The following is a 56,838-nucleotide window of genomic DNA, read 5'->3' on the forward strand; positions in this document are numbered from 1 at the left end:
CGAGGCGGCACGTGCCGGCGAGGCCGGCCGCGGCTTTGCCGTGGTCGCTTCCGAGGTCAAGGCGCTCGCCGAACAGACCGCGAAGGCGACGGGCGAAATCGGCCAGCAGATTTCCGGCATCCAGGCGGCGACGCAAGACTCGGTCAGCGCCATCAGCGCCATCAGCAACACCATCGAGAAGCTGTCGGAGATCTCCTCGACCATCGCAGCTGCCGTCGAGGAGCAGGGCGCGGCGACACAGGAAATCTCCCGCAACGTGCAGCAGGCGGCCGAAGGTACCCATCAGGTGTCGTCCAACATCACCGACGTGCAGCGCGGTGCGGGGGAGACCGGCTCGGCGTCCTCGCAGGTGCTGGCGGCGGCGCAATCGCTGTCCGGCGACAGCAACCGCCTCAAGCTCGAAGTCGGCAAATTCCTCGACACCGTGCGCGCCGCCTGAGGCGGCATCGCGCGCAGTCGCAAGCACTGCGCGAGCCCGGCTCCGTGCGCGAAGCGACGACGCGCGCGTGAGAAAATTAGCAGGCGTTCTCTGCTAATCCGAGAGGCCCGTTTCAATTGCGCGGGATAGTTGTGAAGATTCCGCGGCTTGAGCAGCGTATTCCGTACTTCTACCAAGCAGCGTCGCCTCGCGCTTAACGTTAATGGAAAGCTCGCAGACTAATCTCCCCGGTTGTTCACGCGCTTCGTCGCGACAATGCGTATCCCGGGGATGTTTTCGATGATGTTTATTCAGAACCTGCGAATTGGCACCAAGCTCGCCATCACCTCGGCGCTGACCATCGCGCTCGTCGCGCTGATGATCCTGCTCCAGATGAGCGGAGGGGCCGAGGTCCAGAAGCTCAGCAATGGAGCATCGGGACAGCAGGCGATCGCACAAAACGCCGCGGAAGCGAAGGCGTCGGTCCGGGGAATGCAGATCGGCATTCGCGACATCCTGACGTCCGGCTCGCCGGCCGAGATGGAGAAGGCCGTCAGTTATTTCAACGACCGACAGACGGCGGCCCTGAAGTTCTCCGGCGAAATGGCAAGGCTCTCGCAATCGCCGGAGAACCACAAGCGTATCGATCGCCTGACGGTGTTGATCGGCAATTTCCAGAAGGGCGAGGCGCAGATCGAGGCGATCCGCAAGCAGGAGCTGGCGCTCGATTCGAAGAAGGACGGCGAAGCGGCGACGCAACTGGCAAAGCTGACCGCTGAGGTCGACCGCATCCGCAAGGAGACGCTGGCGCCGATCAACGCGGAAATATCGGAGCTCGCCGACGAAATCACGAACTTCGCCAAGCGCAAGAGTGGGGAGGCGCGGACGGCGGCAGAAGCGGAGGCTGCGTCCGTTGCGCGGACGTCATTGATCGCAGGCGTGCTGGTCGCGTTCGTCCTGATCGGCGCCTGTGTCTTCTCGATCTTCAGCATTGCCCGTCCCATGCGCGCCCTGACCGCCGCGATGGAGAAGCTCGCCGGCGGCGACTTCGCCGTGGTGCTGCCGGGCCTCGGCCGTAAGGACGAGGTCGGCGGCGTTGCCGGCGCCGTCGAAAAATTCAAGTCCGTATCCGAGCAGAAGGCGCGCCAGGAAGCCGAATCCAAGATGCAGCAGGACCAGATCGCGGCCAAGCAGCGCAAGGCCGAGATGCGCAAGCTTGCCGACAGTTTCGAAGGCGCCGTTGGCCAGATCGTCGGTACGGTGTCGTCGGCCTCGACCGAGCTCGAAGCATCCGCTACGACGCTGACGTCGACCGCCGAGCGCACGCAGCAGCTCACGACGGTGGTTGCCGCAGCCTCGGAGGAAGCCTCGACCAACGTGCAGTCGGTGGCCTCTGCGACCGAAGAGCTGTCGTCCTCGATCACCGAGATCAGCAGGCAGGTCCAGGAATCGGCGCGTGTGGCCAGCGAAGCCGTCGGCCAGGCCCGCACCACGACTGAGCGCGTCAGCGAACTGTCGAAGGCCGCGACGCGGATCGGCGACGTGGTCGAGCTGATCAACACCATCGCCGGCCAGACCAACCTGCTGGCGCTCAATGCGACCATCGAGGCGGCGCGTGCCGGCGAGGCCGGCCGCGGCTTTGCCGTGGTCGCTTCCGAGGTCAAGGCGCTGGCCGAGCAGACTGCGAAGGCGACCGGCGAGATTGGCCAGCAGATCGCCAGCATCCAGACCGCGACCGAGCATTCGGTCGGCGCCATCAGGGACATCAGCAACACCATCGAGAAGCTGTCGGAGATCTCCTCGACCATCGCAGCGGCCGTCGAGGAGCAGGGCGCGGCGACGCAGGAGATATCCCGCAACGTGCAGCAGGCGGCCGAAGGCACGCAGCAAGTGTCGTCGAACATCACCGACGTGCAGCGCGGCGCGGGCGAGACCGGCTCGGCGTCCTCGCAGGTGCTGGCGGCCGCGCAATCGCTGTCCGGTGACAGCAACCGCCTCAAGCTCGAAGTCGGTAAATTCCTCGACACCGTGCGCGCCGCCTGACGCGGCCGCCTTCATCGATCATCCGCCGACTGCAACCGCCGCGCGAGACGCACGGCGGTTCGCACGCGTTCGCGGTTGAATAGCGCAGCGCAAAGATCTGCACGGTTAACCTTCCGGAAAACCGATGCAGTCATGATCTCCGCAATATTCCGGGTGCCGAGTCGCCCTCCTTGTATTGCGTATTGATCGTTTGGAGCAGATTCATGAGCGGCCTTTCCATCCGTCTGACGCACAAGGTCATGGCGATCGGACTTTTCGGTCTCGTCGGTCTCACCGCCTTCGGCGCAATCTACCAGATCGGCAGCCTCTCCCAGGACGCCTCCCGGGCCGATGCCAACCGCGCTCGTGCGATCGCTGATCTCGACAAGCAACTCTCGATCGAGATGCTGGAGGCGCGCCGGAACGAGAAGAACTTTCAGCAGCGCCGGAACGAAAGCTACGCCAAGGCGCATGCCGATCTGATCGGACCGATCAACCGCGACTTCGAGGAGGTCGAGCGGCTGATGGCGGCCGGCGGCATGAGCGCGCTGTCCGACCGGATGAAGCAGGCCCAGGATGGCTTCAAACGATACGCGTCGGACTTCGGCAAATTGGTGGCTGCGGAGACCCGGCTCGGCCTGAACGAGACGCTGGGCCTGTCCGGCTCGCTCCGCGCCGCGGTGCACGACATCGAGGCCAAGCTCAAGGAGATCGACGATCCCAGAACCACGAGTTGGATGCTGATGATGCGCCGGCATGAGAAGGACTTCATGCTGCGGCGCGACCCAAAATACATCGGCGAGATGAAGAAGGCCGCGGTCGAATTCTCCAAGGCGATAGAGGTCGTCGCAGTCCCTATGGCGGTGATGAACGACATCACGGCCAAGCTGCAGAAATACCAGTCCGAGTTCACAGCGTGGGTAGACACTGCACAGCAGAGCGCCGCCCTTGACGCCAGCATGATGAAGACCTTCCGCGAGCTCGAGCCGGGCATGGTCGAGGTGAGCAATACAGTCGAAGGCCTTTACAAGCAGGCCGACGTTGCGGAAGCTGCGACCCGCGATGCAGTGCGCATGTGGATGATGGTCGCCTTCGCCATTGCCGTCGCCGTGCTCGCCGCGGTCGGCTTCCTCCTGGGACGTTCGATCTCGAAGGCGCTTGCCGGCATGGTCGATGCGATGACGCGGCTTGCGCGCGGCGAGCTTTCGATTTCCGTTCCCGGCATCGGGCGCAGGGATGAGATCGGCGAGATGGCTGGGGCCGTCGAGGTATTCAGGGCCAACATGGCGGAGGCTGAGCGGCTGCGCACTGAGCAGGTCGAGGCCGATGTGCGCAGGCGCCAGCAGCGCAAGGCCGACATGCAAAGGCTCGCCGATAATTTCGAAGGCGCGGTCGGCGAGATCATCGAGACCGTGTCGTCGGCGGCAACCGAGCTGGAGGCGTCCTCGAACACGCTGACCCAGGCCGCCGAGCGCGGCAACGGGCTTGCCACCGCCGTGGCGTCGGCCTCCGAAGAGGCCTCCGCAAACGTGCAGTCGGTGTCGTCCGCGAGCGAGGAAATGACCTCCTCGATCTCCGAAATCAGCCGTCAGGTGCAGGAATCGGCGCGTGTTGCCGACGTCGCCGTCGAGCAGGCCCAGCGCACCAATGCGCGCGTCGCCGAGCTGACCAAGGCCGCCTCCCGCATTGGCGACGTGGTCGAACTCATCAACACCATCGCCAGCCAAACCAATCTGCTGGCGCTCAACGCGACGATCGAGGCGGCACGGGCGGGCGAAGCCGGCAAGGGCTTTGCCGTGGTCGCGACCGAAGTGAAGGCGCTTGCCGAGCAGACTGCGAAAGCCACGGGCGAGATCGGCCAGCACATCGGTGCGATCCAGAACGCGACGCAAGACTCGGTCGGTGCGATCAAGGAGATTGGCGACACCATCGCGCGGATGTCGGAGATCTCGTCGGCCATCGCCGCCGCGGTCGAGGAGCAGGGCGCCGCGACGCAGGAGATCTCCCGCAACATCCAGCAGGCCGCGAACGGCACCTCCGAAGTCTCGGCGAATATCGGCGACGTCCAGCGTGGCGCAAGCGAAACCGGGGCTGCCTCGGCGCAGGTACATTCGGCCGCGCAATCGCTGTCGCAGGAGAGCAACCGGCTGAAGAGCGAGGTCGCGCGCTTCCTGGAGTCGGTACGGGCGGCGTGAAGGCGTCCATCTCCGTTGAATGCTGCAATGCAAGCACGGCGCACTCGCGTCGCAGCAGGCGGTGTCGGTGCAGCTGCAACAGATGGTTGCAGGAGAAATAATGACGGTCGGGGCTGTCCCGTAGTTTTACGTAGGTTCCTGTTAACGCCTGTTTGCAACTATGAGCGCAATCTCACGGGATAAGAACCAGCCAGCATTGTTGAACTGACCTCCGTCTCGCCATCGTGGCGGCGATGACGGCGCAGGTGCTTTGCGCGTTGCTAGGTAACATCGGGATTTGTCGTGATGTCGAAATTGTCGATCGTCTTCAAGCTTCTGGCGGTGCTGTCGGTCCTCGTGCTCTCGCTCGCCGGTGTCGGCGTGACGGCGATCGGCACCATGCAGAACATCAACTCCCACACGGTCGAGATCGCGGAGAGCTGGTTGCCCAGCGTGCGCGCGCTCGGCTCGCTTCGTGCCGACATCAACGAGCTGCGCGTCGCGCTCCGCCTGCATCTGATGCAGGACACGATTGAGGGCAAGGACGCCGCCGAGAAGCGCCTCGCTTCACTGCGCGAGCGCATCGACCAGACCCGCAAGGTCTACGAACCGCTGATCACCTCGGCCGAGGAACGCTCGCTCAACGAACAATGGAGCAAGGCGTGGGCCGAATATCTGAACGGCGTGCAGGACGTGATGGCGCTGTCGCGCAAGGGCGTTGGCCGGTTCCCGACTGAAGCCAACGAATTGTTGCAGACCAAGGTCGCGAAGATGGCCCAGGCTGCCGACCCGCTGCTCCAGAAGGGCATCGAGCTCAACAACCGGGGCGCCGAGCTGGAGACCAAGCAGGCGGCCGACAGCTATGCCATGATCTTCCGCGTGCTGGTCGGCATCATCGTGCTCTCGGTCGTGATCGCGATCGGCGCGGCCTATTATCTCGTGCGCGACGTTTCTCGTGGCATCGCCTCGATCATCCGCCCGATGCAGTCGCTCGGCGAGGGCGACCTCTCGGCCGAGGTACCGCATCGCGGCGAGAGGACCGAGATCGGCTCGATGGCGGATGCGCTCCAGATCTTCAAGGAGGCGCTGATCGCCAAGAAGGCCGCCGACGAGGCCGCCGCGGCCGACGCCGAAGCCAAGATCGAACGCGGCCGCCGCGTCGATGCCATCACCCGCAAGTTCGAAGCCATGATCGGCGAGGTCGTCGGCACCGTGTCGTCGGCTTCGACCGAGCTCGAGGCCTCCGCGTCGACGCTGACCGGCACCGCGCAGCGCGGACAGGAGCTCGCGACCGTCGTTGCCGCCGCCTCGGAGGAGGCTTCCACCAACGTGCAGGCTGTGGCATCCGCGTCGGAAGAGCTGTCGTCCTCCATCACCGAGATCAGCCGCCGCGTGCAGGATTCGGCGCGGATGGCGGCGGAGGCCGTCGAACAGGCGACGCGGACCAACGCGCGCGTCAACGAGCTGTCGCAGGCGGCGTCCCGCATCGGCGATGTCGTCGAGCTCATCAATACCATCGCGGGCCAGACCAATTTGCTGGCGCTGAACGCGACCATCGAGGCCGCCCGAGCCGGCGAAGCCGGCCGCGGCTTCGCGGTCGTCGCCTCCGAGGTCAAGGCGCTGGCCGAGCAGACCGCGAAAGCCACCGGCGAGATCGGGGCGCAGGTCGCGGGCATCCAGGCGGCGACGCAGGAATCGGTCAATGCCATCCAGGAGATCGGCGGCACCATCGAGCGGCTGTCCGAGGTGTCTGCGGCCATCGCCGCCGCCGTCGAGGAGCAGGGCGCGGCCACGCAGGAAATCTCGCGTAACGTGCAGCAGGCCTCGGTCGGCACGCAGGAGGTCTCGTCGAACATCACCGACGTGCAGCGTGGCGCGATCGAGACCGGCGAGGCCTCGACCGAGGTGCTGTCGGCGGCGAAGTCGCTCGCGAGCGACAGCACACGGCTCAAGGTCGAGGTCGCGCAGTTCCTGGAATCGGTCCGCGCGGCCTGATCCTCAAATACCCGCCTGGGGAGCCGGTGGCGGCGTGACCTGCCGCCGGAACAGGATGCGCTGATAGAGCCAGCCGATCGCGACCAGCACGATGCCGAGGCACATGAACGACAGCGCGCGGTAGACGCCCGTCAGCGTCGACATGTCGATGACGAAGGCCTTCAGGATCGTCAGCGCGATCACGGCGGCCGAGGCCAGCCGCGCCCGCTCGGAAATGACGAGAATGCCGACGCCGAGCAGCACCACGCCAAAGCCGAGCCAGCCGATCGAATAGGTGTATTGCTCAGCGCCCGTCGTCGGGCCGGTGGAGAGGATCGGGCCGTGATAGAAGCGGCGGATCTCCAGCGTGACATAGGCGAGCGCGAACAGCAGCGCGCCGCCCGCGATCGTGTTGGCGTAGGCCTTGCCGCGTTCGCCGACCACCGCATAAGAGAGCAGCAGCATCAGCACCGCCGGCAGCGCGTAGCCGAGCAGCAGCAGGTTGAATACGGCGCCACCTACATCGGTGCGCCACAGCAGCGGGTTCTCCAGGATCAGGAGGCCGAACACGCCGACGAGCCCGCCGATCGCCGTGAGCACGACCGCGCCGACATTATGCACGACGCTGCGGCTGCGCAGCCGCAGCCGCTCCAGCCCGATTGCCATCGAGAGCGTCACGCAGACTTGCAGCGCGAATTCCAGCAGCGACGGCGCGGCCGTCATGTTGCCGCCGGTCGCGAGGTGCCGGATCTCCATGAAGGCGAGCAGCGCGGTGAACAGGATCGCGGCGGTCTCGACCATGCGCAGCGGCGCGTCGTCATCGCCGCGGCGCAGGAACAGGCTCGCCGCCCAGAAGGAGGCCGCCGGCAGGCCGTAGCCCCACAACAGCCAGTTGAAGATCGGCGTGGCGCCGACGGCGTCGCCGACGATGCGCGGATCGTAACCGATACGTGCGGTGACCAGCCCGGCGAAGATGGCGGCCAGCCAGCGCAGGAACGGGATCGGCCGCTGCATCGATATCCATGCGGTGCCGAGCGACATCAACGCCAGTGCGATGGTGAGCCAGCCCTTCTCCAGCGCAAACGTCAGCGCCAGCGCCAGCGCGCCTAGCGTGCCCGTCGCGAACAAGGCCGTGGAGATCATGGCGCCCGGCCGGGTCTCGCGGCGCGCAAGGGCTTCGGTCGCAGCGCCGAAGGCTGCGGCGAGCAGTACCGCGAGGATCGCGAACGGGATCGAGCGGTCGAGATGCGCGATGCGTGCGTAGAGCGCCACCAGGATCGCGATCGGCGTCGCGACGGCTGCCGCCGACCACACCACCGGAATGATCGCCGAGTGCGAACGGCCTTGCGCGAGGAAGCCCGCGATGCCGAAGCCGGCGGCGAAGATCGCGGCCATCACCAGATGCAGCGTCACCGAGCTATCGGTCGCGACCGGGCCGACGCCGGCCATGGGGCCGCCCGGCAGCACCAGCATGTCCGGATTGGCGCGCACCGCCCATTCGGCGAACACGACGAACACGGTCGCGGCGGCCGCGCCGAGCGCGCCCGTTGCCGCCGGGGCGCGCCAGGCGACGAGCAGCGTGGCGCCGACGAGCAGCGTGAAGGCGATCAGCGCCAGATCCGCATGCGCGCTCGACAGCACGATCAACATGGCGCCGAACAGATAGGCGCCGAGCGAACTCGACGAGACCGGCTCGATCTCGCCGTCCTCGATCGCCGGACCGAACATGAAGCCGCAGACGACGAGCAGCGCGGCCAGCACGAAGCCTGCGATCACATGGAAAGCATGCGGCGCGACCTGCAATTCGCCGATATCGAGACCCGGAAAAATCCAGAGCACGGCGAAGGCGATGGTGGTCACCGCAAGCCAGCGCCACAGCCGGATGCGTGCGAGACCAAAACTCGCGGCGGTGACGATGGCGAGATAGATGTAGAGCGCCCAATAATCCGGCTTGCCGCTGGAGACGAGGATCGGCGTGACGAAGGCGCCGACCACGCCGAGGCCCGCGAGCGCTGGCCCGTGCAAGAGCGCTGCGGCCAGCGTGCCGAGTGCGACGAGGCCGAGCAGCACGAAGGCGGTCGCGGGCACGAGGAAGCCGTAGAGCGCGTAAGCCGCGTAGATGGTCGCAAACGCCACCGCCGTGCCCGCCGCGGTGAGGATCGCAGGGATATTGGCGATCGGCAGCGCCTGGATGTTGGAGATGCTCTCCTTCCGCCGCGACCATTCGCCGGCGCCCAGCAGCGCCAGTGCAAACACGCCGCCAAGGAACACGCGTACGCCGGGGCCGATCAGGCCGGCCTCGATCGAATAGCGCACCATGAAGAAGCCGCCCAGCGCGAGCGCGAGGCCGCCGATCCATACCACCCAGCGCGTGCCGAGACGCTCCTCGAAGCCAGGCTCTCTAAGATCAGGCGCCGGCGCGGGAAGGGGCGGTGGTGCATCGGCCGTGGAGCTCGCTGCGAGCGGGGGCGGTGAAGCATCCTCGGTGACGAGGGGGGGCGGCGGCGCCTCGGCTTCGGGGACAAGCGGCGGCGGCTCTGCGGAAGTCGTTGCGGGCGCTGCAGCCTGCACCGGCGCGGGCATTAGCGGCGGCGGCTGCACCCTCCGTTGCGCGGAAAACATCTCTTCGAGCGAGCTCAGCCGGCGGCGCAGCTCGGCCGCCTGGTTGGAGGCCTTGATCGCGATCAGGAAAGCGACGATCGCGATGATCAGCGCAAAGAAATCAAACGGGCCGTCGAACATGAAGCCTCCAGGCAACCGGCGGGCAGGGGCCGGTCGCGAATCTTAAAGTCTAGCGCCGGGACCGTACACGCAAGCCCGGCGCGGGCCGCTCCTGGAGCACGTCGCGACGGAAGCGGTAGAGCGCCGCCGGACGTCCGCCCGTCTGTGTCGACATCACCCCGGTCGGTTCGACCAGGGCTTCCATTTCGACCAGGCGGCGGAAATTTTGTTTGTGCAGGTGCCGGCCGGAGATCGCTTCCACCGTGTGCTGCAATTCGGTGAGTGTGAACTCGGCGGGCAAAAGTTCAAACACCACAGGACGATACTTCAGTTTTGCACGCAGCCGCGCGATCGCGGTGGCAAGAATCCGGCGGTGGTCGAAGCGCATGGACGTGCCGAGCGGGGCAAGCGCCTTGCGCGCTAATGCCGCAGGGCGGCCGTCGCGCCGGGCTTCCTCGATCAGCCCGGCCTCGTACAGGAGCTCGTAGCGGTCAAGCACGCGCTCCTCGTCCCAGGGCGCGCCGTCGAGGCCGAAATAGAACCGCACGCGATCCTTGCGCGGCAGTGCGCGCGTCGTCTCCGGCGTCTCGTCCTCGGCCCATGTCGTCAGTGCGGGGATGATGTCGCGCGCGATGATCGCCGGGGGCCCCTCGCGCCAGTCTTCCCAGGGCAGGAAGCGATACCACGGCTCGAAGCTCGCACCCGTGGCTGCGAGTTCGCCGCCGACGGCGCGCGTCAGCGCGAGATAGCCGATCGACACCATGTGCGCGCCGGTGTCGCCGGCCTCCGCGTGCCGGCCGCGATCGCCAAACGTGTAGAGCTGCTCGACATAACCGAGCCGCAGGCCCGCCTGTTCCTCGACCCAGGCACGCAGGCCGATCTCGAAAGTGCGATGGCTGAGCGCATCGAATGGGCCGAACGGCAGGCCGGCCAGTCCGTCACTGCCGCGCGCGGTGAGGATCAGCGGCTCATGATCCTCGATTGCGGCGATCGCGGCGGTCAGGCCGATCTCGATCGGCGTCAGCAGCTTTTCGCTCATGCGGTGATCGCAGCGGTCATTCGAGCTCGATCACGAAGGGGCGGCCTTCGACCATCATCGCGCCTGGACCCATTTCGTCGAGCGCGCGCAGCATGCGGCCGTTGCGCCCCAGCGCGCGGTCGGCAAGGCCGACGATGCGCCGGTTCGGCGAGGCGATGGGGGAGGCCGCGCGGATCTTCTTCGCGATCTCGATCTCGTCGCGCTCCGGATTGAGGGCGCAGACGGCGGCAAAGGCGCTCGCGGTGGAGCGGCTGATGCCGGCATAGCAATGCACCACCAGCGGCGCATTGCGGTCCCAGCCGCGCACGAAGTTCAGCACCTGCTCGATATGCGTTTCCGAGGGCGCGACAAAACCGGCCATCTCCTCGGTGATGTCGTCCATCGACACCTTGAGATGGTTGGCCGGCAACACCGACACCGGCCGCGCCACCTGTTCGACATTGGCCATCACGGTCAGCACATGGCTGGCCTTGGTGAGGCGGACGGTTTCGGGAAGGGCGGCGAGGGAACAGACGTGGATCATGGCGGACCTTTTTGTCGCTGATTATAGCGAGCGCCCGTAGGGTGGGCAAAGGCGCTTCGCGCCGTGCCCACCCTTTCGCTTCGCGCACCTCTTGCGGAGTTTGGTGGGCTCGCTCCGCTTTGCCACCCTACGAAGTGATGATGCTCACACAAACACCGCGTTGAACCGCTCCAGAAACTGCTTCTCGGCCCGCGCCGCCGTCCAGGGCGTGAGATAGTCGCGCCGCACGCTGTCGGACAGGCCGGGGTCCCTGCCGAACAGGCGCCGGGCCTCGGCATCGCTGAAGCCGGCAAGCTCGGTCGCCTCCAGATAGGCCGCACCGCGATCGGCGGCCTTGATGGCCAGCGTGATCTCGTCGGGCAGCGCCGGCGGCAGGCCGAAGCGGATGTGGATGGCGCCGAGCAGGCGCTTCTCCACAGCCTTGTAATGGCCGTCGAGCACCGCCTTGAACGGTGAGATCATGTCGCCGATGACATATTCGGGCGCATCGTGCAGCAGGGCTGCGAGCCGCATGCGTTCATCGACGCGCGGGTTCTCATGCCGCATCACGGCCTCCACCAGCAGCGTGTGCTGCGCGACCGAGAAGATATGCGCGCCTGTCGTCTGCCCGTTCCAGCGCGCGACGCGCGCCAGACCATGCGCGATGTCGGCGATCTCGACGTCGAGCGGGGACGGATCGAGCAGATCGAGCCTTCGGCCCGACAGCATGCGCTGCCAGGCGCGAGAGGCTACATCCCGTGCAGTCTTCTTCGCCGTCATTTGGTCTTGAGGCGCGGCTTGCGCTGCGACTTGCCGCAGCTCGCGTGGCAATGGCAGTCGACGAGATGGTCGTTGACCATCCCGGTCGCCTCCATGAAGGCGTAGACGATGGTCGGGCCGACGAATTTGAAGCCGCGTGATGACAGGTCCTTTGATATCTGCGCCGACAAAGGCGTCGAGGCCGGCACGCTCGCGGTGGTCTTGAAATTGTTGACCTTGGGCCTTCCGTCCATGAAGTCCCACAGCAGTTTTGAGAAGCCCGGGCCCTTCTCCATGATCTCCAGGTAAGACTTCGCGCTCAAAATCGCGCCGTCGATCTTGGCTCTGTTGCGAACAATGCCGGCATCGTTCATCAGCGCGTGGACCTTCTTCTCGTTGTAGCGCGCGATCTTCTCCGGTTGGAAATCGTCGAAGGCTTTGCGGAAATTGTCGCGCTTGCGCAGGATCGTGATCCAGGAGAGGCCGGCCTGAAAACCGTCGAGGATCAGCTTTTCATAGAGCGCGCGGTCGTCATATTCCGGCACGCCCCATTCGGTGTCGTGATAGGCGACGTAGAGCGGATCTTCGCCGGGCCAGGGGCAACGCGTCTTTCCGTCGGGATGCAGGCGGGCGGCACGGCTCATGTGATGGGCTGCTTCAAGGGAATACGAACGACTTCAGGTTCGGCGAGCGTAAGAGCGAGGCCACCGGCGGTGAGCGGCTGGCCGGCATCGAGCGCATCGGCAACGCGGTCGATGCGCACCAGCGCGATGCCCTTGCCTTGCGCCGACGAACCCATCGTTCCGACGGATTTGTCGCCGGCCATAACACTGACGCCGGCCTCCGGCGAGAGGTCGTCGAGCAGCACCTTCACGCTACGGGTACGCGCGGTGCCGCGATGCTGCATGCGCGAGACGACCTCCTGGCCGACATAGCAGCCCTTGTCGAAATCGACGCCGGCAAGGCGGTCCATGTTGGTCTCGTGCGGGAACGCGTCGCTGTACATGAAATCGAGCCCGCCGCGCGGCACACCGAGCGCGATGCGGTGCGCCTCGTAGTCGGCGGCATCGACCAGCTCGGCGCCGATCAGGTCGGACAGCTTCTGCTTGAGATCTTTGGGGATCAGGATGCGAGTGCCGAGCTCCCCATTGCGCGGGTCGGCGAAGGCGAGGTCCGGCTGAGCCGCAGGCTCTCCGTCCCAGGCCGCGAGCACGCCGAGATCGTCGGAGAGGTTTTCCACCGTGACCTTGGCGCGCAGCTTGTAGAATTTCAGCTTGGTGGCGAGGCCCTCGGCCAGCGCTTTCGGGCAGTCGATCAGGAACCCGCCGCCATGGCCCGTGGGCACCTCGGTGATCAGGAAATCCACGATGATCTTGCCCTGCGGCGTCAGCAGCGCGCCGAATCGCCCAAGGCCGGGCTTGAGCTTGTCGACGTCGGTGGTGACGAGGCCGTTGAGGAAGTTGCGCGCATCCTCGCCCGCGACCTTGACCACACCCCGGTCGGGAAGAAACGCTGATTTCATGTGAAAATCTCTTGCGACATGTTGCTCCGGAACGTAAGCCCGCAGGGATTAAACGACAAGACCTCGAGCCCCGCGCTTGGGGATGAGAGAGGGCATCCGCCATGACCCAGCGTTTTGATGTGATCCTCAAAGGGGGCACCGTCGTCAACCAGGACGGCGAGGGCGTTCGCGACATCGGCATCACCAACGGCCGGATCGCCGAGTTGGGTCCGCTGTCGCAGGCTTCCGCCGCCGAGGTGGTCGACTGCAAGGGCCTGCACATCCTGCCCGGCGTCATGGACACGCAGGTGCATTTCCGCGAGCCCGGACTGGAGCAGAAGGAAGACCTCGAGACCGGTTCGCGCAGCGCCGTCATGGGCGGCGTCACAGCCGTGTTCGAGATGCCGAACACCTCGCCATTGACGGTGACCGAGGCCACTTTCACCGACAAGGTGAAACGCGCGCATCACCGCATGCATTGCGATTTCGCCTTCTTCATCGGCGGCACCCGCGAGAACGTGCAGGACCTGCCGGTGCTGGAGCGCGCGCCGGGCTGCGCGGGCGTCAAAGTGTTCATCGGCTCTTCGACCGGCGCGCTCCTGGTGGAAGACGACGAAAGCCTGCGCCGCATCTTCCAGGTGATCCGCCGCCGCGCCGCATTCCACGCCGAGGACGAATACAGACTCAACGACCGCAAGTCGCTGCGTATTGAGGGTGATCCGCGCTCGCATCCGGTCTGGCGCGACGAGACCGCGGCGCTGATGGCGACGCAGCGGCTGGTCAAGCTCGCGCACGAGACGGGCAAGCGCATCCACGTGCTGCACATCTCGACCAAGGAAGAGATCGAGTTTTTGCGCGACCACAAGGACGTCGCGTCCTGCGAGGCGACGCCGCATCATCTCACGCTGGTCGCGCCCGAATGCTACGAGCGGCTCGGCACGCTGGCGCAGATGAACCCGCCGGTGCGCGGCGCCGATCACCGCGCCGGGATCTGGCGCGGCATCGAGCAGGGCATCATCGACGTGCTCGGCTCCGACCACGCCCCGCATACGCTGGAAGAGAAGCAGAAGACCTATCCGGCCTCGCCATCCGGCATGACCGGTGTGCAGACGCTGGTGCCGCTGATGCTCGATCACGTCAATGCCGGGCGCCTGTCGCTGGCAAGGTTCGTCGACCTCACCAGCGCCGGCCCCGCGCGCCTCTACAACATGGCCTGCAAGGGCCGCATCGCCGCCGGCTACGACGCCGACTTCACCGTCGTCGATCTCAAACGCAGCGAGACCATCACCAACAAATGGGTCGCCTCCAAAGCCGGCTGGACTCCCTATGACGGCGTCCGCGTCACGGGCTGGCCCGTCGGCACCTTCATCCGCGGCCGCCGCGTGATGTGGCAGGGCGAACTGGTGACGGCGTCACAGGGCGAGCCGGTGCGGTTTCTGGAGACGTTGAAGCAGTAGGTTTGTTCCCTCTTCGCTTGGAACCTTGTTAGGGACTCGCGAACCGTTTGACAGCGATTGGTTGTAACAAGTAGAGAGTGCCATTAATCGAATAAAATTAGGGCGGAAAATGGCGACTTTTGATTTCAATAGCTTGAATCGTCCCGCATCGGCTAGGCGGTCGACCAATCCGATCGAAATTTTTCGCGCGACGCCCGCACTAGCCGGCACCCCGAACGACCTTTGGCAGGGGCAATCGAAGGCTCTTGAGCAGTGGCATACCGGTCGCCACCTCAGAGATACTCTCATCTCTCTTCATACAGGAGCCGGTAAGTCGGTTGTCGGTCTGTTAATCGCTCAAAGCCTGATCAATGAAGGTGTTGCTAGAGTTCTCTACGTGTGCGCAACCAACGATCTCGTCGCGCAAACTTCACGAGAGATAACTACAAAGCTCGGGTTCACGCATTGTACCAGAGTTGCCGGCCGTTTTTCCAACGACAGCTATTCGACGGGCGAAGGTTTTTGTCTGACGAACTATCAGGCGCTATTCAACAGCAGAACCGTGTTCGCCCGCGATAACAGGCCGGGCGCTATCATTTTTGATGATGCTCATGTAGCCGAAAAGATCATCCGTGACTGCTTCACCCTTCGTATAGACAAGGGGAAGTTTCCAAGGATCTATTCTCGATTGGCTCAACTTGCGGCTCCGCATTTTGAAGCAGTCGGTCGTACCGATTATTTTGCGCGAATATTGCAGGGAGATTCTTCTTATCGTGTCGCGCTACTGCCTCCCGGTGCGGTGGTTTCGATTGTGAGAGAGGGAGTGCTACTCAGCCTCCTTCGGGAGGCTGAGGCGGAAGTGAGCGAGATTGCCTTCCCTCTGGGGCATTTGGCGGATCACCTGAATGCCTGCACTATCCTCTTTTCTCAAGACTCGGTTGAAATTTGCCCAGCATTTTTGCCGTCGAAGCGACTCGCATATCTGACAGATCCTGAGATCCGCCGGATATATCTCTCCGCGACACTGACCAGCGAGGTTGATTTTTGCCGAGCGTTTGGCCGGAAGCCCTCCAACAAGATCGAGCCGGAAAGCGATGCGGGCATGGGGGAACGGCTTATTGTGCTCGCCGAGAGAAGCAATCTCACCAATGGTGGTGTTCCAAACGTTGGCGATGTCACCTTGGCGACATGCTTGTCGGCGAAGAATAAGCTTCTTATCTCAACGCCGAGCTATCCTGCGGCTTCAAAGTATAAAGCGCTTTCAACGCCGCCAACTGCCTCAGAGTTCACAGAGAAGCTTGACGAATTTAGGCGCTCAATTAATCCGAGTACCTTCATTCTAGTCGGTCGAGTGGATGGGATTGACTTGCCGCACTCCACCTGTCGTGTGATGTTGGTAGATGGATTGCCGACCGGATTCTCGCTCCTGGAGACTTATCTCTACGACAGCTTAGAGATGAGAAATTCCTACGCTGCGAAACTTGCTAATCGAATAACCCAAATGTTCGGTCGAACGAACCGCGGTAGAAATGATTTCTCAATCATCTTTGTGTCTGAAAAGCGTATAGTCAACTGGCTGTCTACTCCGAGAAATGTTGCCCTTTTGCCCGAATTGTTGCGGAAGCAATTGTTGTTGGGGCGATCGCTTGTGGGCCAATTTAAGATCAAAGACATTCAGCAGTTTCCGGGCCTCATAAACCAAGTTGTCGATCGAGACCCCGGCTGGCTCAAATACTATCAGGATTCTATCTCTGGTGTTGACATAAGCGCTGATCAAAAAGCGCAGGCTGCAGAAAGTGATGCAATACTCACCGGCGCCGCATTAACAGAAGCCGAGTTCGCCGCTCAAATGTGGGATGGCAATGCTAGTGCTGCGCGGGAGGCCTTGGCCTCAATGGTAGATAAAGTTGTTGTGGCCGATCGGCGTCTGGCGGGTTGGTACAACATACAGTTGGGACACACGTTCGAACTGCAGGGGGATATCGAATCTGCAGCGAAGCAATATTCGCAGGCCAGGGGGCGAATTCACACGTTGATGGCTCTGCCATATCCTGCAACAACCTCTTCCGTTACGACCGCAGCTCAGCCGATCAATCGACTTCATTCACGGTTGATGGAGATATTTGCTAGCGACGTTCGCCATCAGAATGATCAAATTTCAAAGGTGGAACGGTCGGTGGCTCCGCTGTTCGATCCAGGTGCCTCAGCAAGTCAGCATGAAGAAGCTATGCGAGCTTTAGGGGATGTTTTGGGATTTGTGGCCACAAGGCCGGAGCAGGATGAAGATAATGCCTGTACTCTTGATGTTCTCTGGAGAAGCGAAAGCTCGAAGGAATCTATTCTGATTGAACTCAAGACGAAGAAAAAATCGGAAGGCATGATCAATCTGGATGATATTGGTCAAGGCTTCAATCACTCGGAATGGGTGACGAATAGCTTTCCGGGCGATAGAGTTCTCGGGTTTGTAATCGTATCTCTCAGTGTAAAACGATCACGCGAATCGGCTCCATCAAAAGATATGTGGCTGGCAACGGTCGCGCCATTCCGCCAATTATTTGATGACTTTATGCAATCAATCGCTGCGTTGCAGCGTATCCCTCCGCTTCAGCGTATCTCGGAGATGGAGGCTTTCGCGATCAGAGCGGAGTGGCAGCCGGAAGCGATATTTGCGCGCGTGAAAGGTACGCAGATGTTGGGCGTGCCTACCGAGTAACCGCGGATAGCGCTACCGGACCGTCAGGTACGCCACCGACTTCACCGCTGTCGATCTCAAGCGCAGCGAGACCATCACCAACAAATGGGTCGCGTCCAAGGCCGGCTGGACCCCCCAGGGTGAACTCGTGACGGCCTCGCAAGGTGAGCCGGTGCGGTTTCTGGAGACGTTGAAGGCGTAGGGATTGCAGGTAAGCGGCACAAGCGTTCCGCACACCCGGTGTCGTCCTGGCGAAAGCCAGGACCCATTACCCCGACTGCTTTTGTTGCGATGACTGGTGGCCAACACTTGCGCGCCACAACTTGATCCTGTGGTAATGGGTCTTGGCTTTCGCCAGGACGACGCTGAGGGAGGAATGAATGTCCCAACCAACACCCCTCATCACCACCGAGCAACTCGCAGCCCAGCTCGGCGATCCCAACCTGCGCCTCTACGACTGCACGACCTACAACGAGCCGGTGCCACCAGGCAGCGACATGCCCTATCGCGCGGTGCCCGGCGACAAGACGTTCGAGGCGGGCCACATCCCGGGCGCCGATTGTCTCGACCTGCAAGGCGAGTTCTCCGACGCCTCCGCGTACCAATTCTTCATGATGCCTGATGTGGCCCAGTTGGAGGCCGCATTCGGCCGCCACGGCCTCGATGCGCGCAAGACCATCGTGCTCTACAGCATCGGCACGATGATGTGGGCGACGCGGTTCTGGTGGATGCTGCGCTCGCTCGGCGTCGATGCGCAGGTGCTCGATGGCGGTTTTGACAAGTGGAAAGCCGAGGGGCGGCCGATCGAGACCGGCGCACCGAGGGGCTACCCGGCCACGACCTTCACGGCCGTGCCGCGCGCGGGCCTCTTCGTCGACAAGGATGTTGTGAAGGCGCGGATCGGCGATCCCTCGACCGTGATCGTCAACGCGCTCGGGCCGCAATTTCATCAGGGCCTCGAGCCGAGCCGCTACGGCCGTCCCGGTCGTGTTCCCGGCAGCGTCAACGTATCAGCGGCAACGCTCACCAATGCCGACAAGACGCTGACGACGCTCGCCGATGCCGGAGCAAAATTCGCAGCCCAAGGCGTCACCCGCGACAAGAACGTGATCCTGTATTGCGGCGGCGGCATCTCGGCGACGATCGACCTGCTGCTGCTGACGCAGCTCGGCTACGACAAGCTGACGCTGTACGACGCCTCGATGGGCGAGTGGGCAAGGGATCCGGCGCTGCCGATCGAAACGGATTAAAGGCGCGCATTCCCGATCGCAGCGGGAACATCTCCCGGCTGGCGCAAGATGAATGCTTGTGCGAGCGAAGAGGCTTCCGTGCGATAAGACATGGCAGACTTCGCGACGGTGCTTACTGTCTGGAAATGTCGACCGAGAATTCGCCGTTGCGGATGCGGCCGGGAAAGCCTTCGACGAACTTCGCCACCGCGTCCTCGCCATAGGTGCCGACGAGCTCGGCAAGGGCCGCAAACAGGCTCGCCTGCGCCAGGCAGTCGCCGTCGACGCCGTCATGGCGCGCTTCGGCCCAGGCCTCGTTGAGATAGCTCAGTGCGGCCTGTTTCTGCTCGTGATCGGGCAGCGGCGCGCGGGCGGGAGCGTAAGACACTGGATGGCTCATGAAACTCGATCAGGGCTGGGGCGCGATCCACGGCGATGCGCTGTGTCAGAGGTGTAGCACGCGCATTAAGGCCCGCTAGGCCACATCTTTAGGAACGGTTAATGGCTGTGTACAAAGACGATGACAGAGTTCCGTTGTGGCGTTCCACAGCCCTCTCCTCATGGTGAGGAGCGCGCTCTTCGCGCGCGTCTCGAACCATGTAGGGAGGCACCTAGTTCGCGTAACGCGCCGTAAGATCCCGCGAGATCTTCGAGCCTTCCTCGATGTAGCGGCGGATCGCCACCGTCGCGGCCGGCGTGCAGCTCCGGTAGGTCTGCTGAAAACCGTTATAGCCGCGGTTGAAGCCGGCGATCATGCGCGTGCGGCGCTCGCCCGCGGGGGTTTCGGCATCGATCAGCGCCTGCATCTCGCTGCGCCATTTGTTGCCCTCGTTGGACCCGCAGATGCCGCGCAGGTAATGCAGCCCGCCGAGAATCTCGGCCAGCCGCTGCAAATCGCCGTCAAACGGCGCTGCTCCGTCCTGGGCCCTCGTGGGCACGGAGGCGCAGGCGAGAATCAGGGCAAAAATAGCCAGAAATCGCGTGGACATCGGCGGGGTGTATGCCTCGTCATGGCTGGGGACGCAAGGCGAGCCGCGCGGCGGACTGGATGACCTCTTCCAGCCCCCCGGTCAGCTTGAGGTCGCCGAGGCTCGCCAGGGCATCCGGGGCGATCCAGCGGTAATCGTCGAGCTCGTCGTTGAGCACCGGCTCCCGGGCCACCCAGTGGGCGGCAAAGGACATGATCAAATAATGGCCGGCGCCGGCCGCGGCCGGCAGCACTTCGCGCCAGCCGGCGAGGCCGATGATGTCGATCTCGAGCCCGGTCTCCTCGTCGATCTCGCGCGCCAGCGCCTGGTGCAGCGATTCGCCGAACTCGACCCGGCCGCCGGGCAGCGAATAGAACCCCTTTGCTGGCGAGCGCGCGCGGCGGGTCAGAAGCACCTTGCCGTCACGAAAAATCGCGCCACTGACCGCGATCTGGGGACGGGTGGGCTGGACGACCGCAGGCATATCTTCACCTACTTGACTTCAAGTACTTGGGCTCAGTTCGCCATGATGGTGTCGACGTCGGCTTCCGCGCCGCCATTGATGATGCCGCCACAGGCCGCGATCAGCGGCTTGACCCAGAGGGCGGCCTGCTCGGCGAGACGAACGCGGGTCGTGTCCTTCTCGACCTCGCGCATGGCCGAGCCGACTGCTGTGAGGATCGAGGTCATGGTGTCGGCGAGGTGGTCGAACTGGGCGCGCACGTTCGGGTCGGCCGTCTCGTAGGCCTCGATCGCCAGGTCCCGCGCCTTGAAGTTCGAGGCCGTGAAATGCTCGGCATAGGACAGCGGCGACCAGGTCAAAAAATCTTCAGCGCATTCCGGCATGTCCGGGACCATTTCCAGCAGCATCACGGCTTCATTGAAATGGTTGAGATAGTCGGTGGCAAGCCCGGTCCGCGGGTTGATATTGGCCACGCGCAGCCGCTCGGCCCAGCCATCGGACCCGGGGCCCGTCTGTCCATGCATTCGCGCCGGCTGGGAGACCGTTGAGCTCATCTGCCGCAGTGTTAACGTTCGGGGTTAAAAGGACCTGAACGGACCCTATATAGACGCCCAAGGATGTGTGGACGCTTCGTCATAACTTCGGCCCCCGCGGCTTTGCGGCAACTGTTTGGCTACATCGAGCAGCCGAACTTCCCGCCTCGGTACAATGTGGCCCCAACGCAACCGATTCCGGTCGTGTTGCTCGAGAACGGCGCGCGGCATTTTCGCCTGATGCGCTGGGGCCTGTTGCCGGGTTGGGTCAAGGATCCCAAGGGATTTACGCTCCTGATCAACGCCCGCTCCGAGACGGTGCTGGAGAAACCCGCGTTCAAACGCGCGATTCGCCGGCGGCGCGGCCTGATCCCGGCCGACGGCTATTACGAATGGAAGACGGAGGGGGGCCGCAAGCAGCCCTTCTTCATCCATCGCGCCGACGGCGAGCCGCTCGGCTTTGCCGCATTGTTCGAGACCTGGGCCGGGCCGAACGGCGAGGAGGTCGACACCGTCGCGATCGTCACGGCAGCGGCGGCGGGTGAGGATCTCGCCACGCTGCATGACCGCGTGCCCGTCACCATCAGCCCGCGCGATTTCGAGCGCTGGCTCGACAGAAGCAGCGATGACGTCGATGCCGTGTTGCCGCTGCTGACCGCCCCGCGCCTCGGCGAATTCGCCTGGCACCCGGTCTCCACCCGCGTCAACCGCGTCGCCAATGATGACGAGCAGTTGCTGTTGCCGATCAGCGCGGAGGAGATCGAGGCGGAGGCGGATGCCGCGAAGCCCAAAAAGGCGGTGCGAAAGGTTGCTGCTCCGTCGTCAGATGACGGGCAGGGATCGTTGTTCTAGGCCAGCTGGTGCCATTTACTCTGTGTCGTCCCGGCGAAGGCCGGGACCCATACCCCCAGGGAGAGTTGTGGACCGAGATGGTCGTGGGCAGTCTTCGCCAAACTCAATCTTGTGGTTATCGGTCCCGGCCTTCGCCGGGACGACACTGAATGTTAGCCGCCGCCTTACACAATCTCCCTTGCCCTTAACCTCGCGATCTCCGCCGCATCGAACCCCAGCTCGCCCAGCACCGCGTCCGTATCCGCCCCCAGCTCCGGCGCCATCCGGTCCAACCGGCCGCCGCCATGCGCGAGCTTGAAGCCGCTGCCGGCAAAGCGCAGGCGGCCGTAGGGCGTGTCCAGCTCCTGGATCGCACCGCGCGCCTTGATCTGCGGATGGTCGATCACCTCCTCAACCTTCCAGATGCTGGCGCAGGGCGCGCCGGCATCTTCCAGAATCGTCTCCCATTCGCGCGCGGGTCTCGCCGCGAGCGCCTCCTCAATGATGGCGCGCAGGGCCGGCTCGTTCTCGTTGCGCGCGAACCAATCGGCGAAACGCGGATCGGTGAGGATGTCCTCGCGGCCGAGCGCGGACATCAGCGCGCGATACTGCTTCTCGTTGTTGACGGCGAGCAGGATGTGGCCGTCGCCGCATCTGAACAAGTTCGCCGTGGTCCTGCGGCTCACCGCCTGGTTGCCCGACAGCTGCTGGCGATGGCCCGCGACCGACCAGTCCGCGATCTGGCCCGACAGAAACGCCATCGTTGCCTCCAGCATGGAGACGTCGATGAGCTGGCCCTTGCCGGTGCGGTCGCGCTGGTACAGCGCGCTCGACACGCCGAACGCAGCGGTCGCGCCCGAGAGCACGTCGCACACCGCAAAACCCGCGCGCGTCGGGCCCGTTTCGGGGTGGCCCGTGATCGCCATGATGCCCGACAGCGCCTGCATCTTGCCGTCATAGCCGGGACGCAGCCGGTCGGGCCCGGTCTGGCCGAAGCCTGATACCGCGCAATAGACCAGTTTTGGATTGATCGCGGACAGCGCCTCATAGCCGATGCCGAGCTTGTCCATCACGCCGGGACGGAAATTCTCCATGACCACGTCGACCTGGCTCGCGAGCTTCTTCACGATCGCGATCGCATCGGGCTTTTGCAGGTCGAGCGTCAGGCTGCGCTTGTTGCCGTTGATGGCCTGGAATGCCGGCGCCAGACCGCGCTCGGCCCATTCGCGCGACAGCGGCGTGCGGCGCATGTCCTCGCCCTCGCGGCGTTCGACCTTGATGACATCGGCGCCCAGCAATGCGAGCTGGTAGCTGGCATAAGGGCCGGCCAGCACCTGCGTGAAGTCCAAAATCTTCACGCCCTCGAACGGTCGCGTCACGTCGCTCTCCCTTTTTGTTTTGGTTGTCGGAGGACGTCAGGCGGCGCGGTTGCCGCGGGCGATCTCCTTCTGCTTGTCGAATTCGGCGCGGCGGCGCGCCAGCTCTTCAGGGCTGAGCTGCGCGACGTTGTTGTAGTCGAGCTTCCAGGAGGCGTCCTCGCTCCAGCGCAGCGGCGACTGCATCGTGGTCTGCGGGCCACTCGCGGTCTCCAGCAATTTGAGCGCCAGTTCGAGCGTCTGCGCCTGCGAGGCGAGGTCATGCGGCTTGCCGGCGGAATTGCCGAGCGGGAAATCCGAGAACAAGAAGCGCGGCACGGCGGCGTGCTCGATGATGTCCTTGGCGCAGCCCATGATCACGGTCGCAATGCCGTTGGCCTCGAGATGCCGCGCGACCAAAGCGGTGGTCTGGTGGCAGACCGGGCAGTTCGGCACCAGCACCGCGACGTCGACCTTGTCCGCGACGGCCCGCGCCAGAATTTCCGGCGCGTCGGTGTCGAGCGTGACGCGATGGCTGCGATTGGTCGGCGCGCCGAAGAAGCGTGGGGCCGCCTCGCCGATGCGGCCCGCAGCGCTCGCCTTCAAAAGCTGCGGCAGCGGAAACCAGGTGCCGTTGTCGGTGGCCGAGGTGTGCTTGCGGTCGTAGCCGATATGGGAGATGCGAAGGTCGTGCGGCTTCGCCGTGTCGCCGTCATAGACCTGGTAGAATTTCGCGCCGCCATTATACGCCGCGCCCGGCCCCTGGTCGCCCTTGGCCGGATCGTAGGGCGCGGCCGTGGTGATGATGGTGACGCGCGACTGCGAGAGCGGCTTCTTCAGCGGCTGGAACGGCGCCTCGGTGTAATGGGCCCAGCGATACGCCGTGGTGTAGCCGATCGCGGCGTAATAGTCCCGCGTGCGCTGCATATAGGGGACGGGGGCATCATAGTCGGGCGCAAAGCCGAATTCGTCGTCGCGCGAAGCGGACATGGGCGCGTCTCCTGGTTCTTGGTTGGCGACAGACTAGAGATAGTTGGTCCGATCCTCAACAGAAGACGCAATATTAGCCAAGGCGAAATTCCCAACTAGGGTACTGGCTTGTAATGGCGCCTCAGCCACGCACAAAGACCATCCAAGCCAGTCATCAAGACCCGTTCGTTAATATTTGATTGGTCCAGCTTGTCTCGTATCTCCCATTTCAACGCGGCGGGGATGATGATCTTCTTTGCATCTACCTTTCCGGCAATCAGTGGTCTTGACAACCAGTCATCCATTGAGAGTTTTGGATCGCTTAGAGCCGAGAAATACGCGAATTGATTGACGATGCGATCGTCGATCGCTGGTGGCTCAAAGAAAACCGCGATATCTGTACCCATCATTTCATTGTGTTTGGAATCGAGCACCTCCAAATTTTCAATGCTTTCTGCGAGTGCCTCAATGGAGAATATCGTCGAGCCGAAATCTTTCAGAATAGTACGATGTTCGTCCTGCAATAGGTCATGGACCTGCGCGTAGTTGACTTTCCAGACTGCCGAATCGCTTGAGAAGTCATCTATCGAGTTGGTAGCGAAATGGAGAGCGACAAATGGCGAATAGGTCCAATCGAGAAGTCTGGTCGGTAGACCATGATGCTGGGCGACGCTGATCCAGTGCCATTCGCTGCTTCGCTCAGTGACGTGGCTATGTGCATACTTCTTGAATTGCTTGATGAGATTTTTCTCCAGCCCGTCATACGGGGTTCCAAGGCGCGTAAGCCCGTTCTCCAAACGATAGGTATGAACGTTAAGGCCACGGTAGGCGAACGTCGATCGGTACCGCTTTAGTTTAGGATCCCAAGTTTCTGAAAAGAGTTCTTCATTCAATTGGGACCAATTCGCCACATTGACGATATTCAAAGTAATCTCTCCAAAATTGTAAATGCTAAATAAAGTCACTTTAGTAGTTGCAATCTTTGCGTGTAAATACATATCTCCCTTTTGGTGTGGCGACCAACGTCAATTTACGATCGGTTCTCCTATTGCCGAGCAACTAAGCAGTAGCCTCGAGGCCGTCGAGCCATTTCTGGAACATCACCGAGGTCGACTCCTCGAAACCCAGCGACTGGTAGAACGCATTGGCCTGTTCGTTCCCGCGGCGGACCAGAAGCTGGAGCTTCAGAATTCCAGCGGCGCGCAGCCAGTCCTCGGCGGCGGCCATGATGACGCGGCCATGGCCGCGCTTGCGGCCATCAGGATCGACCGCAACGTAATAGACCCAGCCGCGATGGCCATCATGGCCGACCATGACGGTCGCCACGATCGCGCCGCTGTCGCGTCCGACCAGGATGGTGGAATTGTCGCGCCGCCGCGCCAGCGCGATGTCGGCATGCGGATCGTTCCAGGCCCGCGTCAGGCCGCAGCGCTGCCACAGCGCGACCACCGGCGCGACATCAGCGTCGGTGATCGCGTCGATCTTGAGCGCACTCACAGCACTTTTCCCGGGTTCATGATTCCAAGCGGATCGAGCATCGCCTTGAGCTGTCGCATCAGCTCGATTGCGGTCTTGTCTTTCACATCAGGCAGCTCATCGCGCTTGAGCACGCCGATGCCGTGCTCGGCCGAGATCGAGCCGCCCATGCGCAGCACGATTTCGAACACCACCGCGTTCATCTCGTGCCAGCGCGCCAAATAATCCGCGGTGTCGGCGCCGATAGGCTGACTGACATTGTAGTGCAGATTGCCGTCGCCGAGATGGCCGAACGGCACCGGCCGCGCGCCGGGGATCAGTTTGACCACGGCGGCGTCGGCCTCGGCGATGAAGGCGGGGACAGTGGCGACCGGCACGGAGATGTCGTGCTTGATCGAGCCGCCCTCCGGCTTTTGCGCCGACGACATCTCGTCGCGCAGCTTCCAGAAGCCGGCGCGCTGGCTGAGATTGGCCGCGATCACGGCATCGTCGACGATCTCGTCCTCCATGGCGCGACCGAGGATCGTCTCCAGCGGCGTGCGGGCGTCGTCGCCGGGTGAGGACAATTCCATCAGCACGTACCAGGGATGCTTGGCTTCAAGCGGATCGCGCACGTCGATGCCGTGGCGGATCGAAAAGTCGACCGCCATCTCCGAGAGCAGCTCGAAGCTCGTCAGCGCGTTCGCGGCTTCGCTTTGCGCGATCGCCAGCAGCCTCAAGGCCGCGTCCGGCGATTTCAGCCCGACGAAGGCGGTCTCGACCGCCCGTGGCTTCGGAAACAGTTTCAGCGTCGCTGCCGTGATGATGCCGAGCGTGCCTTCCGCGCCGATGAAGAGATTGTGCAAATTGTACCCGGTGTTGTCTTTCTTCAGCTTCGACAGCGCGTTGAGCACGCGTCCGTCGGCGAGGACCACCTCGAGCCCCAGCGCCATCTCGCGCGCGACGCCATAGGCGAGCGCGGCCGTGCCGCCGGCATTGGTCGAAAGATTGCCGCCGATGGTGCAGCTCCCTTCGGCGCCCAGCGACAGCGGAAACAGCCGGTCCACGTCCGCGGCCTTCTGCTGCGCGATCTGCAGCACCACGCCGGCCTCGCAAGTCATGGTGTTGGAGGCGACGTCGACCTCGCGGATCTTGTCCAGCCGCCGCAGCGACACCACCACCTCGCCATTGTGCGGGGTCTGGCCGCCGACGAGGCCGGTGTTGCCGCCCTGCGGCACCACCGCGATTTTGTGCGCGGAGGCGAGCTTGCAGATCGCGGCGACTTCCGCGGTCGAGCCGGGGCGCAGCACCAGCGGCGAGCGGCCGTGGAACAGATTGCGCTCCTCGGTGACATAGGCCTCGATGTCCGCCGCATCGGTGATCGCATGCTTCTCGCCGACGATCTTGCGGAATTGTTCGATCAGCTCGGGCGCAAGCAGCGGGGTGGCGGATTGATTGACGTTCATGCTCGTGTCTCTTCTCAAGCTTCTTATCGGGCGACCGCAGCCCGGCGCAGCCGGTCATTGATCGCTTCGCCCAAATCGTCTTCGGGGATCGCCATCACCGCGATCGCTCGCAGCCCCCTCGCATCGAGGGCGCGAAGATAGCCGAACAGATTGGCGGCGGCTTCATCGAGATCACCGGCGGGCGACAAATTCATGACAGCGGCGGCGGCCTCTAAGCCGGGCAGGCGCGCGGGCCCGAACGCCAGCAGCGCTTCGTCCGGCGCAACGTCCTGCGCATTGAGCCGCACATTGGCGCGCGGCGCGTAATGCGAGGCCAGCATGCCCGGGGCGAGCGGCTGGCTGTCGTTGCTGTCGGCTTCCACGGGCGGCCGCGCCAGCGGCGCACCGAGCACGGCCTCGATCCGCTCGCGCGAGAGCCCGCCGGGCCGCAGCAGCATCGGCGCGTCGAAGCAGCCGACGATGGTCGATTCGACGCCGACCGTCACAGGCCCGCCGTCGACGATCAGGTCGATCCGCCCCGCAAGGTCGCTTTCGACATGGGCGGCCAGCGTCGGCGAGACGTGGCCGGAGATGTTGGCGGACGGCGCCACCACCGCCCCGCCAAAGGCGCGCAGGATCGCCTGCGCCACCGGATGGGCGGGGATGCGGATCGCGACCGTGTCGAGCCCGGCCGTAGCCAGCTCCGCCACCGGGCAGTTGTCCGCCTTCGGCACCACCAGCGTCAGCGGCCCCGGCCAGAACGCCTCCGCAAGGCTCACAGCGCACGCGTCGAATCGGCCGATCCGCCGCGCGGCCGCGAGGTCCGCGACATGCGCGATCAGCGGATTGAAGGCCGGCCGCCCCTTGGCGGCGTAAAGATGGGCGATCGCGCCAGCATTTCCGGCGTCCGCCCCGAGCCCGTAGACCGTCTCGGTCGGGAACGCGACCAGCCCGCCGGCGGCCAATGTCCGGGCGGCAGCTTCCGCGCCGGCCTCGCCGGCCGGTAAAATCAGCGTTTCAAGACCCGTTTTCACAGGGATAAAATTCCTCATGCCGGCCGCTTGCGGTGCGCCGAACCCACCGCTATAAGCCGCCTTCTTGTCGGAGTGTGGCTCAGCCCGGTAGAGCACTGCGTTCGGGACGCAGGGGTCGCAGGTTCGAATCCTGCCACTCCGACCATTCTTCCAAAAATTGACGTCTTCCAGAGGCTTGGCGGACCGGCCGCCGGCGCCTCGGGAGCGCCTTTCTGCAACGATTTTGGTGGCGGGTCCACGGCCGATTTGGCCGGGCAGAGGCGTGTGCCGCAGCGGCATGGCTTTTTTTTCGCCGGCATCCCTGATCCGGCGCTGTACGGTAGGTCCGAGAATTACCGTCTCGCCACGAGCGAGCCAGTCAGAAGCGCCGCCAGGCGCGGCTCCCACACTCCTCTGACGCTTCCGCAACTGCCTCGAAAGCCGCCAGAGCTCGTCAAACGCTCGCGCTCGGGACGATCGGTTGCCATCCGGTCAGACCGACGATTAGATGAACCTGCAGTTGATCGCAGCTTCAAGCAGCGCAATCGGCCAACAACAAGAAGCAGGGCTGGAAATCATGAATAAGAAAATCATCGCGCTCGTTGCAGCTCTCGGCTTCGTTGTTTCTGGGCCAGCATGGGCCGCGTGGCCGGAAGACAAGCCGATCGAAGTCGTCGTCGGCTTTGCGCCCGGCGGCGGTACCGATGTCATGGCTCGCAAACTTCTGCCCTTCGTCGAGCGCGCGCTCGGCGGCAAGGCGAAGTTTGTCGTCCTGAACAAGCCTGGCGCCGGTGGCGAGATCGCGTTTGCCTCGATCGCGCGCGCCGCGCCCGATGCCTATTCGATCGGCGTCGTCAACGTGCCGGGCTACAACTTTCTGCCGATGACACGCAAAACCCAATACACCACGGATGAAATCCGGTTGGTCGCACGGATCGTTGAAGATCCGAACGTCATGGTGGTTCCCGCGGACAGCAGATTCAAGAATCTGCCGGATGTCATCGCCGCACTTCGCAGCAAGCCCGGCTCGGTGACATTTGGTCACAACGGTGTCGGCACGAATGGTCATCTGGCCATTCGCATGCTGGCGGCAGCCGCGAAGGTCGAGCCCAACGAAATCTCTTACAGAGGAACGGCCGCGCAGCGGACCGATCTGTTGGGCGGGCATCTGGAAGTCGGGATGGTCACGCTCAGCGAGATTCCCGAATTGCATGGTACCAACAAGGGGCCACTTCGCGTCATCGCGATCCTGTCCAAGAAGCGCTTTCCGGTGCTGCCCGACGTTCCGACAGCGGAGGAAGTGGGCTTTCCAGTCACGACGACGGCAGAACGCGGCTTCGCGGTCCCGAAGGGCGTTCCGGACGACATCGTCAAGAAGCTGGAAGCCGGAATTGCCGAAGGTTTGCGCAATCCCGAGTACTTGACGAATTCGCCCGGCGACGAGCCGGTGATCGCTTTCCTGACGGGCGCTGAGTGGCAGAAACGCCTCGACGACATGTCCGAGGCGTTGCGTCCTTATGCTGAAGACATGCGCGCAAACGAGCAGAAGTAATCAGTCGTGCCGTAGCCGGCGGTTGTCGCGAGACTACCGCCTCGCCACCAGCACACCGAGCATGAACGCCACGACCAGCGACGGCAACGGGGCTTCGCGCACCATGCCGCGAACGATCTCCGGCCAGTGCTGATCCGGGGCGAGTCTCGGCGATCGCAAATCACCGGTCGGCTCGATACCCCAATTCGACGCGAGTTCGGCGATCTCGCTCGAGGCCAGTCGCACGCCGTCGCGGACGCGGAAGATCGCGGCGTCCGCTCGCTCGCGCGGCGCAAGCAGCATCATCGTGGTGATGGCCGTGCGCAACGTCATCTCGCCGTAGCCTTGCAGCCTCACCGATTCCTCGGGGTCGGACGTCATGCGAAAACCCTCACAGCGCCAAATCCTTCAAAGCGCAAAGTGGCGCGCGATGGTGAATGCCGCCGTCGCGCACAGGACCAGCGTGGATACCGCGCCGGCCACGCCGCGCGCGAGATGGGCTCGCGTCAGGTGCCTGGTCATGATTTTGCTCCATGCTCCCAGGAAAATGGCGGTGCGCGGGGTTGGTTCCTCACGCGACGAGCGAATCGCCGGTCCGTAGGATGGGTAGAGACCTTGCGAAACCCATCGCCTTTGCGCCCCTCGCGAGCCGCGATGGGTTTCGCTATCGCTCTACCCATCCTACGCACCTCGAATCGGCGAGGCGTAACTACTTTCGCAGCAGCTCGCTCAGCGCCGCCGTCGCCTCGGCGCAGCGAATGTCGTCGATCTCGCGCGACAGGTTGAGCGCGTTCGATTTCAGGTCTTCGACCTTCCAGCTGTCTGGATGCTGGCTTTCGAGCTGACCGAGACGCTTGTTGAGGTCGTCCAGTCTGGATTGGAGGTGCCCGATGTTGGCAACCCCATTCACTTTCCAAACGCGTTGTGCACGCATCGTCGTTCCCTTGGCAGTTCCTGGCTTGTCACGGCCTTGTGAGAGCGGTTCGTGGCCGGAATGGGAGTTTGTTTTGTCCGGCTTCAGACGGCGGGGAACCGTTGCAGATTGGCAACGCAAGCGCCTCGCATTAGGCTCCCGCGCGGTCTCTACGGGCCAGAGAGGCACGGAATTTGATTGTGCGCCATCGACAAGCGAATGAAGGGCAGACGCGTGGCAAGATTTGTGAACGTCGCGGCCGGCCAGCTTGGCCCGATCGCGAGGCGTGAGACGAGAACCGAGGTCGTGGCGCGGCTGATGGCGTTGATGCGCCAGGCGAAGGCCAACGGCTGCGACCTGATCGTCTATCCCGAGCTCGCGCTGACCACGTTCTTTCCGCGCTGGTACTTTGACGATCAGGCCGAGATCGACAGCTTTTTCGAGCGCGAGATGCCAGGACCGGAGACGCGGGCGCTGTTCGATCTCGCCCGCGAGATCGGTATCGGATTTTACCTTGGCTACGCCGAGCTGACGGTCGAGGCCGGAATTGTCAGGCGCTACAACGCTTCCATTCTGGTCGATAGAAGCGGCGCGATCGTCGCCAGATATCGTAAGGTCCATTTGCCCGGCCATGCCGAGCATGAGCCGTGGCGCAAATTCCAGCATCTGGAGAAGCGCTATTTCGAGCCCGGCGAAGGCTTCGGCGTGACCGAGGCTTTTGGCGGCGTGATGGGGATGGCGATCTGCAATGATCGTCGCTGGAGCGAGACCTACCGGGTGATGGGCCTGCAGGGCGTCGAGATGGTGATGATCGGCTACAACACGCCGGTGCACAATCCGCCCGCGCCCGAGCATGACGATCTCTCGCTGTTCCACAATCACCTCGTGATGCAGGCCGGCGCCTACCAGAACGGCACCTTCGTGGTCGGCGTCGCCAAGGCCGGTATCGAGGAGGGCGTCGACCACATCGGCGGCAGCTGCATCATCGCGCCCTCGGGCGAGATCATCGCGCGATGCACGACCAAGGGCGACGAGATCGCGCTCGCCCGCTGCGATCTCGATCTCTGCAATTCCTACAAGCGCACCACGTTCAATTTCGATGTTCACCGCCAGCCGCAGGCTTATGGGATGATTGTCGAGCGTAAGGGGGTGACGAGGATGGCGGACGGATCGGCGGTGCGGAAGGGGTGAGGCGTAGCCCGTCGGGCAAAACACCGGTAGACCTGTCAATCCCTACGGGTAAAAATATTCCGCTTTACCGAATTTCGGAAATGACGTATGTGTCGCTCATCCCGGCTCATCCTTGAGGGGCGATCGTACGTCGTCACGATATGGGAGCCGGGTTGCGGTGGACGCGGCAGCGTCGTGCGCGAGAGGCGCGGGCAGGGCGGGTAGTCCCTGTGAGCCCGTGGCCGCGTGCGGACGAGCGGCGCTGATGCGTGCGGCAAAACCGTGTGGTCTTGGCCGTCGTTGCTACGGTCAAGCCTTTTGCGGAGATGCGCGCGAGCCCAACCGGGCGGACGGCATCGTCAATTCGCGAGGCGAGGGAGGCCAGAAGGAAAGTTCGGCTCCCGGGAGAGCACGGCATAAGCCGTCCGACCATCGCGCAGGGAAGGCCGAGTGATCGGCGACACCTGTATGCTGCTGTGCGGTTTTCCTGCGTGTGCTTTTCGCGCAGCGGACCGCGGGTGCCAGTCGGCACCCGGCCTTCCCTGCGCCCTCTTGGATCAAGAGGGCGGCAAGAGAGTAGCGACCAGGCAAAGCTCGGGCGAAATCCGCCGCGAGGATAAGAAGGTGTATCTGCGGGGCCGTAGGATGGGTAGAGCCCTTGCGAAACCCATCATGCTCCGGTGCGGACGAGAGCGCGATGGGTTTCGCTTTCGCTCTACCCATCCTACGAGTGCGCCGCGCTCGCAAAAGACGATCTCGAGAGAGCGTGCAGCACGGCTCTCTCCCGTGCCCCGGACGCAGCGCAGGGCTCCTTCAGCGGTGCGCTGCAGAGCCGGGGCCCATGTCGCCGCATTGTACCGTGTCGCCTTCTAGGTCCCGGCTCTGCGCAGCAACGCTAAAGAGCGTTGCAGCGCGTCCGGGACACGAGCCTTGGCCACCCATGTTTCAGCCGCATCCACCCCATCACGACCAAGTGTCTTTATTCGGAAACAATCATTCCCTATTATCCCGCAATGCAAAAAGCCGCCCGCAAATCCCAGCCAATTGCCCGTCCGCCCGGACGTCCCCGGGAATTCGACATGGACACTGCGCTCGACAGGGCCGTCCGCGTGTTCTCCGAGCGCGGTTATCATGCCACCTCGATCGGCGATCTCACCGCGGCGATGCGGCTGGCGACCGGCAGCGTCTACAAGGCGTTTCGCGACAAGCATGCGGTGTTTCTCGCCGCCTTCGAGCGCTACGTCGCGTTGCGCCAGGAGGAGACGCGCAGTGCCGCAGCGCAAGGCGCCAATGGCCGCGAGCGGCTGCGCAACCTGCTGCTCTCCTATGTGGAGCATTCCCAGGGCAGCGAGGGGCGGCGCGGCTGCCTCGTGGTCGGCAGTGCGGTCGAATTGTCCGCGGTCGATCCGGTGGTCGCCGCCCTCGTCAGCGCGCGGCTCGAGACCAACGAAGGCTTCATCGCCGGCCTCATTCGCGAGGGGCAGGCCGACGGCTCGATTCCCCGCCATGTCGCCGCCGACGACACCGCGCGTCTGATGATCTGTATCACGCAGGGTCTGCGCGTCGTCGGCAAGGCGCGCCTGTCGCTCGACGGCAAGCGCCTGGTTGCCGTCGCGATGAAGCTACTCGCCTGAATTATTTGTCATATTAGGAAACAAGCGTTTCCTATGTCTGGAGACCGTGTGAATGACGATGAATGCCACGATCGAGACCGCGCCGGATCCGGCTGCGGTGTCGCAGCGACTGACCTTCGTGCTTGCCGCGGCCTGCGGCATGGTCGCCGCCAACATCTATTACGCCCAGCCGCTGATCGCGCCGATCAGCGCCGCGCTCGGCCTGTCGCATGAAGCGGCGGGGCTGATCGTCACCATGACGCAGATCGGTTACGGCGTGGGGCTTCTCTTCATCGTGCCGCTCGGCGACCTCGTCGAGAACCGCGCTTTGATCTGCTCCGTCATCATGCTCGGCGCGGCGGCCCTGCTCGCAGCAGGGTTCGCATCCCATGCGCTGCCGTTCCTGATCGCCGCGCTGTTCATCGGGCTCGGCTCGGTCGCGGTGCAGATCATCATGCCCTATGCGGCGCATCTTGCGCCGGCAGCCATCCGCGGCCGCGTCGTCGGCAACGTCTCGACCGGCCTGATGCTGGGCATCATGCTGGCGCGGCCGGTGTCGAGCTTCGTCACGGCAGTGCTGTCGTGGCACGCGGTGTTCTTCTGTTCGGCCGCGCTGATGATCGTGCTCGCAGCCGTGCTCTGGATGACGCTGCCGAAGCGCAAGCCGGTCGCGCGCATGCATTATGGCGAGTTGCTGCTGTCGATGCCGGATCTGGTGCGGACCACGCCGCTGCTGCGGCGTCGCGCGCTCTACCAGGCCAGCCTGTTCGGCGCCTTCAGCCTGTTCTGGACGGTGACGCCGCTGCTGCTCGCCAGCGAGTTCGGCTTCACCCAGCGCGGCATCGCGCTGTTCGCGCTCGCCGGTGTCGCCGGCGTGTTCGCGGCTCCGATCGCGGGGCGGCTCGCCGATCGCGGCCATAGCCGCGTCGCGACCCTGGTCGCGATGCTCCTGGTTGCCGGGGGCTTCCTGATCACGCATATCGGCGCGGCCGGTTCGATGCTCAATCTGGCCTGCCTGGTCGTTGCCGCCATCGCGATCGATTTCGGCGTGCAGGGCAATCTGGTGCTGGGCTTCCGCGCCATCTTCGCGCTGGGGCATGAGCACCGCAGCCGCCTCAACGGCCTGTACATGGCGACGTTCTTCAGCGCCGCTGCCGCAGGCTCGGCGGTCGGCGCCTGGGCCTTCGCGCAGGGCGGCTGGATGCTGGCATCGACCATCGGCCTCGCGCTGCCGGTGGCGGGGCTGCTCTATGCCGCCATCGAGTAGTGGCCGCAAATTGTGCGCTGCGGCCCGTTTACCAAGCCGGCCCGGATGCAATTTCCATCTCGCGATTTCGCTGCTTCTGTAGTACTTTGGTCGCAAGCGGGCCTGGTTAACGGGCGGCAGGGGGAGGCTGATGAGGCGTGCGGGACTGTTTGGCGTACCGCGGGTACGGCCATGGTCGTGGCAGGCGTTTCTGCTCGGATTTGTCGTTGTCGCGATGTCGGCGGCGCTTCAGGGCATCTGTGTCGCGCTCGGCGCAAAACTCTATTTCGCGGCGTTCCTGCCCGGCCTGTTCGTGCTCGGAATTGTCGCGGGCACGCCGGCGGCGGCGTTTGCCGCGCTGCTCGCCGTCCCGCTGGTGTGGTGGGCGTTCATGCAGCCTGTCTTCGAGTTCAATTCGCTGACCAGCGCGCATACCGATTCCATCAACCAGTTCTGCCTGCTCGCCGTGCTGCTGATCGGCCTCGCCGATCTCTGCCGCGACACGATGGCGATGATCAGCCGCGGCGGGTTGAAGCGGCGGAGCGAGAGCGCGGCAACGAATTCGCAATAAATCGGCCTCGCGCGGCCGCGCGCGTTGCGCGCGCGCAACAGTCCGTCAACCATCCGCGCGCTTGCCGCGCCGCGCTAACTTTTCGAAAAAGATTTGGCCGCAATTTCTTCCCCGGAACTGACGAGGGAGTTTTCGGACATGAACGGCCAAACCAGTGGTCACGCGATCTTGGAGAACGTGCGCCGCTATCGCGGTATCGCATCGCTCTACCGCCAGACCGCTGCATTCCGCCCGGGCCAGAGCTGGTCGCTGCTCGAGCAGGCGAGGGATTGGGAAGCACGGGCGCTGTTGGAGCTGGAAGCCTATTTCGCCGCGCGCATGGATCACACTGCGCCGCTCGCGGCCTGATTGGCGATGGGGCCGCCCGGCAAGGGCCCGTGGCGACTACGGAGTTATCTCGGTGCCCGCATGTGCTAGCAACGCCGGGACCGAGACATCCCAATTCGGCCGGGGCAAGCGATGACCACCTTCAACCGCATCTTCACGACGGAGCGTCTGCTCCAGATCATCATCATTCTGGCGGCAACGGTCGCGATGAAGCTGATGGGCTGACGGCCTCCCGCCTATCGCGCGCCGAGTTCGGGCACGTCGGGCAGATAGTTCGACCCCTCCGACCCCAGAAAATCGAACATTGCCTGCGCCGGCGGCAGCAGCACCTTGTCGCTGCGGCGGATCACGTACCATTGCCGCACGATCGGCAGACCTGCGACATCGAGCACGATGAGCCGACCCTCGGTGAGCTCGTGGGCTACGGTGTGGGCCGAGATGAAGGCGATGCCGAGGCCTGCGATCACGGCCTGCTTGATGGTCTCGTTGCTGCTCATCTCCATGCCGATGATCGGCTCGAGATCCGACTTCTGGAACATGCCCTCCATCAGCGTCCGCGTGCCCGATCCCGGCTCGCGGGTGAGGAAGGTCTCGTGCACGAGGTCGGTCAGGCTGAGGCCGGAATCCTTCTCCAGCCAGTGCCCCTTGCGGGCGACGATGATGTGCGGATTGCGCCCGAGCTGGCGGACGTCAACGCTGACGTCGGCCGGTGGCCGACCCATCACCGCGAAGTCGAGGTCGTAGCCGTGCATGGCCTCGCGGATCTCCTCGCGATTGCCGATGGTGAGCTTGATCTCGATCTTCGGATGCCGCTTCGAGAATGCCGCGATCGCGTGCGGCACGAAATATTTCGCGGTCGAGACCGCGCCGAGATGCACCGTGCCGCCGGTTCGCCCGGCAAGCAGGTCGAGGGCGCCCTGGCAGTCGGCGATTGCGGCCTCGACGCGCTCGGCGAGCGCAAGCACCTCCTTGCCGGCCCCGGTCAGCAGCATGCCGTCGCCGGTTCGCTGCACCAGCGGCAGGCCTGCGAGATCCTGAAGCTGGCGCAGCTGCTGGGTGACGGCCGGCTGCGTCAGCCCGAGCTGGCTCGAGGCTGCCGTCACGCTGCCCTTGGCCGAAAGCGCCGCCAGCGAACGGAGCTGCCGGATCGTGAGATGCCGAAGCTGCGCCGCCGGGTGGCCGGGTCCATTATAAGATAATTCTTTGGCACTCATTATGAATAGAAATTTTCCTTATTAAGCCACGCCTGTCAATCTCATCGTTGTTGGGACTGACCGCACCGACCTCCAACAGGGAGGGAACTGGACGCGGCGCCAGCGAAGGGGATGGACGCAGATGACCGGGCAACTCAGGCTGGACGACCACCTTCAACGGTACTCCGAGACCGCACCCCATGCGCTGGCCGTGGCCGCCGCAGTCGATGCCATTGCCGCGGCCGCGATCGAGATCACCGATCTGATCGCCACCGGAGACCTCGCTGACGCATCGGGGCTGACCACCGGCCGCAACAGCGACGGCGATCTCCAGCGCGATCTCGACGTCCAGGCCGACGCCATCCTGCGCCGCTGCCTCGACAAGCTGCCGGTCGCGGCGCTGGCCTCGGAAGAGATGCGCGAGCCGCAGATCGGCGATCGCGCGGCCAAGATCTGCGTCGCGATCGATCCGCTCGACGGCTCCTCCAACATCGACATCAACATGACCGTCGGCACGATCTTCTCGATCCTGCCCGCGCCTGATGATCTCGCGCTCGCCTTCCATCAACGCGGCTCTGCGCAACTCGCGGCGGGGTTCGTCACCTATGGTCCGCAAACCTCGCTGGTGCTGACGCTCGGCGACGGCGTCGATATCTTCACGCTCGACCGCAAGGCGGGCTGCTTCCGCCTGGCGCGCAGCGCCGTGCAAATCTCCGAGACGTGCGAGGAGTTCGCGATCAACGCCTCGAACCGCCGCCATTGGGAACAGCCCGTCCGTGCCTTCGTCGACGAATGTCTCGCCGGTGTCGAGGGGCCCGCCAACCACAATTTCAACATGCGCTGGATTGGATCGCTGGTTGCCGAGGCCTATCGCATCCTCACCCGCGGCGGCGTGTTCCTCTATCCCTCCGATGCACGGCCCGGCTATGGCGACGGCCGCCTGCGCCTCACCTACGAGGCGCACCCGATGGCCATGATCATCGAGCAGGCCGGCGGCTCCGCTTCGACCGGGCGCGAGCGCATCCTCGACCTGTCAGCGCAGAGCCTGCACCAGCGCGTGCCGCTGATCATGGGCTCGAGCAACGAGGTGCGGCGCGTCGAGGAACTGCATTGCGATCCGCTGCTGGTCGCCAGCGTCTCCGCGCCGCTGTTCGCGCGGCGCGGCTTCTTCCGGCAGTGAGCGAGGCGACCCATGTCCAGGAAGCATCCGATCATCTCCATCACCGGCTCCTCCGGCGCCGGCACCACCTCGGTCAAGAAGACCTTTGAGCAGATATTCTTCCGCGAGAAGGTCAACGCGGCCTACATCGAAGGCGACGCCTTCCATCGCTACGATCGCGCGGAAATGCGCACGCAGATGGCAAAGGAGGCCGATCGCGGCAACAGGCATTTCAGTCATTTCAGCCCCGAGACCAATCTGTTCGAGGAGCTGGAGCGGGCGTTCCGCGACTATGGCGAGACGGGCACGGCGACGACGCGGCACTATGTCCACGACGCCGAGGAAGCCGCGCTGCATGGAGCGGCACCCGGCACCTTCACCGAATGGGAACGGCTGCCGGAGAGCTCCGACCTGTTGTTCTACGAGGGCCTCCACGGCGCCGTGGTCACGGACAAGGTCAATGTCGCCCGTTATGCCGACCTGAAGATCGGCGTCGTGCCCGTCATCAATCTCGAATGGATCCAGAAGCTGCACCGCGACCGCAGCGCGCGCGGCTATTCGACCGAGGCCGTCACCGACACCGTCCTGCGGCGGATGCCCGACTACATCCACTACATCTGCCCGCAGTTTTCCGAGACCGACATTAACTTCCAGCGCGTGCCGACGGTGGACACGTCCAATCCGTTCATCGCGCGCTGGATTCCGACGCCGGACGAATCGATGGTCGTGATCCGCTTCAAGAACCCGCGCGGCATCGATTTTCCGTATCTGCTCTCGATGCTGCCGCACAGCTGGATGTCGCGCGCCAATTCCATCGTATGTCCCGGCGCGAAGCTCGACCTCGCGATGCAGCTGATCCTGACGCCGCTGATCATGCAGCTGATCGAGCGCAAGCGAAACCTGAAGTGAGCAAGGGGAGGATCCGATGAACATCTCCGTCCACGCCAAAGCCGACCTCACCGCGGTCACGCATGGCGATCTCGCCAACGCGGTTCGCTTCCTCGCGGTCGATGCCATCGAGTCCTCGCAGTCCGGCCATCCCGGCCTGCCCATGGGCATGGCCGACGTCGCGACCGTGCTGTTCTCGCGCTTCCTGAAGTTCGACTCGGCGCATCCGAACTGGCCGGATCGCGACCGCTTCGTGCTGTCGGCGGGCCATGGCTCGATGCTGCTCTATGCACTGCTGCACCTGACCGGCGGAGCCGTCAGCCTCGACGACATCAAGGCGTTCAGGCAATGGGGCTCCAAGACGCCGGGGCATCCGGAATACGGCCACACGCCCGGTGTCGAGATGACGACCGGTCCGCTCGGGCAAGGGATTGCGACGGCCGTCGGCATGGCACTCGCGGAGCGGATGGCCAATGCGCGGCATGGCGAGGGCCTCGTCGATCACTTCACTTATGTGATCGCCGGCGACGGCTGCCTGATGGAAGGCATCAGCCAGGAGGCGATCTCCCTCGCCGGCCATCTCGGGCTCGGCCGCCTGATCGTGCTGTTCGACGACAACGGAATCTCCATTGACGGGCCCACGTCGCTTGCGACCTCGGACGACCACCTCGCACGCTTTGCCGCCTCCGGCTGGTCGGCGCGCCGGGTCGACGGGCACGATCCCGAAGCAGTTGCGCAGGCGATCGCGGAAGAGCGTGACACCGCAAAGCCGTCGCTGATCGCCTGCCGCACCATCATCGGTTATGGCGCGCCGGATCGGCAGGGTACCGAGAAGGCGCATGGCGCGCCGCTCGGCACCGAGCAGACCGCGGCGGCGCGGCGGACGCTTGGCTGGGACTATCAGCCCTTCGTGGTGCCGATTCCCGTCGCGAAGGCATGGCGGACAATCGGGCAGCGCGGACAGGTCGCACGTCTCGCCTGGCTCGACCGCTACGAAGGCGCGACGCCCGAGCAGCGCGATCTGTTCGTCGAGCGCAAGGCTGTTGCGCTGCCGGGCGCCTATGCACTCGCTGCGGCGAAACTGCGCGAGCGCTTCACCAGCGAGCGGCCGAAGCTGGCGACGCGGCAGGCCTCGCAGCAGGTGCTCGACGGCATTGCCGGGACGATCCCCGGCCTGGTGGGCGGCTCGGCGGACCTCACTCATTCGAATCTGACCCACGCCAAGGCGCAAGTCCCGGTCACGCGCGACGCGTTCACCGGCAACTACATCCACTATGGCATCCGCGAGCACGGCATGGCGGCTGCGATGAACGGCCTGGCACTGCACGGCGGCTTCATTCCCTACGGCGGCACCTTCCTGGCCTTCTCCGACTACAGCCGGCCCGCAATCCGCCTTGCGGCCTTGATGCGGTTGCGCGTCATCCATGTGATGACCCATGACTCCATCGGGCTCGGCGAGGACGGGCCGACGCATCAACCGGTCGAGCATCTCGCGGCGCTGCGGGTGATTCCAAATCTGCTCGTGTTCCGCCCGGCGGACGCGGTAGAGACACTGGAGGCCTGGGATTGCGCGCTTGATGCGGAGGATCGTCCTTCCGTGCTCTGCCTGTCGCGCCAGGCGCTCCCGACATTCCGCAGTGATACAGGCGCAAGGAATCACGTGGCGCGAGGCGCGTATCTCGTGGTCACGCCGGACGGCGGCCGCGACGTGACGCTGATCGCAACTGGCTCCGAGGTTTCCATCGCGCTGGAAGCCGCGCGCCTGCTCGCGGCCGAGCACATCAGCGCCGCCGTGGTCTCCGCGCCGTGCTTCGCGCTGTTCGAGGAGCAGCCGGACGACTATCGCGCCGCCGTTCTCGGCACCGCGCCACGGGTTGGCATCGAGGCGGCAGTCGTCGGCGATTGGCATCGCTGGATCGGCACTGAGGGCGAGTTCGTCGGCATGCGTGGCTTCGGCGCCTCGGCGCCGGCACCGGTGCTCTACCGCGAATTCGGCATCACGCCGCAAAGCATTGCGGAAGCCGCCCGACGGGCGATCGCCCGCGCTCGCAAGCAATAGCAGGAGAATCATCGTGGCCCGTATCACCCTTCGCCAACTGCTCGATCACGCCGCGACGCACGGATACGCGGTGCCGGCGTTCAATATCAACAACATGGAGCAGGGCATCGCGATCATGCAGGCGGCAGCCGAGGTCGATGCGCCCGTCATCATCCAGGCCTCGCGCGGTGCGCGCAGCTATGCCGGCGACTTCATGCTCTCGCACATGATCGACGCGCTGGAGCGGACCTATCCCGACATCCCGCTCTGCATGCACCAGGACCACGGCAATGACGAAGCGACCTGCGCGTCCGCGATCGCGCACGGCTTCACCTCAGTGATGATGGACGGCTCGCTCAAGGCCGATGCCAAGACGGCGGCCGACTACGACTACAACGTCGCGATCACCCGTCGTGTCGTCGATCTCGCGCATTGGGTCGGCGCCTCCGTCGAAGGCGAGCTCGGTGTGCTCGGCTCGCTCGAGCATGGCGGCGGAGAACAGGAGGACGGCCACGGCGTCGAGGGCAAGGTCAGCCACGACCAGTTGTTGACGGATCCCGACCAGGCGGTCGATTTCGTCCGCGCTACCAAGGTCGATGCGCTCGCCATCGCGATGGGCACCTCGCACGGCGCCTATAAGTTCAGCCGCAAGCCCGATGGTGACATCCTGGCGATGCGGGTGGTCGAGGAGATCCACCGCCGGCTGCCGAACACGCATCTAGTGATGCATGGCTCATCGTCGGTGCCGCAGCCGCTTCAGGACATGTTCAACCAGTTCGGCGGTGAGATGCCGCAAACCTGGGGCGTGCCGGTGGAAGAAATCGTTCGCGGCATCAAGAGCGGCGTCCGCAAGGTCAATATCGACACCGATTGCCGCCTCGCGATGACCGCGGCATTCCGAAAAGTGGCCGCGCAAACGCGCTCCGAGTTCGATCCGCGCAAATTCCTCAAGCCCGCGATGGACGCGATGCGCGATCTTTGCCGCGATCGGTTCGAGCAGTTCGGCACCGCGGGGCACGCCAGCAAAATCAAGGTCATTCCCTTGAGCGAGATGGCGCGGCGCTACCGAGCCGGCGAGCTCGATCCGCGCGCCCACGCCCGCGAGCCAGTCGCGGCCTAATCATTCAGAGAGAGAAGAGCAGGAGAGAGCCATGAATGCACACGCAGGAACCGTCCGCGGCAAGGAAAGATATCGCTCAGGCGTGATGGAATACAAGCGCATGGGTTATTGGGAGCCCGACTATTTGCCAAAGGACACCGATGTCATCGCGCTGTTTCGCGTCACACCGCAGGAGGGCGTCGATCCGATCGAGGCGTCAGCCGCGGTCGCCGGCGAATCCTCGACTGCGACCTGGACGGTGGTGTGGACCGATCGCCTGACCGCGGCAGAAAAGTATCGCGCAAAATGCTACCGCGTCGATCCGGTGCCGGGCACGCCGGGCTCGTACTTCGCCTACATCGCCTATGACCTCGACCTGTTCGAGCCAGGCTCGATCGCCAATTTGTCGGCCTCGATCATCGGCAACGTGTTCGGCTTCAAGCCGCTGAAGGCGTTGCGGTTGGAGGATATGCGTTTCCCGGTCGCCTATGTGAAGACCTTCCAGGGGCCGGCCACCGGCATCGTGGTCGAGCGCGAGCGGCTCGACAAGTTCGGTCGGCCGCTGCTCGGCGCAACGGTCAAGCCGAAGCTGGGGCTTTCCGGCCGCAACTACGGCCGCGTGGTCTACGAGGCGCTGAAGGGCGGGCTCGACTTCACCAAGGACGACGAGAACATCAACTCGCAGCCATTCATGCACTGGCGCGACCGCTTTCTCTATTGCATGGAGGCGGTGAATCGCGCCCAGGCGGCCTCCGGCGAGGTGAAGGGCACGTACCTGAACATCACCGCGGGAACGATGGAGGACATGTACGAGCGCGCGGAGTTCGCCAAGGAGCTCGGGTCGTGCATCGTCATGATCGACCTCGTGATCGGCTACACCGCGATCCAGTCGATGGCGAAGTGGGCGCGGCGCAATGACATGATCCTGCATCTGCATCGCGCCGGTCACTCGACCTATACGCGCCAGAAGAGCCATGGCGTGTCGTTCCGCGTCATCGCCAAATGGATGCGGCTCGCCGGCGTCGACCACATTCATGCCGGCACGGTTGTCGGCAAGCTCGAGGGTGATCCCAACACCACGCGTGGCTACTACGATGTCTGCCGCGAGGACTTCAATCCGATGAAGCTGGAGCACGGCCTGTTCTTCGACCAGAACTGGGCAAGCCTGAACAAGATGATGCCGGTGGCGTCCGGCGGCATCCATGCCGGCCAGATGCACCAGCTGCTCGATCTGTTGGGGGAGGACGTCGTGCTGCAATTCGGCGGCGGCACTATCGGTCACCCCATGGGCATCGCGGCCGGCGCGATCGCCAACCGCGTGGCGCTGGAAGCGATGATCCTCGCCCGCAATGAGGGGCGGGACTACGTCCATGAGGGCCCGGAGATCCTGGCCAGGGCGGCGGAGACCTGCACGCCGCTGAAGGCGGCGCTCGAAGTCTGGAAGGACGTCAGCTTCAACTATCAATCCACCGACACGCCGGACTTCGTGCCGACCGCGCTGGAAACCGTTTGAGGAGACATGAGATGAAATTGACTCAAGGTTGCTTCTCGTTCCTGCCCGACCTGACCGACGACCAGATCACCAAGCAGGTGCAATATTGCCTCGCCAATGGCTGGGCGGTGAATATCGAGTTCACCGACGATCCGCATCCCCGCAACACCTATTGGGAGATGTGGGGCCTGCCGATGTTCGATCTTCAGGACGCCGCCGGCGTGATGATGGAGCTCGCCGAATGCCGCAGAGTATATGGTGACCGTTACATTCGCCTCTGCGGATTCGATTCCAGCCACGGCTGGGAATCGGTGCGGATCTCGTTCCTGGTCAACCGGCCGCCGCAGGAGGCCGAGTTCGATCTGGTGCGGCAGGAGGTGGGGGGACGCGCGATCCGCTACACCACCGTGCGCCGGCCGGCCGCGCACGCTCCGACTTAAGTCATCCTCCTCCGCGCGGAGCACTCCCTGCTCCGTTTCCTTGGCGGACCACTGCTTCGCCGCATTCCCCCGCGGCGAAGCTCTTTTCTTCGAGGTGCCCATGCTTGATGTCCCTCATGCGACGACCGATGAAACTAGCGAGACCGGTTTCGATCTCCGCAAGGAGGCCGAGGCGGCCGGGATCACCGGCACGCTGCAACAGCTCGAGCAGGAGCTGATCGGCTTGAAGCCGGTGAAGAGCCGCGTGCGCCAGATCGCATCGCTGCTTCTGATCGAACGCATCCGGCAGCGGGCTGGCCTGGCCTCGTCGCCGCCGACACTGCACATGTCATTCACCGGCAATCCCGGCACCGGCAAGACGACCGTCGCGCTGCGCATGGCAAAGATCCTGCACGGCCTCGGCTTCGTGCGGCGGGGGCAGGTGATCTCGGTGACGCGCGACGATCTCGTCGGCCAGTATATCGGCCACACCGCGCCGAAGACGAAGGAGATATTGAAGAAGGCAATGGGCGGCGTGCTGTTCATCGACGAGGCCTATTATCTGCATCGTCCCGACAACGAGCGCGACTACGGCCAGGAGGCGATCGAGATCCTGCTCCAGGTGATGGAGAACCAGCGCGAGGACCTCGTCGTCATCCTCGCCGGCTATGGCGAGCGGATGACGAGCTTCTTTGCCTCCAATCCCGGCTTCCGCTCGCGGATCGCGCACCACATCGACTTTCCGGACTATGCGGAAGCCGAGCTGCTCGTCATCGCCGAACTGATGCTGAAGGAGCGCGGCTATCGCTTCTCGGCGGCGGCGCGCGAGGCTTTCGACAAATACATCGCGTTGCGCCGAACGCAGCCGTTCTTCTCGAATGCGCGCTCGATCCGCAACGCCATCGACCGCATCCGCCTGCGGCAGGCCGATCGTCTGGTGTCCGATCTCGACCGCATGCTCGACATCGCCGACCTCGAAACCATCGATCCCATGGACGTCCTGGCGAGCCGCGTTTTCAGCGGCGGCGCCGACGCGCGGAGTGAGAAACCATGACAAGAGAGATCATTATCGCGCCATCGATCCTGGCTGCGGATTTCGCGCGCCTCGGCGAAGAGATCGCGGCGATCGACGCGGCGGGCGCCGACTGGATTCATTGCGACGTCATGGACGGGCATTTCGTCCCGAACATCAGTTATGGCGCCGACATCATCAAGGCGATCCGGCCGCTGACGGCAAGGATTTTTGACGTTCACCTGATGATCGCACCAGCCGATCCCTATCTCGAGGCGTTTGCGAAGGCCGGGGCGGATGTCATCACGGTGCATGCCGAAGCCGGTGTCCATCTCGACCGCTCGCTCCAGGCCATCCGCGCGCTCGGAAAGAAGGCCGGTGTCAGTCTCTGTCCGGCGACGCCGGAAGCCGTGATCGAATATGTGCTCGATCGTGTCGATGTCGTGCTGGTGATGACCGTCAATCCGGGCTTTGGCGGCCAGTCCTTCCTCGAGTCCCAGCTCGGGAAGATCGGACGGATCAAAACGATGATCGGCGACCGCCCGATCCGGCTCGAGGTTGACGGCGGTATCACGCGGGACAATGCCGCAGCCGTGGCCGCTGCGGGCGCCGATACGCTCGTGGCGGGTTCTGCCGTGTTTCGCGGCAAGAGCAGTGCCGACTATGCGGCGAACATCGCGGCCATTCGCGTCGCCGCGGAGGCCGGCAGAGTTCCAAAGTTGCAGGACGTTTCCGGGAGGCCGACGCGTTTCGGCGAGGCCGCGCTCATCCGATAGAATACGGTATATGGGCCGGGCGAGCCGGCGCCGCAGTGGTTGTGCCAAGGCGCGTCATTTTCCCGGAGATATACGGAACATACCGCGCAAAATGATCGGCTGTTTTCAGACCGGGGTAACCAACGCCCCTGAGACGGAAATTCGATTAACGCCCGCGCAATGCTATGCCCCGCAATCTGCGGTTTAGGAACGCTGAGAGAGCGCGGGGATGCGGATCGAAGATATCTGCGGGCATGAAGGCTGCACGCGGCGGGGAGCGATGGCATGAGCATGCATCGCCTGTTCGCCGAGCAGCTCCGCTGCGCTACCGATGTGACCGGACAGGTCGATCTCGTCAAGCTGGGTGAGCTCGTCAGTGCCGCCTATGAGGCGAGCGACCGCGACCGCCAGCGGATGACCGACGTGCGGGCGCACACGCATGACGAGGTCGAGCAGGATTTGCTGCGGACTCAGGAGTTTCTCGATACCATCGTCGAAAACATTCCGATCGCCGTGTTCGCGAAGTGCGCGAAGGATTCCCGCTACATTCTGCTCAACCGGGCCGGCGAGGACTATTACGGCCTGCCCCGCGAACAGATGCTGGGCAGGACACCCGAGGAGATTTTCCCGGCGGATGTCGCCCGCATGGTCAACGAGCAGGATCGTCGCGTCGTCGCCAGCGGCATGCCGATGTTCCTCGAGGAGCATTTGATCGAAGTCGGTGTCAAAGGCCACGACCGCGTCATCAATTCGCGCAAGATGCTGATCACGGACGGCGCCGGCGATCCGCAATATCTGGTCGGCGTCATCGAGGACGTCACCGAGCGCATCACCACTCAGGAGCGGATCAGCCACCTCGCGCATCACGATGCCTTGACCGACCTGCCGAACCGCAGCGCCTTCAATGCGGCGCTGGGCGAGCGGCTGGAACGGGCGCAGGAGGCGTCGATCAGCTTTGCGGTGCTCAGCCTCGATCTCGACCGCTTCAAGGAAGTCAATGACGTGTTCGGCCATCCCGTCGGCGACATGCTGATGCGCGCGGCGGCCGAGCGTCTTGCAGCGGAAGCCGATGGCGCCTTCGTCGCCCGCGTCGGCGGTGACGAGTTCATGATCCTGATGCCAGACGACGTCTGCCGTGAGGAGGTGCTGACACTCGGCGAGCGCCTCGTCGAGGCGATCAGCAACGAGCTCGAGGTCGAAGACTATCTCTCTCATGTCGGCCTGAGCGTCGGCATTGCGCTCTATCCGGATGACGGCGTGGACGCGGCCACTCTGCTTGCCAATGCTGATTCCGCGCTCTATCGCGCCAAGCGCGAGGGCCGGGGCAGGGTGCGCTTCTTCGAATCCGAGATGGACCGCGAGCTGCGCGACCGCAGGCTGCTGGTGCACGACCTGCGCCAGGCCGTGGAGCAGGACCAGCTCCTGGTCTACTTCCAGCCGCAGGCGCGGATGGACGGCGAGGTCATTGGCTTCGAGGCGCTACTGCGCTGGAACCACCCGACGCGCGGCTTCGTGCCGCCCGACCAGTTCATTCCGCTCGCCGAGGAGAACGGCCTGATCATCCAGATCGGCGAGTGGGTCTTGCGCGAAGCGTGCCGCGAGGCGGCGTCGTGGCCGCGGCCGTTGCAGGTGGCAGTCAATCTGTCGCCGGTCCAGTTCCAGGCCGGCGACCTCGAAGGCTCGATCCACAGAATCCTGCTGGAGACGGGGCTTACTCCGACGCGGCTCGAGGTCGAGATTACCGAGGGCGTGCTGATCGGCGACTTCACCCGTGCGCTCAATCTGCTACGGCGGCTGAAGGCGCTCGGCATCCGCATCGCGATGGACGATTTCGGCACCGGCTACTCCTCGCTGTCCTATCTCCAGTCGTTCCCGTTCGACAAGATCAAGATCGATCGCAGCTTCATCTCGAATCTCGAGGCGACGCCGCAATCGGCCGAGATCGTCCGCGCGGTCCTGAGCCTCGCGCATGCCCTTCACATTCCGGTCGTCGCGGAAGGGGTGGAGACGGAGGCGCAGCGGGCCTTCCTGGCAGGCGAAGCCTGCGAGGAGATGCAGGGCTATCTCATCGGCCGGCCAGAGCCGATCGAACGGTATCTCGGTCTGATCGGGATCACCGTCGAGCGTCGCCGCTACGCCTGAGGGCCTTGCGAGTTCCACGCTCGGGGTCACGGATAGGAACCTGCCCGTTTGCCAAAAGTTACCCGAGGCGCGGCGGTCTGTGCGCGCAAGAAATCTTTTGCACAATCGCCATCGCCCTGACGTAAATAAGGGCAATAAGCCCATGAAACGCGAGGGAGGGTCTCATGGAGAACGTACGTCGCTACCGCGCGCTGGCGTCCCTCTGTCGTCAGCAGGCCGCCTACCGGCCGCTCCAGAACTGGGAACTGCTCGGCCAGGCCGAACATTTCGAATATCTCGCCGAAGTCGAACTCAAGGCCCATTTCGACGCGTGCAATGCCCAACACGACAAGGACGCCGTCGGGGCCTCGGCATGGGAGAGGCCTGCCGCTGCGTGACGGCGCGCATACCGCTTCCGCTGAGGCGGACATCCGCACCGAGCCGTCCTCGTCCCTCGCATCGCGTAACGACCAGGCTCGAAGCATTTCGTTCGGCCCGCAATCGTCTGTTCTTTGCCAAGATTTAATCGTGTGGACGGGACGCTGTAAGGTGGCGACCGCCATGTTGGGTGCAAGGCGACTTACCCAACATGGACATATCGACATGAACGATCGCGTCAATTTCGACACCACCATGACCCGCAAGATCCTGAGGCCGCGCCGGCTCGCGCTGCTCGGCACCGTGGCCGCGCTTGGCGTGGCCGTGCTGGCGATTGCTCCCGGCTCTTCGCCGTTCGGCGCGACCTCCTTCATTGCGCCCGCCCAGGCCGCGGAGACCGCCGTGACGCCGCCCGGCTTCGGCGATCTCGTCAGCAAGGTCAAACCGGCCGTCATCTCGGTGCGGGTCAAAATCGACCAGGCCAACGACAAGAGCGCGATGCTGCAACAGAACCGGATGGATTCGGACGAGGACTCTCCGCTCGACCCGTTCTCGCGGCAGTTCGGCTTCCGTGGCCCGGGCGGCATGAACGGCATGCCGCGCCAGCGCCACCAGACGATCACGGGTGAGGGCTCCGGCTTCTTCATCTCCGCCGACGGCTACGCCGTGACCAACAACCACGTCGTCGATCACGCCGAGTCGGTGCAGGTGACGATGGACGACGGCACGATCTACACCGCGAAGGTGGTCGGCACCGATCCGAAGACCGATCTCGCGCTGATCAAGGTCGAAGGCAAGATGGACTTTCCGTTCGTCAGATTCTCCGACCAGAAGCCGCGCATCGGCGACTGGGTGGTCGCCGTCGGCAATCCCTTCGGCCTCGGCGGCACTGTGACCGCGGGCATCGTCTCGGCCAGCGGCCGCGACATCGGCAACGGTCCCTATGACGATTTCATCCAGATCGACGCGCCGATCAACAAGGGCAATTCCGGTGGCCCGGCCTTCGACATGAACGGCAACGTGATCGGCGTGAACACCGCGATCTACTCGCCCTCCGGCGGCTCGGTCGGCATCGGTTTCGACATTCCGGCCTCGACTGCAAAGCTCGTCATTGCGCAGTTGAAGGACAAGGGCGCGGTCACACGCGGCTGGCTCGGCGTGCAGGTGCAGCCGGTGAGCGCCGAGATTGCCGACAGCCTCGGCCTCAAGGAGGCGCGCGGCGCGATTGTCGACAATCCGCAGGACGGCAGCCCGGCGGCGAAGGCGGGCATCGAAGCGGGCGACATCATCACCGCCGTAAACGGCACCGCGATCAAGGACTCCCGCGATCTCGCCCGCACCATCGCTACGCTTGCGCCGGGCACGTCCGTGAAGCTCGATGTCGTCCACAAGGGCGATAGCAAGATGGTGACGCTGGCGCTCGGCGAGTTGCCGAACGAGCGGCAGGCGAAAGCCGATGAGCGCAAGGCGCAGCCGGATGCCGGCACCCCGCGCCTCGGGCTCAGCCTGGCTCCGGCCGGCGACGTCCAGGGCGCCGGCCAGAAGGGCGTGGTCGTCACTGAAGTCGATCCGCAAGGGCCGGCCGCCCAGCGCGGCATCCAGACCGGCGACGTCATCCTCAATGTCGGCGGCAAGGCCGTCGCCAATATCGGTGATGTCCGCTCCGAGCTGGCGCAGGCCAAATCGTCCGGCAGGAACAGCGTGCTGCTGCAGGTCAGAAGCGCGCAGGCGACCCGGTTCGTCGCGGTGCCGCTGGCATAAGTCGAACGTCGATCGGCGCAAATCCAAAAAGGCGGCCCTCGGGCCGCCTTTCCTGTTCGCCTTCAGGATTCCCTGTGGAATGCGATAACATTCTCGTTAACGGCAGGGAGGATGACCCGGTTCGTCCGAAAAAGCCGTGTTCGCTCATCACAGTTCCGAGTCTCATACGGACTCGGCGGCAACGAAGCCGCCGGGACGGTTGCAGGCGTGGAACGCCGAACATGCCGCCTAGCGGCTATCCGGTGGTTCGCATTTGATCGGTGCCGACATGGATCGATTGAAGCTCTCGCTGACAGGTGCGCTGCTCGTGGCGCCGTTCGTGCTGTGGGGCGGAAATGCGCTCGGGCGTGACGACGGCCGCTACGCGGACTCGCCCCTCAAGCCGTGGTTCGACAGCCTGCGCAGCCATCTCGGTCCGTGCTGCTCGGACGCGGATGGGTTCGCCGTCGCCGATCCCGACTGGGACTCGCACAACGGGCATTATCGCGTGCGTCTCGACGGCGAGTGGATCGAGGTGCCGGACGAAGCCGTCATCACCGAGCCGAATCGGGCCGGCCGCACCATGGTGTGGCCGGTGAAGACTGCGTTCGGGGTTTCGATCCGCTGCTTCATGCCGGGCAGCATGATCTGACCGAGGTCAGCGCGACCGTTTGGACGATTTGCGCTTCGAAGTCTTCTTGGACGTTTTTCTGGACGTCTTCTTGGCAGTCTTCTTCTTGGCAGTCTTCCGCTTGGATGCCTTCTTAGGCACCTTCTTGCCCTTCTTGCGCGCCTTCGACAGACCGATGGCGATCGCCTGCTTGCGGCTCTTCACGCGTCCGCCACGACCGCCGGGTCCGCTCTTCGCGGTGCCCTTCTTGTAGCGCTTCATCTCGCTTTCGACATCGCTGCCGGAGCTGCGCGAGTAGCGGCGCTTCTTTGCCTTGCGTGCCATGCAGATTCTCCCTTGGCCGGGGAGAACCATTCGACACAGGCATGGTTCCGAAAGTGGGCACAACGTTCCGGATGCGCGACGCAGCCTAGAAGGAATTGGCCAGCTCGATCTCCGCTTCCAGCACCTGGATGCGCCGTGCTGCCTCGCTGGAGGACAGATCCCGCGCATATTGCGCGGGTTGATACGCCTCTTCGCTCAGCCGTTTCAGCCTGAGGCCCTGCGTCCGGGTCATCTGCTCGGTGAGGAAAGCCCTGGCGTCGTATTTACCCTGAACCTGCATCTCGCTTCTCCGTCCTGAAATCGTCACTTGACTATATGTTCTTATTTTGTTCTAACAAGCCATGGACAATAGAATTAATGAAATTCGACGTAAAATCAGTGTCTTGAGGCTGGAAATGGCCGAGGTCGAGGCGTCCGTGCGCGACCTCGTGGACCGCGATCACGACTGCGCGGAGAAGGCCCTAGCGCAGATGGATCTGCGCCGGAAAATCAATCTGCTGATCGGCGAATGGAAGGCTGCGGGTGGCGGCGATGTCCTGCCTGACGTCCGCGATAGGATGCGCCTTCGTTCCGCGAAGACATTAGGTAGTCCTCTGCGCGTGATCGCGCGCCGTTGAGAGCTTTGGGAGCGCACGGTGGAGGAAGACCCGGATGCGTACCGGATTCTAAAGCTGCGCGCCGAGATTCTCGAACTGGGCTCTGCCATCCGGCAGCTGCAACGCGAGGGGCTCGACGACGCCGCGGCCCAGCTCTTGATCGCGCGCAAGCGAGCACGACTCGATCATCTGGTGAAATCAGATCCTGCAGGCGTTCATCCTGACATCCTGCGCGGCCATCGTAGCTGAAGCCTGAGCAACGCCAGGTACGGGGCTCGTCTAGCCCATGTTGACGAAGCGGTCCGAGAGAAATCTGTTCAAGCCCCAAAGCAAAAGGCCCCGCGCTCGCGGGGCCTTCGTGTTTTCGACCAACACCTACTTGGTGTTGCTCATGCCGCCCTTGTTGTTCGTCATGGTGCCACCCTGGTCGGAGCCGGGGCCGGAGCCGCCTTGACCGGAGGGATCGGCGCCCTTGGACGACTTGGTGTTGGCGCCTGTGGTCTGCGACGATGACATCGAGGATCCGTGTTTTGCCTTGTGCGACTTGGCCTGCGCGGCGAACGGTGCGGCGGCGAGGCCGGTTGCCAACATCACGGCAAGGGCGAGCTTGGTGGTCTTCATGTCCGGGAACTCCCTGAGTTGAATTGACGCAGGCAGCCAACTGCCATTCGTCCCAGGAGTTCCAACAAAGAAGTTCCGGTAAAGCACGCATGCTTCTAAAGCACGCATGCTTCAAAATCGCTTGTCCTCTGCGAGCATGAAGACGACGCCGGTAAGTGTCGCGCCGATCGCGAACGTCGTCACCAATGTGAGAGCGAAAACGACGACGGCCTGCCTTCCGCCGTGACTCAGCAAATTGGCGACGGCTGGATTGGACAGAATGAGCACGAGGCTGAAAGCGAGGCCAAGGGCTGCGCCCATCATCGCGTGCGTCATCAACTTGACGAGCCCGCTGGGAGAGATCAGGTCCGACGACTTTTTCGCGCGCATGGAACTCTATCCCGATCTGCCATGCAACGCGCGCGACCCCCGCCGGTTCCATCCGATGAAGGAATTGACAGCATCCGCTTCATCCGACGTTCATGCCGGATTTGCTAGAATGAAGGCCACAACACGGGAACATTGGATATGGGTAAGGTGGTCTTTCTTTACCGCTCGCTGGCCTATCGCAACGCCGCCGCGGACATCCTGAACAAGGCGCGAAAGCTCCCCCGCGGCGCGGAGCGAAGCGCAGCTCGCCGCTATGCAAAGGCGCTGCGCGATCTCGCCCGAACGGAAGCTTGGCTCGAAGGACGCGTCGCGCGCGACCCGCGGACGACGCAGCCCATGTCAGGAGCGGCCTCCGGTTAGCCGGAGGCGCGCTGCAATTCGGCGGAGCTGGAGGCTTCAAATTTGCCGGGCGCGGTTGTCGCGGCGGTCTTGCGGACCAACGGCACCTCCAGGCGGCATAACAGGCCCTCGGCGCGCCAATCGAATTGCGCCTGTCCGCCAAGCTGGGACTCGACGCTCGCAAGCAGGCTCCGCGTACCAAAGCCGCGGGTTTTCGGGGGCCTGACCAGCGGGCCGCCGGATTCCTCCCAAATCAGCGTGAGCAGCTCGTCCTCGACCTGCCAGCCGATCGCGAGCCGTCCCGACCGCGTCGAGAGCGCGCCATATTTCGCCGAGTTGGTGAAAAGTTCATGCAGCGCCAGCGCCAGCGTCTGGGCGGTCGCCGGCAGCAACTGAACTTCAGACCCTGCCAATTTGATCTGGCCGCCGAGGGAATAGGGCGCAAGCTCCTCGTCGATCAGCTTCGAGAGTTCGGCGCCCTGCCAGCTCGACAGCGAGAGGATCGTGTGCACGCGCGCCAGTGCGTTGATGCGTCCCTCGACGGCATTGACATAGGCCTTGACCTCGTCGGCGCGGGTGAGGCGCACGATCGATTGCGCCAGCGCCAGCGCATTCTTGGCGCGATGATCGACTTCCCGCGCCAGGAGATTCTGCCGCTCCTCGGCGCGCTTGCGTTCGGTGATGTCCACCGTCACGCCGCTGACGCGCACAACCCGGCCGCTATCGTCACCCGTGACGGCGGCCGTGCCGACGCACCAGCGCACATCGCCATCGGGCCGCACGATGCGGAACTCCGTTTCGTAGGCGCGCGCGCCCTTGTTGAATTCGGCCATCGCCCGGCGCAACTGATCGACGTCATCGGGATGCAACAGCGCCTGAACGTTGGCCGGGTTCACCTGGAAGCTCTCCGGGCGAACGCCAAAGATGCGATATTGCCCCTCGTCCCACATCCAGTCGCCGGTGATCCAGTCCCAGTCCCAGGACCCCATCTTGCCGGCGGCGATCGCCATGCTCCGCCGCTCTTCGCTTTCGCGCAGCTTTGCGGTGGAATTCTCCAGTTCGGCGGTGCGTGCACGCACGCGGTCCTCGAGATCCTGGTTCAACCGTTCGAGCTCGCGCGTCTTGCGGTAGAGCTCGGCGAACACCTTGACCTTGGCGCGCAGCACCTCCGGCACGACCGGGACGGGGACGTAGTCGACCGCGCCCATCTCGTAGCCGCGCAGGCGGTCGATGTCGCTGACTTGAATCGCCGAGATGAAGATCATCGCGGTCTTCTGGAAGCGCGGGTGCTCGCGGATCATCGCGGCGAGCTCGAAGCCGTCGAGCTCGGGCATGCAGACGTCCACCAGGATCACCGCGATCTCGGTCTTGAGCAGCACCTCCAGAGCCTCGCGACCGGACGAGGCAATCACGAGGTTCTCGCCGAGATCCTTCAGGATTACCTCATAGGCGAGCAGCTTGGCCGGCTGATCGTCGACGAGGAGGATGTTGACCTTTTCGTGGTCCATACGGGCATCCAACTCAGCGGTGCAGCCACATGCGGATTGCAAGCAGCAATTGATCGGTGTTGACGGGTTTGGCGAGATAGTCGGACGCGCCGGCTTCGAGGCACTTCTCGCGGTCGCCTTTCATCGCCTTGGCGGTCAGCGCGATGATCGGAAGGCGGGCGAAGGCCGGGTTCTCGCGAATGACGCCGATGGTCTGATAGCCATCCATCTGCGGCATCATGATGTCCATCAGCACGATGGCGATCTCCGGGTTGGATTCGACCCAAGTCACCGCCTCGTTGCCGGTCGTGGCCGTCAGCACCTTCATGCCGCGCCGTTCCAGCACGCTCGACAGCGCGAAGATGTTGCGGGCGTCGTCGTCGACGAGCAGGGCGGTCTTGCCGATCAGGTCCTCGTCGGAACTGTTCAGCTTCTCGAGCATCCGCTGCTTCTCGACCGGCAGTTCCGTGATGACGCGATGCAGGAACAAAGCGGTTTCGTCGAGCAGGCGCTCCGGCGATTCCACGCCCTTGACCACGATGCTCCGCGCCATGGTGTGGAGTTCCGCATCCTCCTCGGCCGACAGCTCGCGGCCAGTGAAGACGACGACCGGAACGTTCGACAGCGCCTCGTCGTTGCGAATCTGGTCCAGCACCTCGAAGCCGCTCATGTCGGGTAGCCGCAGATCGAGCACGACGCAGTCACAGGGGGACTCACGCAGCATCGAGAGCGCGTCGGCGCCGGTGCCAGCCGTCACGATCTCGATATCGTCGTGATGCAGGAGCTCACGGATGGAGAGCTGCTCGGCCTCGTTGTCCTCGACGATCAGCAGCCGCTTGCGCCGCGGTCGCGCATATTCCTTGATCTGCATCAGCGCGGCCGAGACGCCTTCGGTCGTCGTCGGCTTGTTGACGAAGGAGAAGGCGCCGCGCGCCAGCGCATGCTGGCGGTCCTCGTCGAGCGTGATGATCTGCACGGGGATGTGGCGGGTCAGCGGATTGTGCTTGAGCTGGCTCAGCACGGTCCAGCCGAGCATATCAGGCAGGAACACGTCGAGCGAGACGGCCCTCGGCTGATACTGCTTTGCAAGCTCCAGGGCCTCCGCGCCGCGTGCGGCGACCAGCACCTTGAATCCCTTGTCGCGCGCAAGGTCGACCAGCACGCGCGCGTAATGCGGGTCATCTTCGACGATCAGGAGGATGCTGTCGCCGGGTTCGAGGTCGAGCCGGTCGTCGGGGAGCTGCTCGATGACGCGTTGCTGTTCGGGCGCGGCGGGCTGCAGCGCCGGCGGCTGGCTGTGATGCAGGGGCGCAGCACGGGGCGCGAGCGTCGGACCGGAGTATTTGAGCGGCAGGTAAAGCGTGAAGCACGAACCCTTGCCCGGCAAGCTGCGCAGATGGATTTCGCCGCCGAGCAGGCTTGCGAGCTCACGGCTGATCGCAAGGCCGAGGCCGGTGCCGCCATATTTGCGGCTGGTGCCGGCATCCGCCTGCTGGAACGCCTCGAAGATCAGCTTCTGCTTCTCCAGGGGAATGCCGATGCCGGTGTCGGACACTTCGAATGCGATCACGGCCGGCGCCGAGTTCAGCACGGGATGATCCGTCCCCCAGCCGCCGACCGCGCCGGCGACCTTCAGGCGCACTTCGCCTTCGGCAGTGAACTTGAAGGCGTTGGAGAGCAGGTTCTTCAAAACCTGCTGCAGGCGCTTGGAGTCGGTGACGAGGCTGCGCGCGAGATTCGGATCGACGTCGATCTTGAACGAAAGGTTGCGGTTTTCCGCCTCGTGACGGAACGGCCGCCCGACGGTCTCGAGCAGGTTCGCGGTCAGGATTTCCTCGGCGTCGACCGTCACCGTGCCGGACTCGATCTTGGAGAGATCGAGAATGTCGCTGATGAGATTGAGCAGGTCGGTGCCGGCGCCGTGGATGGTGCGGGCGAATTCGACCTGCTTGCCAGTGAGATTGCCATCCGGATTGTCGGTGAGCTGCTGTCCCAGGATCAGGATCGAGTTCAGCGGCGTGCGTAGCTCGTGGCTCATATTGGCGAGGAATTCGGACTTGTACTTCGAGGTCAGCGCGAGCTCAGTCGCCTTTTCCTCCAGTGCGCGGCGGGCCTGCTCGATCTCCTGGTTCTTGCGCTCGACCTCGACGTTGCGCTCGGCGAGCTGCTGCGCCTTCTGTTCGAGCTGGTCGTTGGTCTGCTGCAATTCGCGCTGCTGGGTCTGGAGCTCGCCGGCGAGCTGTTGCGATTGCTTGAGCAGGCCTTCGGTCTGCATCGTCGCCTCGATCGAGTTGAGCACGATGCCGATGGAATCGGTGAGCTGCTCCAGGAAGGTCATCTGCGAGGTCGTGAACGAGGTGAGCGAGGCGAGCTCGATGACCGCCTTGACCTGGCCTTCGAACAGCACCGGCAGCACCACGAGGTTCTTCGGGGCGACGCGGAGCAGCGCCGAATTGATCGATACCGCGTCGGCCGGAATGTCCGCGATCACGCGCGGACGCTTGTCGATCGCGCATTGGCCGATCAGGCCGTCGCCCAGTGGCAGCACGCGCTGATACGGATAGACGCCGTCGCCGGCATAGGAAGCGAGCAGCAGAAGCTGCGGACTGTCCTCGTTCTCGACCTGGTAGATCACGCCGGTATGCGCGTTCACCAGCGGCGACAATTCCGTGAGCAGCAGCCGGCCGACCGTCGTGAGGTCGCGCTGGCCCTGGAGCATGTTGGTGAATTTGGCGAGGTTGGTCTTCAGCCAGTCCTGCTCGGTGTTCACGTCCGTCGTCAGACGGAGATTCGTGATCATCGTGTTGATGTTGTCTTTCAGCTCCGCGACTTCGCCGCGGGCGTCGACCTGGATCGACCGCGTGAGGTCGCCCTTGGTCACAGCGGTCGCCACCTCCGCGATCGCGCGCACCTGCGAGGTGAGGTTGGCCGCCAGCAGGTTGACGTTGCCGGTGAGGTCCTTCCAGGTGCCGGCGGCGCCGGGCACGTCGGCCTGACCGCCCAGCCGTCCCTCGACGCCGACTTCGCGCGCCACCGACGTCACCTGGTCGGCAAAGGTCGCGAGCGTCTCGGTCATGTTGTTGATGGTGTCGGCGAGCGCCGCGACCTCGCCCTTCGATTTCACGGTAAGGTTCTGCTTGAGGTCGCCGTTGGCGACCGCAGTCACCACCTTGACGATGCCGCGGACCTGCTCGGTCAGGTTCGCCGCCATGAAGTTGACGGTGTCGGTGAGGTCCTTCCAGGTGCCGGCGACGCCCGGCACCTGGGCCTGGCCACCGAGTTCGCCTTCGGTGCCGACCTCGCGCGC

54 protein-coding genes, 1 tRNA gene and 1 pseudogene (1 of these 56 only partly in view) are annotated in these 56,838 nt (G+C 64.1%); 31 read left to right on the forward strand and 25 right to left on the reverse strand.

Translation table 11 applies throughout. From position 1 onward, the window contains the following. The 4 genes from IVB31_RS22530 to IVB31_RS22545 form a co-directional block, all read left to right on the forward strand. Positions 1–439 (forward strand): methyl-accepting chemotaxis protein (locus tag IVB31_RS22530; protein ID WP_247327709.1); only part of this gene is annotated, 439 nt, incomplete at its 5' end. A 279-nt stretch (positions 440–718) separates the two neighbouring features. Continuing rightward, positions 719–2,461: a HAMP domain-containing methyl-accepting chemotaxis protein gene (locus tag IVB31_RS22535; protein ID WP_247327710.1), complete on the forward strand. Its 1,743-nt coding sequence runs from the start codon at positions 719–721 to the stop codon at positions 2,459–2,461. A 203-nt stretch (positions 2,462–2,664) separates the two neighbouring features. Beyond that, complete coding sequence (locus IVB31_RS22540; protein WP_247327712.1) at positions 2,665–4,635, forward strand: HAMP domain-containing methyl-accepting chemotaxis protein; 1,971 nt, start codon at positions 2,665–2,667, stop codon at positions 4,633–4,635. Between the two features lie 285 nt (positions 4,636–4,920). After that, the gene (locus IVB31_RS22545; RefSeq protein ID WP_247327715.1) at positions 4,921–6,609 is read left to right on the forward strand and encodes a methyl-accepting chemotaxis protein; all 1,689 of its coding nucleotides are present in this window, start codon (positions 4,921–4,923) and stop codon (positions 6,607–6,609) included. A gap of 3 nt (positions 6,610–6,612) precedes the next feature. Here the strand turns inward: IVB31_RS22545 and IVB31_RS22550 are convergent, their stop codons facing one another. From IVB31_RS22550 to IVB31_RS22575, 6 genes are all read right to left on the reverse strand, one after another. Further along, positions 6,613–9,330: a DUF2339 domain-containing protein gene (locus tag IVB31_RS22550; protein ID WP_247327718.1), complete on the reverse strand. Its 2,718-nt coding sequence runs from the start codon at positions 9,328–9,330 to the stop codon at positions 6,613–6,615. 49 nt (positions 9,331–9,379) lie between these two features. Then, positions 9,380–10,348, reverse strand: a complete 969-nt coding sequence (locus tag IVB31_RS22555) for an NAD regulator (RefSeq protein WP_247327720.1) — start codon at positions 10,346–10,348, stop codon at positions 9,380–9,382. A 16-nt stretch (positions 10,349–10,364) separates the two neighbouring features. Further along, entirely contained in the window at positions 10,365–10,871 is a 507-nt protein-coding gene (locus tag IVB31_RS22560; RefSeq protein WP_247327722.1) for a protein-tyrosine phosphatase family protein, read from the reverse strand. 144 nt (positions 10,872–11,015) lie between these two features. Beyond that, positions 11,016–11,630 (reverse strand): HD family hydrolase, encoded by a 615-nt coding sequence (locus tag IVB31_RS22565; protein WP_247327725.1) that lies wholly within the window; start codon positions 11,628–11,630, stop codon positions 11,016–11,018. Continuing rightward, positions 11,627–12,253 (reverse strand): DNA-3-methyladenine glycosylase I, encoded by a 627-nt coding sequence (locus IVB31_RS22570; RefSeq protein ID WP_247327727.1) that lies wholly within the window; start codon positions 12,251–12,253, stop codon positions 11,627–11,629. Before IVB31_RS22570 ends, IVB31_RS22565 begins: the two co-directional genes overlap by 4 nt. After that, complete coding sequence (locus IVB31_RS22575; protein WP_247327730.1) at positions 12,250–13,131, reverse strand: folate-binding protein; 882 nt, start codon at positions 13,129–13,131, stop codon at positions 12,250–12,252. Before IVB31_RS22575 ends, IVB31_RS22570 begins: the two co-directional genes overlap by 4 nt. A gap of 101 nt (positions 13,132–13,232) precedes the next feature. Between IVB31_RS22575 and IVB31_RS22580 the strand changes: the two genes are divergently transcribed. From IVB31_RS22580 to IVB31_RS22595, 4 genes and pseudogenes are all read left to right on the forward strand, one after another. Beyond that, complete coding sequence (locus tag IVB31_RS22580) at positions 13,233–14,567, forward strand: dihydroorotase (RefSeq protein WP_247327732.1); 1,335 nt, start codon at positions 13,233–13,235, stop codon at positions 14,565–14,567. Between the two features lie 109 nt (positions 14,568–14,676). Further along, entirely contained in the window at positions 14,677–17,259 is a 2,583-nt protein-coding gene (locus tag IVB31_RS22585) for a DEAD/DEAH box helicase family protein (RefSeq protein WP_247327736.1), read from the forward strand. Between the two features lie 37 nt (positions 17,260–17,296). Beyond that, a pseudogene (locus IVB31_RS22590) lies at positions 17,297–17,440 on the forward strand (dihydroorotase); the annotation flags it as partial. 178 nt (positions 17,441–17,618) lie between these two features. After that, positions 17,619–18,488, forward strand: a complete 870-nt coding sequence (locus tag IVB31_RS22595; protein WP_247327739.1) for a sulfurtransferase — start codon at positions 17,619–17,621, stop codon at positions 18,486–18,488. Positions 18,489–18,600: 112 nt separating this feature from the next. Here the strand turns inward: IVB31_RS22595 and IVB31_RS22600 are convergent, their stop codons facing one another. The 4 genes from IVB31_RS22600 to IVB31_RS22615 all read right to left on the reverse strand — a co-directional run bounded on the left by IVB31_RS22600 (position 18,601) and on the right by IVB31_RS22615 (position 20,452). Continuing rightward, positions 18,601–18,867 (reverse strand): hypothetical protein, encoded by a 267-nt coding sequence (locus IVB31_RS22600; protein ID WP_007594892.1) that lies wholly within the window; start codon positions 18,865–18,867, stop codon positions 18,601–18,603. A 211-nt stretch (positions 18,868–19,078) separates the two neighbouring features. After that, positions 19,079–19,456: a TIGR02301 family protein gene (locus tag IVB31_RS22605; RefSeq protein WP_106945075.1), complete on the reverse strand. Its 378-nt coding sequence runs from the start codon at positions 19,454–19,456 to the stop codon at positions 19,079–19,081. Between the two features lie 19 nt (positions 19,457–19,475). Continuing rightward, positions 19,476–19,919, reverse strand: coding sequence for an NUDIX hydrolase (locus IVB31_RS22610; protein WP_247327741.1), 444 nt, complete (start codon positions 19,917–19,919; stop codon positions 19,476–19,478). Between the two features lie 32 nt (positions 19,920–19,951). Further along, the gene (locus IVB31_RS22615; protein ID WP_247327744.1) at positions 19,952–20,452 is read right to left on the reverse strand and encodes a hypothetical protein; all 501 of its coding nucleotides are present in this window, start codon (positions 20,450–20,452) and stop codon (positions 19,952–19,954) included. 63 nt (positions 20,453–20,515) lie between these two features. Here IVB31_RS22615 and IVB31_RS22620 point away from each other — a divergent pair, with 63 nt between their 5' ends. Beyond that, the gene (locus IVB31_RS22620; protein ID WP_247327747.1) at positions 20,516–21,283 is read left to right on the forward strand and encodes an SOS response-associated peptidase; all 768 of its coding nucleotides are present in this window, start codon (positions 20,516–20,518) and stop codon (positions 21,281–21,283) included. Positions 21,284–21,447: 164 nt separating this feature from the next. Here the strand turns inward: IVB31_RS22620 and IVB31_RS22625 are convergent, their stop codons facing one another. From IVB31_RS22625 to IVB31_RS22650, 6 genes are all read right to left on the reverse strand, one after another. Next, positions 21,448–22,641 carry a CoA transferase gene (locus IVB31_RS22625; RefSeq protein WP_247327749.1) on the reverse strand — a complete coding sequence of 398 codons (1,194 nt, stop codon included), beginning with the start codon at positions 22,639–22,641 and terminating at the stop codon, positions 21,448–21,450. A 36-nt stretch (positions 22,642–22,677) separates the two neighbouring features. Further along, positions 22,678–23,607: a glycine reductase gene (locus tag IVB31_RS22630; protein ID WP_247327752.1), complete on the reverse strand. Its 930-nt coding sequence runs from the start codon at positions 23,605–23,607 to the stop codon at positions 22,678–22,680. Positions 23,608–23,702: 95 nt separating this feature from the next. Next, on the reverse strand, positions 23,703–24,512 hold the full coding sequence (locus tag IVB31_RS22635; protein ID WP_247327755.1) for an FRG domain-containing protein: 810 nt from the start codon (positions 24,510–24,512) through the stop codon (positions 23,703–23,705). 133 nt (positions 24,513–24,645) lie between these two features. Beyond that, positions 24,646–25,083, reverse strand: coding sequence for a GNAT family acetyltransferase (locus IVB31_RS22640; RefSeq protein WP_247327758.1), 438 nt, complete (start codon positions 25,081–25,083; stop codon positions 24,646–24,648). Beyond that, positions 25,080–26,507: an FAD-binding oxidoreductase gene (locus IVB31_RS22645; protein WP_247327761.1), complete on the reverse strand. Its 1,428-nt coding sequence runs from the start codon at positions 26,505–26,507 to the stop codon at positions 25,080–25,082. The genes IVB31_RS22640 and IVB31_RS22645 overlap by 4 nt, the downstream gene beginning before the upstream one ends. 23 nt (positions 26,508–26,530) lie before the next feature. Then, entirely contained in the window at positions 26,531–27,538 is a 1,008-nt protein-coding gene (locus tag IVB31_RS22650) for an L-threonylcarbamoyladenylate synthase (RefSeq protein WP_247327763.1), read from the reverse strand. Positions 27,539–27,588: 50 nt separating this feature from the next. On the opposite strand from IVB31_RS22650, the gene IVB31_RS22655 reads away from it, so the two are divergent. Next, positions 27,589–27,665, forward strand: a tRNA-Pro gene (locus IVB31_RS22655). A 342-nt stretch (positions 27,666–28,007) separates the two neighbouring features. Continuing rightward, positions 28,008–29,051, forward strand: coding sequence for a tripartite tricarboxylate transporter substrate binding protein (locus IVB31_RS22660; protein ID WP_247327765.1), 1,044 nt, complete (start codon positions 28,008–28,010; stop codon positions 29,049–29,051). 33 nt (positions 29,052–29,084) lie between these two features. Here IVB31_RS22660 and IVB31_RS22665 read toward each other — a convergent pair whose 3' ends face one another. After that, the gene (locus tag IVB31_RS22665) at positions 29,085–29,411 is read right to left on the reverse strand and encodes a hypothetical protein (RefSeq protein WP_247327767.1); all 327 of its coding nucleotides are present in this window, start codon (positions 29,409–29,411) and stop codon (positions 29,085–29,087) included. 328 nt (positions 29,412–29,739) lie between these two features. Beyond that, positions 29,740–30,084, reverse strand: coding sequence for a hypothetical protein (locus IVB31_RS22670; RefSeq protein ID WP_247327769.1), 345 nt, complete (start codon positions 30,082–30,084; stop codon positions 29,740–29,742). Between the two features lie 93 nt (positions 30,085–30,177). On the opposite strand from IVB31_RS22670, the gene IVB31_RS22675 reads away from it, so the two are divergent. The 5 genes from IVB31_RS22675 (at position 30,178) to IVB31_RS22695 (ending at position 34,891) form a co-directional block, all read left to right on the forward strand. Further along, positions 30,178–31,134 (forward strand): N-carbamoyl-D-amino-acid hydrolase, encoded by a 957-nt coding sequence (locus tag IVB31_RS22675; protein WP_247327770.1) that lies wholly within the window; start codon positions 30,178–30,180, stop codon positions 31,132–31,134. A 1,058-nt stretch (positions 31,135–32,192) separates the two neighbouring features. Beyond that, positions 32,193–32,747: a TetR/AcrR family transcriptional regulator gene (locus IVB31_RS22680; RefSeq protein WP_247327771.1), complete on the forward strand. Its 555-nt coding sequence runs from the start codon at positions 32,193–32,195 to the stop codon at positions 32,745–32,747. A gap of 52 nt (positions 32,748–32,799) precedes the next feature. Beyond that, positions 32,800–33,993 carry an MFS transporter gene (locus IVB31_RS22685; RefSeq protein WP_247327772.1) on the forward strand — a complete coding sequence of 398 codons (1,194 nt, stop codon included), beginning with the start codon at positions 32,800–32,802 and terminating at the stop codon, positions 33,991–33,993. A gap of 130 nt (positions 33,994–34,123) precedes the next feature. Further along, positions 34,124–34,543, forward strand: coding sequence for a DUF4118 domain-containing protein (locus IVB31_RS22690; protein ID WP_247327773.1), 420 nt, complete (start codon positions 34,124–34,126; stop codon positions 34,541–34,543). Positions 34,544–34,681: 138 nt separating this feature from the next. Then, the gene (locus IVB31_RS22695) at positions 34,682–34,891 is read left to right on the forward strand and encodes a hypothetical protein (RefSeq protein WP_247327775.1); all 210 of its coding nucleotides are present in this window, start codon (positions 34,682–34,684) and stop codon (positions 34,889–34,891) included. Positions 34,892–35,106: 215 nt separating this feature from the next. On the opposite strand, the gene IVB31_RS22700 is transcribed toward IVB31_RS22695, so the two are convergent. Further along, a complete protein-coding gene (locus IVB31_RS22700; RefSeq protein WP_247327778.1) occupies positions 35,107–36,084 on the reverse strand; it encodes a LysR family transcriptional regulator in 978 nt (325 codons plus the stop codon). Positions 36,085–36,205: 121 nt separating this feature from the next. Here IVB31_RS22700 and IVB31_RS22705 point away from each other — a divergent pair, with 121 nt between their 5' ends. The 12 genes from IVB31_RS22705 to IVB31_RS22760 all read left to right on the forward strand — a co-directional run bounded on the left by IVB31_RS22705 (position 36,206) and on the right by IVB31_RS22760 (position 49,816). Beyond that, positions 36,206–37,243, forward strand: a complete 1,038-nt coding sequence (locus tag IVB31_RS22705) for a class 1 fructose-bisphosphatase (protein WP_247327782.1) — start codon at positions 36,206–36,208, stop codon at positions 37,241–37,243. Positions 37,244–37,255: 12 nt separating this feature from the next. Beyond that, positions 37,256–38,131 (forward strand): phosphoribulokinase, encoded by an 876-nt coding sequence (locus IVB31_RS22710; RefSeq protein WP_247327785.1) that lies wholly within the window; start codon positions 37,256–37,258, stop codon positions 38,129–38,131. A gap of 16 nt (positions 38,132–38,147) precedes the next feature. Next, positions 38,148–40,169 carry a transketolase gene (gene tkt, locus IVB31_RS22715; protein WP_247327787.1) on the forward strand — a complete coding sequence of 674 codons (2,022 nt, stop codon included), beginning with the start codon at positions 38,148–38,150 and terminating at the stop codon, positions 40,167–40,169. Between the two features lie 13 nt (positions 40,170–40,182). Further along, positions 40,183–41,268, forward strand: coding sequence for a class II fructose-bisphosphate aldolase (fba, locus tag IVB31_RS22720; RefSeq protein WP_247327792.1), 1,086 nt, complete (start codon positions 40,183–40,185; stop codon positions 41,266–41,268). A gap of 31 nt (positions 41,269–41,299) precedes the next feature. Next, positions 41,300–42,760 carry a form I ribulose bisphosphate carboxylase large subunit gene (locus IVB31_RS22725; protein WP_247327793.1) on the forward strand — a complete coding sequence of 487 codons (1,461 nt, stop codon included), beginning with the start codon at positions 41,300–41,302 and terminating at the stop codon, positions 42,758–42,760. Positions 42,761–42,771: 11 nt separating this feature from the next. After that, positions 42,772–43,179 (forward strand): ribulose bisphosphate carboxylase small subunit, encoded by a 408-nt coding sequence (locus IVB31_RS22730; protein ID WP_247327794.1) that lies wholly within the window; start codon positions 42,772–42,774, stop codon positions 43,177–43,179. 100 nt (positions 43,180–43,279) lie between these two features. Further along, positions 43,280–44,212: a CbbX protein gene (gene cbbX, locus IVB31_RS22735; protein WP_247327796.1), complete on the forward strand. Its 933-nt coding sequence runs from the start codon at positions 43,280–43,282 to the stop codon at positions 44,210–44,212. Continuing rightward, complete coding sequence (rpe, locus tag IVB31_RS22740) at positions 44,209–44,946, forward strand: ribulose-phosphate 3-epimerase (protein WP_247327808.1); 738 nt, start codon at positions 44,209–44,211, stop codon at positions 44,944–44,946. The genes cbbX and rpe overlap by 4 nt, the downstream gene beginning before the upstream one ends. Positions 44,947–45,210: 264 nt before the next feature. Further along, positions 45,211–47,067: an EAL domain-containing protein gene (locus IVB31_RS22745; RefSeq protein WP_247327810.1), complete on the forward strand. Its 1,857-nt coding sequence runs from the start codon at positions 45,211–45,213 to the stop codon at positions 47,065–47,067. A 164-nt stretch (positions 47,068–47,231) separates the two neighbouring features. Continuing rightward, positions 47,232–47,444, forward strand: coding sequence for a hypothetical protein (locus IVB31_RS22750; protein ID WP_247327812.1), 213 nt, complete (start codon positions 47,232–47,234; stop codon positions 47,442–47,444). A 205-nt stretch (positions 47,445–47,649) separates the two neighbouring features. Then, positions 47,650–49,185, forward strand: a complete 1,536-nt coding sequence (locus IVB31_RS22755) for a Do family serine endopeptidase (RefSeq protein ID WP_247327815.1) — start codon at positions 47,650–47,652, stop codon at positions 49,183–49,185. Between the two features lie 268 nt (positions 49,186–49,453). Continuing rightward, the gene (locus IVB31_RS22760) at positions 49,454–49,816 is read left to right on the forward strand and encodes a hypothetical protein (protein ID WP_247327817.1); all 363 of its coding nucleotides are present in this window, start codon (positions 49,454–49,456) and stop codon (positions 49,814–49,816) included. Positions 49,817–49,822: 6 nt separating this feature from the next. Here the strand turns inward: IVB31_RS22760 and IVB31_RS22765 are convergent, their stop codons facing one another. Continuing rightward, complete coding sequence (locus IVB31_RS22765) at positions 49,823–50,119, reverse strand: DUF6496 domain-containing protein (RefSeq protein WP_247327820.1); 297 nt, start codon at positions 50,117–50,119, stop codon at positions 49,823–49,825. Between the two features lie 85 nt (positions 50,120–50,204). Then, positions 50,205–50,399, reverse strand: a complete 195-nt coding sequence (locus IVB31_RS22770) for a DUF3072 domain-containing protein (RefSeq protein WP_247327823.1) — start codon at positions 50,397–50,399, stop codon at positions 50,205–50,207. 115 nt (positions 50,400–50,514) lie between these two features. On the opposite strand from IVB31_RS22770, the gene IVB31_RS22775 reads away from it, so the two are divergent. Further along, positions 50,515–50,736, forward strand: coding sequence for a hypothetical protein (locus IVB31_RS22775; RefSeq protein WP_247327830.1), 222 nt, complete (start codon positions 50,515–50,517; stop codon positions 50,734–50,736). An 18-nt stretch (positions 50,737–50,754) separates the two neighbouring features. Next, positions 50,755–50,964 carry a hypothetical protein gene (locus IVB31_RS22780; protein WP_247327832.1) on the forward strand — a complete coding sequence of 70 codons (210 nt, stop codon included), beginning with the start codon at positions 50,755–50,757 and terminating at the stop codon, positions 50,962–50,964. A gap of 126 nt (positions 50,965–51,090) precedes the next feature. On the opposite strand, the gene IVB31_RS22785 is transcribed toward IVB31_RS22780, so the two are convergent. After that, complete coding sequence (locus tag IVB31_RS22785) at positions 51,091–51,336, reverse strand: hypothetical protein (protein ID WP_247327835.1); 246 nt, start codon at positions 51,334–51,336, stop codon at positions 51,091–51,093. A gap of 111 nt (positions 51,337–51,447) precedes the next feature. Continuing rightward, entirely contained in the window at positions 51,448–51,705 is a 258-nt protein-coding gene (locus IVB31_RS22790; RefSeq protein WP_247327837.1) for a hypothetical protein, read from the reverse strand. 138 nt (positions 51,706–51,843) lie between these two features. On the opposite strand from IVB31_RS22790, the gene IVB31_RS22795 reads away from it, so the two are divergent. Beyond that, positions 51,844–52,065 carry a hypothetical protein gene (locus tag IVB31_RS22795; RefSeq protein WP_247327841.1) on the forward strand — a complete coding sequence of 74 codons (222 nt, stop codon included), beginning with the start codon at positions 51,844–51,846 and terminating at the stop codon, positions 52,063–52,065. Here the strand turns inward: IVB31_RS22795 and IVB31_RS22800 are convergent. Together IVB31_RS22800 and IVB31_RS22805 are read right to left on the reverse strand one after the other, a co-directional pair. After that, positions 52,062–53,552, reverse strand: coding sequence for an HWE histidine kinase domain-containing protein (locus IVB31_RS22800; protein ID WP_247327843.1), 1,491 nt, complete (start codon positions 53,550–53,552; stop codon positions 52,062–52,064). The two genes, IVB31_RS22795 and IVB31_RS22800, sit on opposite strands and share 4 nt — an antisense overlap. Before the next feature lie 13 nt (positions 53,553–53,565). Continuing rightward, positions 53,566–56,838, reverse strand: the 3' portion of a protein-coding gene (locus IVB31_RS22805; RefSeq protein WP_247327844.1) for a HAMP domain-containing protein. 3,018 nt of this gene lie beyond the right edge of the window; the window shows 3,273 of its 6,291 coding nt (coding positions 3,019–6,291); its start codon lies beyond the right edge, outside the window; the stop codon is at positions 53,566–53,568.

It is taken from the genome of Bradyrhizobium sp. 21 (assembly GCF_023073335.1).
GTDB lineage: Bacteria > Pseudomonadota > Alphaproteobacteria > Rhizobiales > Xanthobacteraceae > Bradyrhizobium.

Coding starts and splice junctions, on each gene's coding strand:
- IVB31_RS22535 (WP_247327710.1), top strand. CDS start 719: ATGATGTTTATTCAGAACCTGCGAATTGGCACCAAGCTCGCCATCACC.
- IVB31_RS22540 (WP_247327712.1), top strand. CDS start 2,665: ATGAGCGGCCTTTCCATCCGTCTGACGCACAAGGTCATGGCGATCGGA.
- IVB31_RS22545 (WP_247327715.1), top strand. CDS start 4,921: ATGTCGAAATTGTCGATCGTCTTCAAGCTTCTGGCGGTGCTGTCGGTC.
- IVB31_RS22550 (WP_247327718.1), bottom strand. CDS start 9,330: ATGTTCGACGGCCCGTTTGATTTCTTTGCGCTGATCATCGCGATCGTC.
- IVB31_RS22555 (WP_247327720.1), bottom strand. CDS start 10,348: ATGAGCGAAAAGCTGCTGACGCCGATCGAGATCGGCCTGACCGCCGCG.
- IVB31_RS22560 (WP_247327722.1), bottom strand. CDS start 10,871: ATGATCCACGTCTGTTCCCTCGCCGCCCTTCCCGAAACCGTCCGCCTC.
- IVB31_RS22565 (WP_247327725.1), bottom strand. CDS start 11,630: ATGACGGCGAAGAAGACTGCACGGGATGTAGCCTCTCGCGCCTGGCAG.
- IVB31_RS22570 (WP_247327727.1), bottom strand. CDS start 12,253: ATGAGCCGTGCCGCCCGCCTGCATCCCGACGGAAAGACGCGTTGCCCC.
- IVB31_RS22575 (WP_247327730.1), bottom strand. CDS start 13,131: ATGAAATCAGCGTTTCTTCCCGACCGGGGTGTGGTCAAGGTCGCGGGC.
- IVB31_RS22580 (WP_247327732.1), top strand. CDS start 13,233: ATGACCCAGCGTTTTGATGTGATCCTCAAAGGGGGCACCGTCGTCAAC.
- IVB31_RS22585 (WP_247327736.1), top strand. CDS start 14,677: ATGGCGACTTTTGATTTCAATAGCTTGAATCGTCCCGCATCGGCTAGG.
- IVB31_RS22595 (WP_247327739.1), top strand. CDS start 17,619: ATGTCCCAACCAACACCCCTCATCACCACCGAGCAACTCGCAGCCCAG.
- IVB31_RS22600 (WP_007594892.1), bottom strand. CDS start 18,867: ATGAGCCATCCAGTGTCTTACGCTCCCGCCCGCGCGCCGCTGCCCGAT.
- IVB31_RS22605 (WP_106945075.1), bottom strand. CDS start 19,456: ATGTCCACGCGATTTCTGGCTATTTTTGCCCTGATTCTCGCCTGCGCC.
- IVB31_RS22610 (WP_247327741.1), bottom strand. CDS start 19,919: ATGCCTGCGGTCGTCCAGCCCACCCGTCCCCAGATCGCGGTCAGTGGC.
- IVB31_RS22615 (WP_247327744.1), bottom strand. CDS start 20,452: ATGAGCTCAACGGTCTCCCAGCCGGCGCGAATGCATGGACAGACGGGC.
- IVB31_RS22620 (WP_247327747.1), top strand. CDS start 20,516: ATGTGTGGACGCTTCGTCATAACTTCGGCCCCCGCGGCTTTGCGGCAA.
- IVB31_RS22630 (WP_247327752.1), bottom strand. CDS start 23,607: ATGTCCGCTTCGCGCGACGACGAATTCGGCTTTGCGCCCGACTATGAT.
- IVB31_RS22645 (WP_247327761.1), bottom strand. CDS start 26,507: ATGAACGTCAATCAATCCGCCACCCCGCTGCTTGCGCCCGAGCTGATC.
- IVB31_RS22650 (WP_247327763.1), bottom strand. CDS start 27,538: ATGAGGAATTTTATCCCTGTGAAAACGGGTCTTGAAACGCTGATTTTA.
- IVB31_RS22660 (WP_247327765.1), top strand. CDS start 28,008: ATGAACCTGCAGTTGATCGCAGCTTCAAGCAGCGCAATCGGCCAACAA.
- IVB31_RS22665 (WP_247327767.1), bottom strand. CDS start 29,411: ATGACGTCCGACCCCGAGGAATCGGTGAGGCTGCAAGGCTACGGCGAG.
- IVB31_RS22680 (WP_247327771.1), top strand. CDS start 32,193: ATGGACACTGCGCTCGACAGGGCCGTCCGCGTGTTCTCCGAGCGCGGT.
- IVB31_RS22685 (WP_247327772.1), top strand. CDS start 32,800: ATGACGATGAATGCCACGATCGAGACCGCGCCGGATCCGGCTGCGGTG.
- IVB31_RS22690 (WP_247327773.1), top strand. CDS start 34,124: ATGAGGCGTGCGGGACTGTTTGGCGTACCGCGGGTACGGCCATGGTCG.
- IVB31_RS22695 (WP_247327775.1), top strand. CDS start 34,682: ATGAACGGCCAAACCAGTGGTCACGCGATCTTGGAGAACGTGCGCCGC.
- IVB31_RS22700 (WP_247327778.1), bottom strand. CDS start 36,084: ATGAGTGCCAAAGAATTATCTTATAATGGACCCGGCCACCCGGCGGCG.
- IVB31_RS22705 (WP_247327782.1), top strand. CDS start 36,206: ATGACCGGGCAACTCAGGCTGGACGACCACCTTCAACGGTACTCCGAG.
- IVB31_RS22710 (WP_247327785.1), top strand. CDS start 37,256: ATGTCCAGGAAGCATCCGATCATCTCCATCACCGGCTCCTCCGGCGCC.
- tkt (WP_247327787.1), top strand. CDS start 38,148: ATGAACATCTCCGTCCACGCCAAAGCCGACCTCACCGCGGTCACGCAT.
- IVB31_RS22725 (WP_247327793.1), top strand. CDS start 41,300: ATGAATGCACACGCAGGAACCGTCCGCGGCAAGGAAAGATATCGCTCA.
- IVB31_RS22730 (WP_247327794.1), top strand. CDS start 42,772: ATGAAATTGACTCAAGGTTGCTTCTCGTTCCTGCCCGACCTGACCGAC.
- cbbX (WP_247327796.1), top strand. CDS start 43,280: ATGCTTGATGTCCCTCATGCGACGACCGATGAAACTAGCGAGACCGGT.
- rpe (WP_247327808.1), top strand. CDS start 44,209: ATGACAAGAGAGATCATTATCGCGCCATCGATCCTGGCTGCGGATTTC.
- IVB31_RS22745 (WP_247327810.1), top strand. CDS start 45,211: ATGAGCATGCATCGCCTGTTCGCCGAGCAGCTCCGCTGCGCTACCGAT.
- IVB31_RS22750 (WP_247327812.1), top strand. CDS start 47,232: ATGGAGAACGTACGTCGCTACCGCGCGCTGGCGTCCCTCTGTCGTCAG.
- IVB31_RS22755 (WP_247327815.1), top strand. CDS start 47,650: ATGAACGATCGCGTCAATTTCGACACCACCATGACCCGCAAGATCCTG.
- IVB31_RS22760 (WP_247327817.1), top strand. CDS start 49,454: ATGGATCGATTGAAGCTCTCGCTGACAGGTGCGCTGCTCGTGGCGCCG.
- IVB31_RS22765 (WP_247327820.1), bottom strand. CDS start 50,119: ATGGCACGCAAGGCAAAGAAGCGCCGCTACTCGCGCAGCTCCGGCAGC.
- IVB31_RS22770 (WP_247327823.1), bottom strand. CDS start 50,399: ATGCAGGTTCAGGGTAAATACGACGCCAGGGCTTTCCTCACCGAGCAG.
- IVB31_RS22775 (WP_247327830.1), top strand. CDS start 50,515: ATGGCCGAGGTCGAGGCGTCCGTGCGCGACCTCGTGGACCGCGATCAC.
- IVB31_RS22785 (WP_247327835.1), bottom strand. CDS start 51,336: ATGAAGACCACCAAGCTCGCCCTTGCCGTGATGTTGGCAACCGGCCTC.
- IVB31_RS22790 (WP_247327837.1), bottom strand. CDS start 51,705: ATGCGCGCGAAAAAGTCGTCGGACCTGATCTCTCCCAGCGGGCTCGTC.
- IVB31_RS22795 (WP_247327841.1), top strand. CDS start 51,844: ATGGGTAAGGTGGTCTTTCTTTACCGCTCGCTGGCCTATCGCAACGCC.
- IVB31_RS22800 (WP_247327843.1), bottom strand. CDS start 53,552: ATGGACCACGAAAAGGTCAACATCCTCCTCGTCGACGATCAGCCGGCC.